Source organism: Sphingomonas phoenicis, assembly GCF_047238005.1.
Lineage (GTDB): Bacteria > Pseudomonadota > Alphaproteobacteria > Sphingomonadales > Sphingomonadaceae > Sphingomonas.
On sequence record NZ_JBDFMC010000002.1, the window covers coordinates 225,100 to 280,283 of the forward strand.

Here is a 55,184-nt window from a genome sequence, read left to right on the forward strand (position 1 = left end):
ATGTGCAGGAGCGCACCACCCACATCATGGCCGCGCCGTACGGCATCGAGGGCGTGTGCCTGCGGCTGTTCAACGTCTATGGCCCCGGCCAGGCGCTGTCGAACCCCTATACCGGCGTGCTGGCGATCTTCGCGTCGCGGCTGCTGAACGGGCAGCAGCCGATGATCTTCGAGGATGGTGAGCAGCGCCGCGATTTCGTCCACGTGTCGGACGTGGCGCGCGCCTTCGCCGATGCGCTGGTGCTGCCGCAGGCGGTGGGCGGCACGTTCAACATCGGATCGGGCCACGACCGGTCGGTGACCGAGGTCGCGACCGAGCTGGCCCGCGCGATGGGCAAGAACGACATCGCGCCCGAGATCGTCGGCAAGGCGCGGATCGGCGACATCCGCCACTGCTTCTGCGATGCGACGCTGGCCGCCGAGAAGCTGGATTTCCGCGCGACGCAGGATTTCCAGGAGGGACTGGCCGAGCTGGCCGAATGGGTCGCGCAGCAGACCGCGACCGACAACGTCGCCGCGGCGCGGGCGGAGCTGGAGAAGAGGGGGCTGGTCGCGTGACCATTCTGGTCACCGGCGGGGCTGGCTTCATCGGCGCCAATCTTGCCGACCGGCTGGCGCGCGATGGCGAGCGGGTGCGGGTCTACGACGCGCTGAGCCGTGCCGGGACGGAGCGCAACCTCGCGTGGTTGCAGGAGCGGCACGGCGAGCGGATCGAGTTCGTCCATGCCGATATCCGCGACGCCGGGCGGCTGGGCGAGGCGGTGGCGGATGCCGATGCGGTGTTCCACCTCGCCGCGCAGGTCGCGGTGACCACGTCGATGGTCGACCCGCGCGAGGATCACGACATCAACATCGGCGGCACCTTCTCGCTGCTGGAGGCGCTGCGGCGGCGCGATGCGGCGGTGCCGCTGGTGTTCGCCTCGACCAACAAGGTCTACGGCGACCTGGCCGACCTCGACTTCCGGCTGGACGACGGCGCGTATGTGCCGGTCGATCCGCAGGTGCGGGCGCACGGCATCGGCGAGACGCGGCCGCTCGACTTCCACACGCCTTATGGCGTGTCGAAGGGGGCGGCGGACCAGTATGTGCTGGATTACGCCCGCAGCTTCGGCCTGCCCGCGGCGGTGATCCGGATGAGCTGCATCTATGGCGAGCGGCAGATGGGAACCGAGGATCAGGGGTGGGTCGCCCATTTCCTGATCCGCGCGCTCGAGGGGAAGCCGATCACGCTGTACGGCGACGGCCATCAGGTTCGCGATATCCTCGACGTATCGAATGCCGTCGATGCCTATGTGCAGGCATGGCGGCGGATCGACCGCGTGAGCGGCCGCGCATTCAATCTGGGTGGCGGGCCGGCCAATGCGGTCAGCCTGCGCCAGCTGATCGGCCATATCGGTTCGTTGATCGGGCAGGAGGTCGATGTTTCCTTCGCCGACTGGCGCGCGGGCGACCAGCGCTACTTCGTCGCCGACACGCGCGCGGCGGACGCCGCGCTGGGCCTGTCGGCCAAGGTCGACTGGCGCGATGGTGTGGCCGCGCTGGCCCGGTGGCTGGCCGCCGAGCGCCGCCTGAACCTGCGGATCGACGAGGGTCGCGGCACGGTGCCGCTGATGCAGGCGGTGTCGTGACCCGGCTGCTCATGACGGCGGACGCGGTGGGCGGCGTCTGGCAATATGCGACCGAACTGGCGACCGCGCTGGTGCCGTTCGGGGTCGAGACGGTGATCGCGGTGATGGGGCCGTCCGCTCCCTCCGCCGCCATGAGCGAACCCGTGCCGTACCGGATCGTCGAGACGGGGCTGCCGCTCGACTGGCTGGCGCCCGATGCCGCGTCGGTGATCGCCGCCGGGCATGCCGTGGCCGATCTGGCGCGCCGGATCGATGCCGATCTGGTGCAGCTGAATTCGCCGTCGCTGGCGGCGGTGGCGCGGTTCGACGCGCCGGTCGTCGCGGTGACCCATGGCTGCGTCGGCACTTGGTGGCAGGCGGCACGCGGCACTACGCCCGACGCCGGCTTTGCGTGGAACGTCGAGCTGATGGCGGCCGGGCTGCGCGCCGCGGATGCGATCGTCGCGCCGAGCGCCGCCTTCGCCGCGACCGTTCGCCAGGCCTATGCCCTGCCGGCCGCGCCGCTGGTGGTGCACAACGGGCGCACGCCGCTGGCGCTGCCCGACGACGTGACGGCCGGCGACGGCGTGTTCACCGCCGGCCGGCTGTGGGACGAGGTGAAGAACGTGGCGCTGCTCGACCGGGTAGCGGGCCGGATCGACGTGCCGTTCCACGCGGCGGGCCCGGCATCCGGTCCGCAGGGACAGGCGGTGGTGGCCGATCGGCTGGTCCTGTCCGGGCGGCTCGACGAAGCCGGGCTGGCGGCGATGCTGGCGGCGCGGCCGATCTACGTGTCGGCCGCCCGGTTCGAGCCGTTCGGCCTGTCGGTACTGGAGGCGGCGACGGCCGGATGTCCGCTGGTGCTGTCGAACATCGACACGTTCCGGGAGCTGTGGACCGGGGCGGCCCTGCTGGTGCCGGTCGACGACGACGATGCCTATGTCGCGGCGATCGGGCGGATCCGCGGCGACGCGGCGCTGCGCACCCATTTGTCGGAAGCGGCACGGCTGCGGGCCGCGCGCTATACCCCGGCGGCCATGGCGGGTGCGATGGCGGGCATCTATGCCGGGTTGACGGACGATGCCGACGAGGCGGGCGAGCGCCGGGTGGCGGCATGAGGATCGTCTATTTCACCCACTCGCTGCGGTCCTGCTGGAACCATGGCAACGCCCATTTCCTTCGCGGCGTGCTGCGCGAGTTGCAGGAACGCGGTCACGACGTGGTCGCGCTGGAGCCGGCGGGCAACTGGAGCCTGACCAACCTGCTTGCCGATGCGGGGGAGGCGGGGCTGGACGCGTTCCGTGCCGCCTACCCGACGCTGTCGCCGGTCACCTACGCGCCCGGCACCGACCCGGCAGAGCTGGTCGACGGGGCCGATCTGGTCATCATGCACGAGTGGAACGAGCCGGCGCTGGTCGCAGCTGTCGGGCGGCTGCGCCAGCGCGGCGCGCCGTTCCAGCTGCTGTTCCACGACACCCATCACCGTGCGGTCAGCGCGCCGGCGGAGATGAAGGCGTTCGACCTGTCCGGCTATGACGGGGTGCTGGCGTTCGGCGAGACGCTGTCCGACGTCTATCGCGGCTGGGGCTGGAGCGGGCGCGTATGGACGTGGCACGAGGCCGCGGACACCCGCCTGTTCCACCCGCCCGCGATCGAGAGCCCGCGCGATGGGCTGGTCTGGATCGGCAACTGGGGAGACGGGGAACGGACCGCGGAGCTTGAGGAGTTCCTGTTCGCCCCGGCGCGCGACGCGGACCTGCCGCTCGACATCTACGGCGTCCGCTATCCCGATGCAGCGCTAGCGACGCTGGCGCGGTACGGCATCGGTTATCACGGCTGGGCGCCCAATGCGCGGGCGCCGGCGATCTTCGCCGCGGCGCTCGCCACCGTACACGTGCCCCGCCGCTACTACGCGACGATCCTGCCCGGCATCCCGACGATCCGGGTGTTCGAGGCGCTGGCCTGCGGCATCCCGCTGCTGTCGGCACCGTGGGAGGACAGCGAGGCGCTGTTCCGACCCGGCGATTACGTGAAGGTCGCCGATGGCGCGGCGATGACCGCTGCGCTCCGTGACCTGCGCGACGATCCCGCCCGGCGCGCCGGACTGGCCGCCGCCGGGCTGGAGACGATCCGCGCCCGCCACACCTGCGACCACCGCGCCGACGAACTGCTGGCGATCGTCGCCGGCCTTTCCCAGCACAGGACCGCCGCATGAAGATCGCATTCTACGGCTCAAGCCTGCTTTCGTCCTACTGGAACGGGGCGGCGACCTATTACCGGGGCATCCTGTCGGCGCTGGCCGGCCACGGCCACGACATCACCTTCTACGAGCCGGACGCGTTCGACCGGCAGCAGCACCGCGACATCGATCCGCCGACCTATGCCCGGTCGGTCGTCTATCCCGCGACCGAAGAGGGATTGCGGCGGGTGCTGGCGGAGGCGGGGGCTGCCGACATCGTGGTCAAGGCATCGGGCGTGGGCGTGTTCGATGCAGAGCTGATCGCGGGCATCGTCCGCCATGCGAGCCCGCACGCGCTGAAGCTGTTCTGGGACGTGGATGCCGCGGCGACGCTGGACGAGATGCGCGCCGATCCGGATCACCCGGTGCTGCGCGCGCTGCCCGATCTCGATCTGGTGCTGACCTATGGCGGCGGTCCGCCGGTGGTCGATGCCTATCGCGGGTTCGGTGCGGCGGAGTGCGTGCCGGTCTACAACGCGCTCGATCCCGCCACCCACCACCCGGTGGAGCCCGACGAGCGCTTCGCCTGCGACCTGGCGTTCCTGGGCAACCGGCTGCCCGATCGGGAGGCGCGCGTGGAGGAGTTCTTCCTGCGCGCGGCCGCCACGCTGCCCGATCGCCGCTTCCTGATCGGCGGCAACGGGTGGGAGACGAAGGAGATGCCCGGCAACGTCCGCCACCGCGGCCATGTCTACACCGCCGAGCACAACGCGTTCAACTGCACGCCGCGCGCGGTGCTGAACGTCGCGCGCGATTCGATGGCATCGATCGGCTTCTCGCCCGCGACCCGCGTGTTCGAGGCGGCGGGCGCCGCCGCCTGCCTGATCACCGACGCGTGGGAGGGGATCGAGCAGTTCCTGATCCCCGATCGCGAGGTGCTGGTCGCCCGCGACGGGCAGGACGTGGCCGACCATCTCGCCGCCCTGACGCCGGAGCGGGCACGCGCGATCGGCGACGCCGCGCTGGCGCGGGTGCTGGCCGAGCACACCTATGCCCTGCGCGCGGTCCAGGTCGACGTGCTGCTGCGCGAGCGGGTGGCGCAGCTGCGCGAGGCGGCATGAGGATCGTCGTCCTCGGCCTGTCGCTGTCGTCGTCGTGGGGCAACGGCCACGCGACCACCTTCCGCGCATTGCTGGAGGCGTATCATGCGCGCGGCCACGACATCCTGTTCCTCGAACGCGACGTGCCCTGGTACGCGCCGCACCGCGACCTGGCGGATCCGGACTGGTGCCGGCTGGCCTTCTACGCCGATCTCGACGGGCTGGCGCAGTGGGAGCAGGCGATCGCGCGCGCCGATGCGGTGATCGTCGGATCGTACGTGCCCGATGGCGTCGCGGTCGGCCGGTTCGTGCAGCGCGCGGCGCGCGGGATCACCGCCTTCTACGACATCGACACGCCGGTCACGCTGGCCAAGCTGGCCCGCGGCGACCACGAATATCTCTCGCCCGACCTGATCCCGGGGTACGACGTGTACCTGTCGTTCACCGGCGGTCCGACGCTCGACCAGCTGGAGCGGACCTACGGATCGCCGGCGGCGCGGGCGCTGTTCTGCTCGGTCGACGAGCGGCGGTATCGGCCCACCGGTGCCGCGCCGCGCTGGGACCTGAGCTATCTGGGCACCTACAGCCCCGATCGCCAGCCGACGCTGGACCGGCTGCTGCTGGCGCCGGCGCAGACGCGCCCCGACCTGCGCTTCGCCGTCGCCGGCCCGCAATATCCCGACGACATCGACTGGCCCGCGAACGTCGAGCGGATCGATCATCTGCCGCCCGCGGAGCATGCCGGGTTCTACTCGGCATCGCGCTGGACCCTGAACGTGACGCGTGCGGACATGATCGCGGCCGGCTGGTCGCCGTCGGTACGGCTGTTCGAGGCGGCGGCCTGCGCCACGCCGATCGTGTCCGACCGGTGGGACGGACTGGCCGACCTGTTCGCGCCCGACCGCGAGATCGTGCTGGCCGACGATGCCGTGGCGGTGCTCGCCGCGCTGGACCGCGACGATGCCGGGGCGATCGGCCGGGCCGCGCAACGCGTCGTCCTGTCGGCCCACACCGCCGCCCACCGCGCCGCCGAACTCGAGGCGCACATCAACGAGGCTGCACAGCTCCGATCGTCACAACGGGGGGCAGCATGAAGGAGAAGGCAATCATGGCACGGTCGGATCGCGAACTGATCCTCGTCGCGGGCGGGGCGGGCTTCATCGGCTCGCACCTCGTCGCGCGGCTGCTCGACGAGGGAAACGAGGTGATCTGCCTCGACAATCTGCAGACCGCCCGGCCGTCGAACCTGAAGCTGCTGGAGGGGCGCCCGGGCTTCACCTTCGTCGAGGCGGATATCGTGCTGCCCCTGCCGGAAGCCGTGACGGCGCAGGCGGAGCGGATCACCCGCATCTACAATCTGGCGTGCGCCGCGTCGCCGCCGCAGTACCAGGTCGATCCCGAACACACGATGCTGACCAACGTGGTCGGCACCAACCACCTGCTGCGGCTGGCGGAGCGGGCCGGCGCGCGCTTCCTGCTGACTTCGACCAGCGAGGTCTATGGCGATCCGGAGGTCCATCCGCAGGTCGAGGGTTATCGCGGCTGGGTGAGCTGCACCGGCCCGCGCGCCTGCTATGACGAGGGCAAGCGGGCGGCCGAGGCGCTGACGTTCGACTATGCGCGGATGAAGCGGGCCGAGGTGCGGGTCGCGCGCATCTTCAACACCTATGGCCCGCAGATGCATCCCGACGACGGGCGCGTGGTGTCGAACCTGATCTGCCAGGCGCTGTCGGGCCGCGACATCACCATCTATGGCGACGGCAGCCAGACGCGCAGCTTCTGCTACGTCAGCGACATGGTCGACGCGCTGATGCGGCTGATGGAATGGGAGACCGACGGGCTGGAGCCGGTAAACCTGGGCAATCCCAACGAGCTGACCGTCGGCGAGCTGGCCGAGCAGGTCGTGGCGATGACCGGATCGCGCAACCGGCTGGTCTATCGCCCCTTGCCGCAGGACGATCCGCGTCGCCGCCGCCCCGATATCGGCCGTGCGCAGGCGGAGCTGGGCTGGCGACCCACTGTAGGGCTGGCGGAGGGACTGGCGAAGACCTGCGCGTGGTTCACGGAGGAATTGCAGGCGGAGCGGCTGCCGGCGCAGGCTGCGTAGGGTTCCGCGGCCGGATCGACGCCGTCAGCGCGATGCCCTCACCCGTAGATCGCCGCGCGTTCGCGGTCGTGATCGACCGCGTCGATGATCCGGCCGCCGGCCATGAACACCGCGATGGTGCAGCAGCCGAACAGCATCCAGCCGGCGCCGCCGGGATACTGGTGCAGATACTCGCTGCCACGATGCGTGGCGCCGACCGCCAGGCCATAGATGACGAGGAATGCCTCGAATTTCGACTTGATGACGAACAGGCGCGCGATCCGGGTCCACATGCGCGATCATAAGCAAGTCGTGGGCCATTGGGAGAAATCCGTCGGTCAGGCCCGGCTCGACATGCTTAACTGTCAGTTAATTCGACAAGGTCGAGCCCGGTGAGCAGCGCCCGCCGCGCCTCTCCGATCGCATCGATCAGGGCGGGGTCGCCGATGTCCTCCTGTCGGATCGCCGCAGGCCAGTAACGCTCGACGATGGCGGCGATGCGGTCGAGCGCGTGGTCGTCGACCATGAAGCGGGGATCGACCGTCGCCGGATCGGCGACGACGCGCAGCCGCAGGCAGGCGGGGCCGCCGCCGTTCGCCATCGATTCGCGCACGTCGACCACCGCGACATGGCGGATCGGGCCGTTGCCCGCGCGGTGACGTTGCAGCCAGCCCCACACGGCCGTGTTCTCGCGCGCCTCCGCCGGCACGACCAGCGTCGTGCCCTGCGCTGCCGACACCAGCTGCGCATTGAAGAGGTAGGAGGCGATGGCATCGGCGAGCGGCACCTCTGCGGCCGGCACCTCGACGATCTCGACATCTGGCATCAGCCGGCGAAGATCGGCGTACAGGCCGGCGGGATCGGCGAAGGCGTGCTCGTGCGCCAGCAACACGCGCTCGTTGGCGACGGCGACGACATCGTTGTGGAACGCGCCGGCCGCGATCGCCGCGGGCGCCTGCTCGACGAACAGCGTGCGGGCGGGATCCAGCCCGTGAAGCCGCGCGACGACCTCGCCGGCGGCCCTATGCTGGCGCGCGGGGAAGGCACCGGCGGCGGTGCCGTAGACGAAGATCTCGACGCCGGGGTCGCCGTGCCGGCCGGCCAGCCGCATATGGTTGGCCGCTCCCTCGTCGCCAAAGGGTGGCGGCACGGGATCGTGCACGACGAACGCGGGATCAGCGAAGGCGAGGCGCAGCTGGCGCAGCGTGCCGGGCCATTCGTGGCTGCGATGCGGCATCGTCAGCAGGTTGGCGGCGGTCAGGTGGCAGCGCCCGTCGGCGGTATCGGGCGCGGGCGAGACCGTTGCGGCATTGGCGGCCCACATCGCCGATGCGGAGAGCGCCTGCGCCTTCAGGTGTGCGGGCGCCGCGGCATAATCGGTGCCCAGCGATCGCAGCCACGCATGGTCGGGACGGGCGAGGGGCAGCAGGATGCCCTGCCGCAGGCCCAGCGCCATGTTGGCGCGCATCTTGGCGATCCCCTGCAGCGCGGCGGCGCGGGGGTGGGATACGGCGCCGGCATTGGTCGTGGCGGCGATGTTGCCGATGCTGAGGCCGGCATAGTTGTGGCTGGGCCCGATGATCCCGTCGAAGTTGATCTCGACCAGCATCAGCCGCGCCCTGCCAGCGCAACCTCGTCGCCCACCGCGACACCCAGGTCGCGCGCGGTCGCCGCGCTCAGCGTGATGCCGCCGGCGCCGGCGGTCGCGTGCCCGAACACGCAGCGGAAATCGGCGAGGCGTCCGGCCGCGACCAGTGCCTCCTCGCCGCCATCGTCCGCGATCGCGGTCACCGGCGCGACGATCGCGTCGCGGATCGTGCGAACCTGATCGGTCGGCGCGGTCATCGTCGGGCCGCCATCGAAGATGTCGCAATATTGCTCGTACCGGAAGCCTTCATGCTCCAGCATCCGCATCGCCGCGCGGCCGGAAGGGTGGGGCAGGCCGATCGCGGCACGGGCGCCCTCGGTCAGCATCGCGGTGTAGATCGGGTGCTTGGGCATCAGATCGGCGACGAACTGATGCCCGTTGATCGCGTTGAACTCGTCCGCCGCCTGGAACGTCATGCCGAAGAAGCGGCCGGCCAGCCCGTCCCAGAAAGGCGATCCGCCACCCTCGTCGATGATCCCGCGCAGCTCGGCCAGGATGCGGTCGGCGAAGCGCGCCCGGTGCAGCCGGATGAAGAGGTAGCGGGAGCGGGCGAGGAGCAGGCCGAGCCCGCCGGCCCGCTCGCCCGGATGCAGGAACAGCCCGCCGACCTCGCTCGATCCTTCCAGATCGGTGGTCAGGGTCAGCATCTCGGCGCGGAACGTGCGCTGCAACTCGCGGCTGTGCTGGGTCAGGGTGCCGCGGCGATAGCTGTAGAAGGGGTGACGCTGGCCGACCTGGGTGAACAGCTGGCAGGTGCCGCGCACCTCGCCATTCTCGATATTCTCGAGCACCAGCACGAACAGTTCGTCGTCGATCGGCCCCGCGGTCCGCGCCAGCGCGGCATGGCTGCGCTCCAGCTTGGTGCGCAGGGCGGGCCGGTCGGGCGGCAGGTTGGTGAAGCCGCCGCCGGTCAGCTTCGCCATCTCGTACAGCGGCTTCAGGTCGTCGTCGGTGGCGGCGCGGATACGGAAGGTCATGGCAGTCCACCTTGGGCGAGACGCAGGATCGAGACGGCGGACAGCGCCGCGCGCTCGGCAAGGCTGTCGACGAGCAGATATTCGTCGGGCGAGTGGATCGCGCCGCCGCGCACCCCCATCGTGTCGATCACCGGGACGCCAATGGCGGCGACGTTGTTGCCGTCGCACACCCCGCCGGTGTCGCGGTGCCCGATCGTCAGCCCCAGATCGGCGCCCGCCGCACCGACCAGCGCGAACAGGCGGGCGGCGCGCGCGTCGATCGGCTTGGGCGGGCGATTGAAGCGGCCGTGGCGGGTGACCGTCACCTCGTGTGCGTTCTCCACCGCCGCCACGGTGGTATCGATCGCAACGTCGGCCGCGTCGATCGCGCCGGCATCGCGCGGCCGGAAATTGACGCGCAGGACGGCGAGATCCGGGACGACGTTGTTGGGCGACCCGCCATCGATCCGCGCCGGGTTCACCGTCAGCCCCGGCGCCGCGCTGGCGGCCAGCCGGACGGCGAGATCGGCGGCGGCGACCAGTGCGTTCCTGCCGTCGCCGGGATTGCGGCCGGCATGCGCGCTGCGGCCGTGCACCGCCAGCGAGAAATTGCCGGTGCCGCCACGCGCGCCCGCCAGCGTGCCGTCGGGCAGCGCGGGTTCGTAGCCGAAGGCGGCGGCCTTGCCCGCGCCCAGGGTGGCGATCAGCCCGGCGGAGGACAGCGATCCGGTTTCCTCGTCGCTGTTGATGAGGATGTCGTACCCGATCCCGCCGATCGCACCGTCACCCTCCAGTGCCGCCAGCGCGGCGAGCATGACCGCCAGTCCGCCCTTCATGTCGGTGACGCCCGGGCCGACCAGCGTATTGGGGTCGCTCCACCGCATCGTCTGGAACGGGTGATCGACGGGATACACCGTGTCCATATGGCCGAAGAACAACAGGCGGCTGGCGGCGGACGGCCGGACCGAGACAACCAGGTGGCGACCATGGTCGATCGGCACGACGCGGCCATCGGTGCCCATCCGGTCGACCGGCTCGGGCGCGACCAGCCGCACATCGCCCGGCAGGATCGCGGCGGCATCGGCCAGTTCGGTGGCGATCGCCGCCAGTCCGGCGAGGTTGCCCGTGCCGCTGTTGATCGCGCTCCACCGCTTGACCCGGCCCAGCATCGCGGCGCCGTCGATCCGCTCGATCACCCGCCGTTCGGTCGTGGTCGGCGCGCCCATCAGAAGGTGTAGACCAGCGCCGCGCGGCTGACCGTGTCGGTGGTCTGCCGACCGTCGGGGGGCATGCTCTCGTACTGGACGTTGTACGACAGCTGCGCCGACAGGGGGCCCAGCAGCTTGGCGTTCAGCGCGGTGGTGCTGGTGACCGTGGAATTGAACCGTTCGACATAGGCGGCGGCAGTCTGGCGGAGCGACAGGCCGCTGATCAGCTGCCAGCGGAAATCGATCGATCCGCGGGCCGCGAGGCTCGATTCGGTCCGGTCGTCGGTGAAGGCGGTGAGGCGATAGCCGGGCCCGACCTCGATATCGAGCTGCGTGGCACGCGCCTTGATCGCGCTGTACCCGAACCCGCTCGATATCGTCAGACGGTCGTAATAGCCCAGGAACCGGTCGCTCTCGTACTGGCCGAGACCATAGACATAGGCGCGGTCGTCGAACTTGAAGTTGGGACCGTAGGAAATCAGGTACCGCTCGCGCGTGGTGACGTTCAGGTTTTCCTGATAATCGGCACGCGCGGTGAACTTGTGCCGCCACTGCAGCCCCTCCCGCTCGGCATCCAGCACCACGCTGCCGCCGGCGGTGTCGGAATTGCCGGTGGTGACGAAGCCGCCCACCTCGGCCCGGCCCTTCCACAGGTTCAGGAAGCTGGCCTGGCGGATCACCTGCTCGCGCGCGGCGGCGCGGTCGTCGCGCCATTTCTGCGCGATCGCCAGCACCGCGTCGCCGCTGATCGGATCGGCGGCGCGGGCGTATTTGACGATCGTCGACACCTCGCCGTCGTTCCCCGCCTCCAGCGCCGCATCCAGCATCGCGCGGATCGATTCCGGGATCATCGCGCCCGCATCGCCGGGCGCCGGCGGGGGCGGTGCGGCCGGTGGCGCGTCCGTCTGGATGGCGGCGGCGAGGATCAGGATGGCGAGCACGCCGCCCTGCTACCGCCGACAGAGCCCCCGCCGCAACCCGTCAGCGTCCGGCCGATGCCGTGAGGTGGGGGCGGAACGCGGCCAGCACCTGTTCGTACAGCACGCGCTTGAATGGCACGATCAGCCGCGGCAGGTCCTCCGGATCGATCCAGCGCCAGCTCCGGAACTCGGGATGGGCGGTGCGGATGTCGATGTCGCCGTCCTGCCCGGTGAATCGGAACAGGAACCAGCGCTGCGTCTGTCCCCGCCAGCGGCCCTTCCACACCTTGCCGATCAACTCGTCGGGCAGGTCGTAGGTGAAGCTGCCCGGCGCCTCGGCGATCAGCTCGGCATGATCGGCGGCGACCCCGGTTTCCTCCCACAGCTCGCGGACGGCGGCATCCAGCGCCTCCTCGCCCGGATCGATCCCGCCCTGCGGCATCTGCCACGCCTCCAGCGTCGAATCGAGCCGCTGGCCGACGAACACGCGGCCCTCGCGGTTGACCAGCATCACGCCGGCGCACGGCCGGTAGGGCAGGTCCCGCATCATCCCGCCGCCTGCTGCTGGACGCGCGCGCCCTCCGCCTCGGCGATCGTCGCGCGCAGTGCCACCAGATAGCCGGCCATGTCCCCCACCGCCGACGGGATCGCCTTGCGCAGGGTGGCGAAGCCGTGGATCGTCCCCACCGCCTCGCGGTACACCGTCGGCACCCCCGCCTCGATCAGCCGCGCGGCATAGGCGCGGCCCTGATCGCGCAGCGGATCGAGGCTGGCGGCGACGATCACCGCCGGCGGCATGCCGGCGAGCGGGGCGCGCATCGGCGATCCGCGCATATGCTCGATATCGGCGGCATAGGCATCGCCGAACCACAGCATCGCCGCCTTGGTCAGCACATATCCTTCCGCGAACTCGTCGAACGAGGGATAGCGGCCCGCCGGGTCGGTGACCGGATAGATCGGCGCCTGCACCAGCACCGGCACGGCCGCCGGTGCGTCGCGCAGCGCCATCGCGGTGTTGATGACCAGCATGCCGCCCGCACTGTCGCCGACCAGCACCAGCCCGGTCGCGGTCACGCCCAGCCCGGCGGGGTTCCCCGCGACCCAGCGCGCCGCCGCTTCCGCGTCGTCGGGCGCGGCGGGCCAGCGATGCTCGGGCGCCAGCCGGTACTCGACCGACAGGACCGGCAGGTCCAGCGTCCGCGCGATCTCGGCGCACAGGCTGGCATGGGTATCGACCGTGCCGAACACGAAGCCGCCGCCGTGATAGAAGACGACGACCGGTCCCGGCAGCCGGTTCGCCGTCGCGTCGAACAGCCGTGCCGGGATGTCGCCCGCGGCGGACGGGATCGTCACGACCCGGTCGACCGCCAGTTCGCCGACCGGCGGGTCGACCAGATCCTTGCTCGCCGCGAACATCTGGCGCGCGGCGGGCGGGTCCAGCTCGTGCGTGCGCGGTCCGGGCAGGGCGTTCAGGTAATCGAGGAACCGCCGGACATCGGCACGCACATAATGGTCGGTCATCAATCGCTCCGATGGCGGTGGCAGGCGCTGATACCTACCTAGGTCGGGTGATCCCCATCGTCCATCATCCCAGCTACGTTACCGAGGCACCGGCGCGATCCACCTATCGCTGGGGCAAGAACGGCGCGATCCGCGACCTGCTGCGGGCGGAGGGCGCGCGGGTGACCTGGCACGAGCCCGAGCCGATGCCGCGCCGCTGGCTGGAGGCGACGCACGATCCCGACTATGTGGCCGAGGTGCTGGAGGCGCGCGTCCCCCCGGCCAAGACGCGGCGTATCGGCTTTCCGGTGACGACGGCGGTCGCGGAGCGCGCCGCGGCGGTGCCGGGAGGTACCTGGCTGGCGGCGCTGCTGGCGCTGGAGCACGGCTTCGCCGCCAACACCGCCGGGGGCAGCCACCATGCGCTGCACGATACCGGCGCCGGCTATTGCGTGTTCAACGACCTCGCCGTCGCGGCGACGCGGCTGGTGGAGGAAGGGCGGGTCGACCGGTTGCTGATCGTGGATGTCGACGTCCATCAGGGCGACGGCACCGCCGCGCTGACCGCCGGGCGACCGGAGATCGCGACCTATTCGATCCACGCCGACAAGAACTTTCCGGCGCGCAAGGCCCGCTCGACCCTCGACGTGCCGCTGGCGGACGGGGTCGGTGACGAGGAGTATCTGGCGACGCTGGCGACGACGCTCGTTCCGCTGATCGACGACCTGCGGCCGCAATTGATCCTGTATCAGGCTGGGGTCGATCCGCTCGCCGTCGACCGGCTGGGCCGGCTGGGCCTGACCGAAGACGGGCTGATCCGGCGCGAGCGGCTGGTCGCGGCGCTGGCGGCCGCGCGTGGCATCCCGCTCGCCTGCACGGTGGGCGGCGGGTATGGCGACGACGTGATGGCGATCGCCCGTCGCCACGTCGATGCCATCCTCACCCTCGGCGACGCGCTGCTCGCCTAGGTGACGCGATGCCGATGCAGTTCGGTGCGGAGCATCGCTGCCGGATGCGCGTTGGGCGGCGATGACCGACCCCGTGATCCTGTGGTTCCGCCAGGACCTTCGCCTTGCCGACCAGCCCGCCCTGATCGCCGCCGCGGCGGAGGGGCCGGTCATCCCGGTCTACATCCTCGACGACGAGACGCCGGGCGACTGGCGGATCGGCGGGGCGCAACGCTGGTGGCTGCACTACAGCCTGGCGTCACTCGACAAGGCGCTGCACGCGCTGGGCAGCCGCCTGATCCTTCGGCGCGGCGCATCGGCAGACGTGCTCGCCGCGCTGGCGGACGAGACCGGAGCGGCCCGCATCCACGCGCTGCGTCATTACGAACCGTGGTGGCGCAAGGCGGAGGCGTCGCTCGGCGACCGGCTGTGCCTGCACGACGGCAACCAGCTCGCCCCGATCGAACAGGTGCGGACCGGCGCCGGGCAGCCGTTCCGCGTCTATTCGTCGTTCTGGAAGGCGTTGCAGGAACATCTGCCGCCATCGCACCCCGAACCAGCGCCCAAGAAGCTCCCCGCCCCCGGCCACTGGCCGAAGGGCGACACGCTGAAGGACTGGGCGCTTCGCCCCACCGGGCCGGACTGGTCGGGCGGTTTCGATGCCGACTGGGTCCCCGGCGAGGATGCCGCGCGCGAGCGACTGGCCGATCTCGCCGACAAGGTCGACCGGTACGAGACGGACCGCAACCTGCCCGCCGAGGAAGGCACCAGCCGCCTGTCCCCGCATCTCCATCACGGCGAGGTGTCTGCCCGCGCGGTCTGGCACGCCGCGGCCGGCGGCGACGAGGCGTGGAAGTTCCACAAGGAGGTCGCATGGCGCGACTTCACCCGCGGTGTCATCCTGGCGCTGCCCGACTATGCCGACGTCAACGGCCGGCCGCGCTACGACAAGCTGCGCTGGCGGACCGGCGCCGCGGCGAAGCGCGACCTGCGCGCCTGGCAGCGCGGGCGCACCGGCTATCCGATCGTCGACGCCGGCATGCGCCAGCTGTGGCAGAGCGGCTGGATGCACAACCGTGTCCGGATGATCACCGCCAGCTTTCTGGTGAAGCACCTGCTGATCGACTGGCGGGAGGGCGAGCGCTGGTTCTGGGACTGCCTGGTCGATGCCGACTACGGCAACAACTCGGTCAACTGGCAATGGATCGCCGGCACCGGCGTCGACGCCAACATGTTCGGACGGATCATGGCGCCGCTCAGCCAGTCGGAGAAGTTCGACGCGGGCGACTATATCCGCCGCTGGGTACCCGAACTGGCCGACCTGCCCGATCCGGCGATCCATGACCCCGACGAGGCGGGCTGCCGTCCCGCCGCCTACCCGGCCAAGATCATCGGCCACCGCGAGGCGAGGGAGCGAGCGCTGGCGGCGAACCGCGCGGTGTAGGGGGCGGGTTTGCCCGTGCCCGATCAGTTGGGGGTGGACCTTTTCGAGAAGGCAAGGGCGGCAAGCTTCCAGTCGCCACCCGTCTTCACATAGGTCTCGGTGACGGAAAACGGGTTGTCGGCCACCTGACCGCGCACGACCGCGTGCAGATCGATACGGCTCGCCACGATCGCGGTGTCCCCGATGAAGCGCGCCGAGATTTCCTTGATGTCGGCCCGGCGATACTCGATGTTCCCCGAGCGGATCACCTCCAGCTCCTGCGGCTGGGTCATCGTGCGGCTCATATGGACGAAGATCGCCTTTTCGTCGAACAGCCGGGAAAGCGCGTCGATGTTCCGGTCGGCCATCCACCGCCACTTCTGCCGCGACAATGCGATCAGCTCAGCCGCGCGCGGGTCGGTCCGTTCGGCAGCGGTCGCAGGCACCGTCTGGGCCGCCGCGATGACCGGCGATGTCGTCGCGACGATGGCAAGGATGATTGTCTTGATCATGGCGGGGTTCTCTTCCTTCGATATGGGTCCGGCCGACGGCACACCGGTCCTACCGCGGAAGACGGCACGGGATTAGACGGAGCGAGTGGCTAGCACCTATGATCCGGGGTCATGGGTCAACCCGCCCGCTTCATCCCGGCGGAAGACCATGGCGGACCCGTGCCCCGCTTTCGGCTCTGGCGCCGCGCCGTCCGTCGGTGCATGGGGCCGCGGATGAAGCCAGGGGGTATCGTACAGCGCCGGCGGGGATCGGGGCGCGGGGTGGTCGCGTCCGCGATCGCGGCACCGTTTCACCGGCTGCTCGACCGGATCGATCGCGGGCTGGTCTGCGGCGCGATCGAGGCGACCTTGCCGGATGGCACCGCGCGGCTGCTCGGCGGGCGCGTCGACGGGCCGGTCGCGGTCGTGATGCTGCATCGGTGGCGCGCGCTGTGGAAGCTGGCGACCGGCGGGTCGGTCGGCTGGTACGAGGCATGGGATGCCGGCGACTGGGCCAGTCCCGATCCGGTGCCGCTGTTCGACCTGTTCATGCGCAACCGCGTCGCGCTCGGCAACGCCGCGCGGCCGGGCGGCACGGTGAAGCTGGCGATGCGCGGCTGGCACCGGCTGCGGCGCAATCACCGCGCCGGCGCGCGGCGGAACATCGCGGCGCATTACGATCTGGGCAACGACTTTTATCGCGAGTGGCTGGACGACGGGCTGACCTATTCCAGCGCGCTGTTCGCCCATCCCGGCGAGACGCTGGCGGCGGGGCAGGACCGCAAGCTGCGCGCGATCCTGGCGCGCACCGCAACGGTGCCGGGCGACGCCATTCTGGAGATCGGCTGCGGCTGGGGATCGTTCGCGGCGCTCGCCGCGGCCGAGGGGCGGCAGGTCTGCGCGCTGACGTTGTCGGCGGAGCAGAAGGCGATGGTGGACGCGCGTCATCTTCCCGGTGTCACCGTCTCCCTGACCGACTACCGCGATATCACCGGCACCTTCGATGCGGTCGCCAGTATCGAGATGGTCGAGGCGGTCGGGCAGGAATATTGGGGCGCGTACCTCGATGCGATCGCGCGGGCGCTGAAGCCGGGCGGACGGGCGGCGATCCAGTACATCGCGATCGCCGACGATGTCTTCCCCGCCTATGCCCGCGGGGTCGACTTCATCCAGCGCCACGTCTTCCCCGGCGGGATGCTGCTGTCCGAGCGCCGGTTCCGCGCGCTGGCCGAGGCGCGGGGGTTGTCGTGGCAGGACCGGACCGGGTTCGGGGCCGATTATGCCGAGACGCTGCGGCTGTGGCGCGAGCGGTTCGACGCGGCGGATCGCGAGGGGCGGCTGCCGGCGCGGCTGGACGCACGCTTCCGGCGGTTGTGGCGTTATTACCTGATGTATTGCGAGGGCGGGTTCCGCGGCGGCGGGATCGACGTGGCGCAGGTGACGCTGGTCCGGTCCCGCTAGGCGTCAGTCCACCCGCTCGCGGTGACCGACGCCGTAGCCGTCGATGGCGAGGCGGACGATCCGGTCCGCGACGACCTGCGGCTCCTTGACCGAGGCGGGATCCTCGCCCGGATAGGCGCGGGCGCGCATCGCGGTGCGGGTGGCACCGGGGTCGACGATCGCGACACGCACCTTGCCCAGCGCCTCGACCTCGTCGCCGTATGCGCCCAGCAGCGTCTCGAACGCCGCCTTCGACGCGCCATACGCACCCCAATAGGCCCGCGGGCGCTGCGCCACGCTGGAGGTGAGGCCGATCACCTTGCCGGCGGCGGCGCGGCGCAGCATCGGGTCGAACGCGGTCAGCATCGCCGCCTGCGCGCTGACGTTCAGGGTCAGGACGCGGGCGAACTCCTTGGCATCGATCGACGGCACCGCCGCCAGGCTGCCCAGCGTGGCGGCGTTCAGGACCATCACGTCCATTGCCTTCCACCGCTCGCCGACCGCCGTCGCCAGCCGCGCGATCGAATCGGTCTCGGTCAGGTCGAGCGGGGCGATCGTCGCCGATCCGCCGGCATCGAAGATCGCCTGCTCGACCTCCTCCAGCGCCTTGGCGGTGCGGGCGGTGACGACGACATGGGCGCCCTGGGCGGCCAGCGAGCGGGCGGTGGCGGCACCGATGCCGCGGCTGGCGCCGGTGACCAGCGCGAGTTGGCCCGACAGGGGCAGGTCAATCATTGGTTGACGGTTCCGGTTCAGTTGACGCGTTCGGCGAGGAGGGCGAACTGGTCCACCTCCGCGCTGTCGTCCTGGTCAGTCAGGGTGGTGGGATAGTCGCCGGTGAAGCAGGCGTCGCAGTAATTGGGCCGCACATCGGCCCGCTTCGCCTCGCCCAGCGCCTTGTACAGCCCGTCGATCGATACGAACGCCAGGCTGTCGGCATGGATGAAATCGGTCATCCCGCCGATATCCAGCTTGTGTGCCAGCAACTTGGCCCGTTCCGGCGTATCGACGCCGTAGAAGCAGCTGTGCCGCGTCGGCGGCGAGGCAATGCGCATGTGGATCTCGGCCGCACCGGCATCGCGCATCATCTGCACGATCTTCAGCGAGGTGGTGCCGCGTACGATCGAATCGTCGATCAGGATCACGCGCTTCCCCTCGATCAGCGCGCGATTGGCATTGTGCTTCAGCTTGACGCCCAGATGGCGGACCTTGTCGCCCGGCTGGATGAAGGTGCGCCCGACATAGTGCGAGCGGATGATGCCGAGTTCGAACGGAATACCAGAGGCTTGCGCATAGCCGATCGCGGCGGGGACACCCGAATCGGGTACCGGGATGACCAGATCGGCCTCCACCGGCGACTCCGCGGCCAGCTGCGCGCCGATCTCTTTGCGGACCGAATAGACCGAGTGATCGTCGACGATCGAATCGGGTCGCGAGAAATACACCCATTCGAAGATGCACGGGCGGGCATGGACGGGGGCGAATGGCTTGATCGAGCGGATCTCGCTGCCCTGCACGATCACCAGCTCGCCCGGCTCGACCGCGCGTTCGAACGTGGCGCCGCAGACATCGAGCGCAACGGTTTCCGACGCGAAGATGATCGCATCGTCCAAACGCCCCATCACCAGCGGCCGGATGCCGAGCGGATCGCGGCAGGCGATCATCCCCTCCGGCGTCATCACGACCAGCGAATAGGCCCCCTCGATCTGCTTCAGCGCATCGATGAACCGGTCGAGCAGGGTCCGGTATTTCGAGGTGGCGACCAGGTGGATGATCGTCTCGGTATCCGAGGTCGACTGGAAGATCGACCCGCGCTGGACCAGCTCGCGCCGGAGCTTCATCGCATTGGAGATGTTGCCGTTGTGCGCTACGGCGAAGCCGCCGGTAGCCAGCTCGGCATAGAGCGGCTGGACATTGCGGAGTGCCGTCTCGCCCGTGGTCGAATAGCGGACGTGACCCGCGGCGACGGTGCCGGGGAGCGAGCGGATCACGTCGTCGCGGTCGAAATTGCCCGCGACGTGACCCATGGCGCGATGGGTGTGGAACTGTGCGCCGTCGAACGAAGTGATCCCCGCCGCCTCCTGACCCCGGTGCTGGAGCGCATGGAGGCCGAGGGCGACCAGCGCGGCGGCACTGGGACTGTTGGAGACACCGAACACGCCACACTCTTCGCGCAGCTTGTCGTCTTCGAATGGATTGGTCGTCAGCATGGGAGGCGGGGCTCGCTTGGTGGCGCTGGCCATATAGGAGCGATAACCTGGGTTGTCGCCTGTTTGTCACGATCGGCGGAGCGATCCGCCGCATCGGTGGTTTTCGCCGGCGGCAAGGAGAGCAGGCGATGGCACGCGATCACGGACCCCAGATCAAGGACCACGCGCTCTACGAAGAGCTGAAGAAGCAGGGAAATTCTGCCGAGAAGGCGGCACGCATCGCCAATGCGAAAGCGGCGGGAACGCTGAGGCACGACAGCGTGCAGCTGGAGGACCGGACCAAGGCGGCGCTGATGAAGGAGGCGGCGCGGATCGGCATCGCCGGTCGGTCGAAGCTGGACAAGGCGGGGCTGGTGAAGGCGATCCGCGGGCATGGTTGAGGGTGTCGCGGCTGCGCGAATGTTGAGGAAGTTTCGGGTTGTGACGGGGTGACGTTTCGACAGCAGAACTGTCGTAAGTTTGAAGGTGGAAGGATGGCAGTGGGCATCAGCCTGTTCTATCCCATGCGCCAGATGTAGGACACGGGCGGCGTCCTCTCCGTCATCCCGGGCTTGACCCGGGACCGCGCTATCTGCGGTTGCCGGTAGCTGGACCCCGGGTCGAGCCCGGGGTGACGACGAACTCCGTCAGGCGATCAGGTCCGACAGGTCGTTCCAGTCGGGGTTGCCTCGTTCGATCAGCGCGAACTTCCATTCTCTTCGCCAGCGTTTCAGGCGCTTCTCGTGTTCGATGCAGGCCATGATGGTGTCGCCTCGCTCCGCCCATACCAGCCGGTCGAGGCCGTAGCGCGCGCAGAAGTCGGAGCCTTTGCCGGCGCGGTGCTGGTGGATGCGGGCGGCAAGATGGGCGGTGACGCCGACGTACATCGTGCCGCGATAGCGGTTTGCGATGATGTAGAGCCAGCCGCCCTGATGGTTGTCTCCCATATGCGGGGTTTGAAGAAGCTGGGCCCCGGGTCAAGCCCGGGGTGACGGGGAGGGTGGTGGCGGTACGAACTCATGCCGTGGCATGCCGGACATGATCCACCGCTGTCCGTCATCCCGAGCTTGACCCGGGATCCCGCTGTCTTCGGTCGCGAGTAGCGGGGGTCCGGGGTGACGGGGAGGGGGCGGGGCGGTACAGGCGGGGGATGACCGAACCGCGCGATCGTAGCCTGTCCCTCGACCCTGCCTATGATGCGGCGGGGCTTGTCACCGCCGTGGTGTCCGACCGGCACGGCGCGCTGCTGATGGTCGCGCACATGAACGCCGAGGCGCTGGCGGCGACGCAGGCGACAGGGGAGGCGACGTTCTGGTCGCGCAGTCGCGGGCGGTTGTGGAAGAAGGGCGAGACATCCGGCAACGTGCTGCGCGTCGTGGAGATGCGGATCGACTGCGATCAGGATGCGCTGTGGCTGATCGTCGATCCGGCCGGGCCCGCCTGCCACACCGGCGCGCAGAGCTGCTTCTATCGCCGGATCGAGGGCGACGGGCTGGTGCCGGTCGCGTGAAGGTGCTTGTCGGCCTGACGGCGCTGCTGCTGGCGGGATGCGGCGGCGGGGCGGGCAACGACACGGTGCCGGCCGCCGAGAGCGGCAGCGCGGGCGCGCGGCTGGAGGAAGCGGCGGTGGCACAGGGGCTGGTGCCCGATCCGGCGGCGACGACGCTGGCGGGTGCCTGGGCGCGCGACACCGACCGCGCCTGCATCGTCGACGGTGCGGGCGGCGTGCAGCGGATCGGCATCCTGAGCGATTACGGCGATGGCCAGGATTGCAGCGGCGCCGGCGTGCTGGAGCGGCGCGGCGAGCGGTTGCGGATCACGATCGGCGAGTGCCGCATCGATGCCCGGTTCGACGGCGAGCGGATCATCTTTCCCGGCGAGGTGGGATCGGCCTGCGCCGCCCTGTGCCGCGGTCGGGCGTCGCTGGCGGCGTTCGCGGTGGAACGGCAGAGCGACTCGGCATCGGAAGCCGCGACACTGCGTGGACGGGACGGGCGCCGGCTGTGCGGATAGATTGACGTTTACGTAAAGGTTATGTAGTGCAGCGGTCATGGCCGATGCAGCGTCCTATGCTCCGATCATGCCGATGGGCGATCGCGAGACCCACACGATCTCCGACCTGTGCGGCGAATTCGGGGTCACCGCCCGTGCCCTGCGATTCTACGAGGACGAGGGCCTGATCGCACCCGAGCGACGGGGCACGGCGCGCATCTATTCGCAGCGCGACCGCGCGCGGCTGGCGTGGATCCTGCGCGGCAAGCGGGTGGGATTCTCGCTGGGCGAGATCCGCGAGATGATCGACCTGTACGATCTTGGCGATGGCCGCCGGGTGCAGCGGCAGGTGACGATCGAGCGGTGCCGCGCCCGTATCGCGGCGCTGGAGGCGCAACGGCGCGACATCGACGCCGCGATCGCCGAACTGACCGGTTTCATCGCCACCGTACCCACGGCCGGCGCCCCGAACGCCCATAGCGACAAGTAAGGAACAACGAGGATGCCGCAGTACACGCCCCCCGTCCGCGACACGCGTTTCGTGCTGGAACATGTCGTCGGGCTGGATCGACACGCCAATGTCGACGGGTTCGCCGTCGCCACGCCGGATACCGTCGATGCGGTGCTGGAAGAGGGCGGCCGCTTCGTCGCGGAGGTGCTGTTCCCGCTGAACCAGGTCGGTGACGAGCATGGCTGCACCCGTCACGACGACGGGTCGGTGACAACGCCGCCCGGCTTCAAGGAAGCCTACGCCCGGTTCGTCGAATCGGGCTGGGGCACGCTTTCGGCGCCGGAGGCGTTCGGCGGGCAGGCGATGCCGCACGTCGTGTCGACCGCGTTCCAGGAATATATGATCTCCGCCAACATGGCGTTCGCGATGTATCCGGGGCTGGCGCACGGCGCGATCGCGGCACTGGTGGTGAAGGGATCGCCCGAGCAGCAGGAGAAGTACCTGCCGCGGATGGTATCGGGCGAGTGGGGCGGGACGATGAACCTGACGGAGCCGCAGTGCGGCACCGACCTGGGCCTGATCCGCACCCGTGCGGAGCCGCAGGGCGACGGCAGCTATTCGATCACCGGCACCAAGATCTTCATCTCGGCGGGCGAGCACGACCTGACCGACAACATCATCCATCTGGTGCTGGCCAAGACGCCGGGGGCGCCGGACAGCTCGAAGGGGATCAGCCTGTTCGTGGTGCCCAAGGTGATGGTGAACGACGACGGATCGCCCGGCGCGCGCAACGCGGTGTCGTGCGGGTCGATCGAGCACAAGATGGGCATCCACGGCAATTCGACCTGCGTGATGAATTACGACGGGGCGACCGGCTGGCTGGTCGGCGAGGAGATGAAGGGGCTGGCCGCGATGTTCATCATGATGAACGCGGCGCGGCTGGGCGTGGGCCTGCAGGGGCTGGGCGTGGCCGAGACGGCGTACCAGAATGCCGTCGCCTATGCCGACGATCGCCGGCAGGGCCGCGCGCTGACCGGCCCGGCCGAGCCGGGCGAGAAGGCCGACACGCTGTTCGTCCATCCCGACGTGCGTCGCATGCTGATGGAGGCGAAGGCCTGGACCGAGGGGCTGCGCGCGCTGTGCCTGTGGGGGGCGTTGCAGGTCGACCTGGAGCACAAGGCCGGGACCGAGGAAGAGCGGCAGACCGCGGCCGACCTGATCGGGCTGCTTACCCCGGTCATCAAGGGCGTGGGCACCGACAAGGGGTACGAGATCGCGACCAACGCCCAGCAGGTCTACGGCGGCCACGGCTATATCCGCGAGTGGGGCATGGAGCAGTATGTCCGCGATGCGCGGATCGCCCAGATTTACGAGGGGACGAACGGCGTCCAGGCGATGGACCTGGTCGGGCGCAAGCTGGCGCAGAACGGTGGCCGCGCGGTGCAGGCGCTGTTCGCGATCGTGAGTGCGGAGTGCGCGGCGGCGAAGGGCGAGGCGACGGTGGCGGATTTCGCCGGTCGACTGGAAAAGGCGCTGGGCGAATTGCAGGCGGCGACGATGTGGTTCCTGGCGAACGGGATGAAGGACCCGAACAATGTCGGTGCCGGCGCGGTCAGCTACATGCACCTGATGGGGCTGGTGGCGACCGGGCTGATGTGGTTGCGCATGGCGAGCGCCGCGGCCCGGCTGAAAGCGGCGGGAGAGGGCGATGCGGCGTTCCTGGACGCCAAGCTGGTGACGGCGCGCTTCTTCGGCGAGCGGGTGCTGCCCGATGCGGGCGCGCTGCGCCGCAAGATCGAGGGCGGGGCCGAGGCCCTGATGGCGCTGCCGGTCGAGATGTTCCGGGCGGCGTGAGGAAAGGGCCGGGCCGGCTCGTCCGTGCCCGGCCGCAAGGCGTCAGTGGTGCGGCGCCGGTGTGGCGGTGGGTGCCGGCGCCGGGCCGGGTGCGGGGCGCCTGATGCCGCCCAGATCTGCCGGCCCCTTCGTCAGGATCGCGCTTGCCGCGCTGGTCGGCGTCGGCGCGGGCAGCGGCTGGCGCTTCATGCAGCCGCCGGGGCGGGTGCGGGGATAGAGGGTGCAGTTCCACAGCGTTCGCTCCAGTCCGGCGGGACGGTCGCGCAGATAGCTGAACGCCATCGCCGCCAGCTGAACGGCGTCCGGCGCCGCTGCCTTCGGTACCGATCTGGCGTCGGTCCAGCCGAGATACTTGCAACGATCGCGCGGCCCGCAGGCGGTCTGCGCGAGTTTCGGATAGTCCTCCGGTGTCACGCCGGCAGGCAGCACCGCCAGAATGCTGTCGGCCTCGCCGGGGACGGCGGGGGCGGGCATGTTGGCGACGAGTGCGGTCGCGAGCGCGGCCGCGTCGACGGCGGCATCGGCCTCTTGCGTGGCATGGGCGGTGCTGTGCGCGTCGGAGAAGGCGGCGATCTTCTGGATCACCGGCTCGGTCGCGAGGACCTGCCGCCGGAAGGCGGCGGGCGTGCCCCACCAGCCGGTCCAGCGGAAGAACAGATGGGTGCCGACTGCGGCGATCTTGTCGAGGCTGGACTGCCAATAGGGCACCACCCAGTCGGTATGGTAATGGGTGGCGTAGCCGACCGGGCGGTACACCGCGCCCGCCAGCGCCGCGGCGGCGACCGCGCGGGCGCGCGTCCACATCGCGGCCGGCGGCTGCCAGCGGGTCAGCGCGCCGTCGCAGGTGAAAGTGAACTGGCAGCCGGTGCGGCGGTCCTGCCCCTCGAACACGACGCCGCAGACCGTCTTGGGAAAGGCGGGATGGCGAACGCGGTTCAGGACGACCTGCGCCACCGCCTTTTGCCCGACGGCGTCGTTCCCCGCCTCGTACAGCACGGCGGCGGCGAGGCAGTCGGTGGCGCGGGCGAGATCCTCCGGCCCGTCGGCCGAGCGGAAGGGCCGGGCGGCGGGGTTGGGGCCACGGACGAACGGCACGTCGGCATTGTAGGCGCGCGCCTCGTCGAGCGAGAGGTCGACCAGCTCGACCGGCTCGACGGCGGGCAGGACGCTGGGCGGGACGATGCGGCGCGGCGGTACGGCCTTGCGCGCCCGCGCGATCGCAGGCGGCGGGGCAGTGCCGACGACGAGCGCGGGCACCGCCACGCCGACGCCGGCGATCAGCGTGAGGATCGCCCGGATCGCGATGCCGGGCCGTGAATGGACGGTCACTGTTCGGGCAGGAAGTCCGGCACCGACAGATACCGCTCGCCCGTGTCGTAGTTGAAGCCGAGGACGCGGGCACCGTCGGGCAGGTCGGGCAGCTTCTGGAGGATCGCGGCGAGCGTGGCGCCCGATGAGATGCCGACCAGCATCCCCTCCTCGCGCGCGGCGCGGCGGGCCATGTCCTTGGCGACGGCGGCATCGACCTCGATCACGCCGTCGAGCGACTGGGTGTGGAGGTTGCGCGGGACGAAGCCGGCACCGATGCCCTGGATCGGATGCGGCCCCGGCTGGCCGCCGGAGATGACGGGCGACGCGGCGGGTTCGACCGCGAAGACCTTCAGGCCGGGCCATTCCTTCTTCAGCGTCTCGGCAACGCCGGTGATGTGGCCGCCGGTGCCGACGCCGGTCACGATCACGTCGATCGGGGTGTCGCGGAAATCCTCGAGGATCTCCTGCGCGGTGGTGCGGACATGGACGTCGATGTTGGCGGGATTCTCGAACTGCTGCGGCATCCACGAGCCGGGGGTCTGCTCGACCAGTTCCAGCGCACGCTCGATCGCACCCTTCATACCCTTTTCACGCGGGGTCAGGTCGAAGCTGGCACCGTAGGCGAGCATCAGGCGACGGCGTTCCAGCGACATGCTCTCGGGCATGACGAGGACCAGCTTGTAGCCCTTCACCGCGGCGACGAGCGCCAGGCCGATGCCGGTGTTGCCGCTGGTCGGCTCGATGATGGTGCCGCCGGGCTGGAGCTCGCCGGATGCCTCCGCCGCCTCGACCATGGCCAGCGCGATGCGATCCTTGATCGAGCCGCCGGGGTTCGACCGCTCGGACTTGATCCACACTTCGGAACCCGGGAACAGCCGCTGGACCCGAATGTGCGGGGTGCGGCCGATCGTGTCGAGGATGGTGTTCGCCTTCATGGCTTGGCTTCTCCGTGCTGCGGCTAAATTTCGAGCATGTCGGGGGGATCAAAGGTTCGCGCGCGTCCGAGTTCCGGAAACAGCCGCGCCCAGCCGAGCGTGACGGCGATCGCGCCGACGCCGCCGAACACCACCGCGCCGACCGGACCGAGGAGCGAGGCCATCACCCCGCTCTCGAACTCGCCCAGTTCGTTCGACGCGGAGATGGTCAGCTGCGACACCGCGCTGACCCGGCCGCGCATCGCATCGGGGGTGTGGAGCTGGATCAGCGACTGGCGGACATAGACCGACACCATGTCGGCACCGCCCGCCACGATCAGCGCCGCCAGGCTGAGGATGAAGGCGGGGTGCAGCGCGAGGAGCGTGCCGCCGGGCAGCGTCGCGACACCGGGCCGGATGCCGAGCAGGCCGGTGATGTCGCTCGCCACGCCGAACGTCAGGATGGCGAGGCCGAAGACGACGACGGCGGCCAGCATCTTCCTGCCGACATTGGTGCTCATCGGGCGGAACGAGAACCAGATGGCGGTGACGGCGGCGCCGATGCCCATCCCGGCGGCGAGCACGCCCAGCCCCTGCGAGCCGACGTGCAGGATGTCGCGGGCATAGACCGGCAGCAGCGAGGTGGCGCCGGCGAGCAGCACCGCGAACAGGTCGAGCGTGATCGCCGCCAGGACCAGCCGGTTGCGCCGGACATAGCGGAACCCCTCTGCGATGCGGGCGAGCGGGCGATGGTCGGTCTGGGCGGGCGGCTGCGGCACCGGACCGATCAGGAACATGAAGCCGAGCGCGACCGCGAACAGGATCGTCGCCACGCCGTACGCGACCTCCGGATGGATGGCGTAGAGCAGGCCGCCGACGCTGGGCCCGGCGATCGTGCCGACCTGCCACGCGATCGAGCTGATCGCGATCGCGGTGGGCAGGCTGGCGCGGGGCACCAGATTGGGGGCGAGGGCGGAATAGGCCGGGCCGGAAAAAGCGCGGGCGACGCCGAACGCGACCGCGGCGGTGAACAGCATCCACAGCTCCAGCCCGCCCGACCGGGTCAGCAGCCACAGGATCGCGGCGGTGACGACGAGGAGCGCGGTGGTGCCGCGCACGATCCAGCGCCGGTCGACGCTGTCGGCGACCAGCCCGGTAATCGGGGTGAGGAGGAACAGCGGCACGAACTGCGCGAAGCCGATCATGCCGAGCATGAACGCCGCCTGCCGCACGTCCATCGTCTCGCGGGCGAGGTTGTAGACCTGCCAGCCGATGACGATCGACATCGCGCTGACGGCGATCGTGCCGCTGAAGCGGGAAAGCCAGTAGGCACGGAAATTGGCGATGCGCAGCGGGTGCGTCGGACGGTCCATCGCGGCTGCTTTAGGCCCCGCCAGCAACGAAGGGCAACCATTCGACACCCCAGGTAATTGCTCTTCGCGGCAAACCGGGACTATAGGCCCCGTCCATCCCTTACGGAAAAACAAGGTTTCTGCTGTGGCCAAAGCCCCCCGTGCCTCTGAACCGCCGATCCCGAACCGCGAACGCCCCGGCGAGCCGCAACCCTATGAGGCGACGCAGAAGCAATTGCTGCAATTCTACAAGGAAATGCTGCTGATCCGCCGTTTCGAGGAGAAGGCGGGGCAGCTGTATGGGCTGGGCCTGATCGGCGGCTTCTGCCATCTGTACATCGGGCAGGAGGCGGTCGCCGTCGGCCTGCAATCGGCGCTGGACGGCGAGCGCGATTCGGTCATCACCGGTTATCGCGACCATGGCCACATGCTGGCGTACGGCATCGATCCGCAGGTCATCATGGCCGAGCTGACCGGGCGCGGCGCGGGCATCAGCCGCGGCAAGGGCGGGTCGATGCACATGTTCTCGACCGAGCATAAATTCTATGGCGGGCACGGCATCGTCGGCGCGCAGGTGTCGCTGGGCGCCGGCCTTGCGTTCAAGCACAAGTACAGCGGTGACGGCGGCGTCTGCCTGGCCTATTTCGGCGACGGCGCGGCGAACCAGGGCCAGGTGTACGAAGCGTTCAACATGGCCGAGCTGTGGAAGCTGCCGATCATCTTCGTGATCGAGAACAACCAGTACGCCATGGGCACCAGCGTCAATCGCGCATCGAGCGAGGACCAGCTGTATCGCCGCGGCGAAAGCTTCCGCATCCCCGGCATCCAGGTCGACGGCATGGACGTGCTGGCATGCCGCGGCGCGGCCGAGACGGCGCTGGAATGGGTGCGCGCGGGCAAGGGCCCGGTGATCCTGGAGATGAAGACCTATCGCTATCGCGGCCACTCGATGTCGGATCCGGCCAAGTACCGGAGCCGCGAGGAGGTGCAGTCGGTGCGCGACAAGTCCGACCCGATCGAGCATGTGAAACGCCTGCTGGAAGAGCGCGGCGTGAAGGAGGACGAGCTGAAGACGCTGGAACAGGCGATCCGCAAGCAGGTGGCCGAGGCCGCCGATTTCGCCGAGAGCACGCCCGAGCCGGATGCGGACGAACTCTATACCGACGTGCTGGTGGAGCGTTACTGAGATGGCGATCGCAATCAAGATGCCGGCCCTGTCTCCGACGATGGAAGAGGGCACGCTGGCCAAGTGGCTGGTGAAGGAAGGCGACAGCGTAAAATCCGGCGACATCATGGCCGAGATCGAGACCGACAAGGCGACGATGGAGTTCGAGGCGGTCGATGAAGGTACCGTCGGCAAGATCATGGTCGCCGAGGGAACCGACAACGTGAAGGTCGGCACCGTCATCATGATGCTGGCCGAGGAGGGCGAGGATGCGTCCTCCGTCACCGAGGCTCGCAGCGGCGAGGACGCGAACGCGGCGCCGAAGAACGAGCCGACCGACAGGAACGCGCCGCCGATGCCCGAGGGTGCCGCCGCCGCCGAGCAGGAGAGCGGGACGCAGCAGCTGGTCGCCCATGCCGAGAAGCAGGGCGCGAAGGATCCCGAGGTGCCCGAGGGCATCGAAATGGTGAAGACCACCGTTCGCGAGGCACTGCGCGATGCGATGGCCGAGGAGATGCGGGCCGACGAGCGCGTGTTCGTGATGGGCGAGGAAGTCGCCCAGTATCAGGGCGCGTACAAGGTGACGCAGGGCCTGCTCGACGAGTTCGGCGAGAAGCGGGTGATCGACACGCCGATCACCGAATACGGCTTCGCCGGCGTCGGCACCGGTGCGGCGATGGCGGGATTGCGTCCGATCGTCGAGTTCATGACGTTCAACTTCGCCATGCAGGCGATCGACCACATCATCAACTCGGCTGCCAAGACGAACTACATGTCGGGCGGGCAGATGCGCTGCCCGATCGTGTTTCGCGGGCCGAACGGCGCCGCCAGCCGCGTCGGCGCGCAGCACTCGCAGAACTACGGCCCGTGGTATGCCAGCGTGCCCGGCCTGATCGTGATCGCTCCGTACGATGCGGCGGATGCGAAGGGGTTGCTGAAGGCGGCGATCCGGTCGACCGATCCGGTCGTCTTCCTGGAAAACGAGCTGATGTACGGCCGCAGCTTCGACGTGCCGAAGCTGGACGACTGGGTTCTGCCGATCGGCAAGGCGCGGATCGTGCGCGAGGGCAAGGACGTGACGATCGTGTCCTACTCGATCGGCGTCGGCATCAGCCTGGAAGCCGCGGACCGGCTGGCCAAGGAAGGCATCGAGGCGGAGGTGATCGACCTGCGCACGCTGCGCCCGCTGGACAAGGAAACGGTGCTGAAGAGCCTGGCCAAGACCAATCGCCTGGTCGTCGCCGAAGAGGGCTGGCCGACCTGCTCGATCGCCTCGGAGATCACCGCGATCGTGATGGAAGAGGGCTTCGACGACCTCGACGCACCGGTGCTCCGCGTCGCCAACGAGGACGTGCCGCTGCCCTATGCCGCGAACCTCGAGAAGCTGGCGCTGATCGACGCGGACAAGGTGGTGAAGGCGGTGAAGCGGGTCTGCTACAAGTAGACGCCGCCGAAGTCCGAAGGCGAAGGGCTCCGCCAGCGATGGCGGGGCCCTTCTTCGTTTCCGCACCCCAGCACGTACCGGAGCGCTATTGCGTCAGGCGCGAGCTTGTGATGGCGCGCTGGAACAGGGTTTCGAGCGCCGCCGAGATGTCGCCATCGGTGGTGACCTGCGCAAACAGGTTCGGCGATGCGCAGGCCTGGAGTGCGGGCGCGACGCCCGGCAGCTTCGGCACGACGTTGGCCCTCGCCCAGTCCACCTCCGCCCTGGAGCGATTGTCGCCCGTCATCGAATCGGGCAGATATTCGGTGTAGAGAACGGCGATCCGGATGCCGCGTTGCTTCACCGCATCGCACAGCGCGACCGGCAGCGCGCCCAGCTGGCGCCCCCCGTCATCCTCGTCGCGCATGCCGTCGGTAATGATCATCATGACCGCCTGCGGCGAGTTGCCGGGCGTGCTCATGCCACTGCCTGCCAAGGTTGGCATGATGGTCATCGCCCGCCCGAACATGTCCTTGTAATCGGTATCGACGTCCCAGTTCCAATTGCCCTTGGTCAACTGGTTGTTGCTGTAGACCTGGAGGAGTTGCGCGCCGGCAGCGCGGCTGCGAACCGTGGCGAAGCTGTCGTTCAGGGTCGCGATCGTCTTGAACTGATTGCGCACGTGGAAGGTCGACACCGAAATCCGGTACGTCGCATGATTGTTGGCCGCAGCGTTGGTCGCGGTGTAGGTCAGGTTCTGGACAGCCACCCTCTCGGCATCTACCCGCAGCGGAATACCGTACGACACGGCATAGTCATAGAGGCTGCCCCAGGCGCCGTTCTTCAGCTGCGCCTTGCGATCGTCGATGCTGTGGCAGGCGAAGGCGCAGCCCGTCGCGGTCTTCAGCTGGTTGAACCCTGCCGTCGTCGTGGGCAGCGCCATTGATGGCGACATGTCCATCATGACGTAGAAGTCCACGTTGGGCGCGGTGCTCGCCTTCGCAGCCGCCGTGCCGCTGATCGCCAGCGTCGCCCGTCCGAGGATGCCGGAGAAGCTGTTGCTGGATTGGGCGTGATAGGTGACGGATGCGGTGCGGACCAATCCCTCGCTCGGCGTCATGGTGTCGACGACACGGATGTCCATCTGGCCGGTGTCGAGATAGTTGATCGGCAGGAGGCCGGTCATCCCGTCGACCTGCGTGCGGAACACCAGCAGCGCGCGTTGCCGCGCCGCATCGGCGTCTAGCGTGATCGTCGACAGGCTCGTCGCCGAGAGCGCCGCTGCGTCGGCGGCGGCGTTCAGCCGGGTGCGCAGCCGCATCGCCGTCGTGTAGTCGATCCCCATGCCGGTCGCGAAGGTGATCGGCAGGATCGAGAAGGCGAAGATCATCAGCACGTTGCCGCGACGATCGCGAGCGAGTGTCCGGAACGGCGACATCATGCGACGCATGTCGGGCAATCCACATAGGCAGATTTGCGGGGCACCATGTACAGCGTCTGGGTGAAGCTGATCGGCCAGGCGAAACGGCCGCTGATCGGCCGGTAGTCGTAGCTGACCTCACCCAGCACATAGTAGCTGTTGGCGATCTTCATGTCGGCCGGCAGGCCCGCGAACGGCCCCACGTCGCGCTGGACCGTGTTCCTCGCCTCGCTCCACATGACGGTGACGTTGAGGTTGCCGTCGACCTTGACGAGGCTGACGCGCGAGCGGGCGACGGACACGTCGTAGGGGGCCATGATGTCGCTGGACGCGGACAATATCGTGGCGACCTTGGTCACCGTCAGCACGTCGTTGCGCGACACGATGTCGGCGATCGCGCGTGCCACGATCGTGACGCGCCGCTGGCAGGCCGAAGCCTGGGTGAGCTGGAAGCCGCCCAGGAACAGCGTCAGCATGACCGGAAGCACCAGCGCGAATTCGACCAGCGCGAGGCCGCGGCGGTCCCGCCACAGCAGGTTCGATCCAAGGCATGTCATGAGTTGTACTGTTCCGACTGGAAGACCATCGTGCCGGTCAGCAGCCGCTTGCCGCGGCCGGCGTTCGAGAAGTCGAGGTCGAGCGGACCGAGCTGGACATTCCACAGGTACATGACCCGCACGATCATGATCGCATCGGCGCTGCCGGCGTTGAATTGGAGACCGGTGTTGACGTTGCCCGACGCATCATAGGTCGGCGCGATGTCACCGGTGTCGATCGCATCGAACGAGGGTGCCGATCGCACGTCGACCATCAGCTTGCTGCAGTCGACGATGGGCGGCATCTGCGAGCACGCATAGGCGCGGAACTGATCGGCGGTCATCGCCGCCCGGTTGGCCTGCCCGGTCATGATGTAGCGCGCGCCGCTTTCCGCGGCGGTCTGCAGCACCTGTTGCGCGAACAGGATCAGGACGGTCTGCGCGCAGGCGAGCAGCAGCGCGAAGAACGCGGCCGAGCAGATCGCAAATTCCACCGCCACCGCCCCGCGCCGATCGGTGGCGAGGGGCGGCGGCGGGGCATCAGCTGACGATAATGGGACCGACATGGCCCCGAATTAGGGGGTCAGGCGTAAACATCCCGGATCGGCCGTCAGCAGTGGCGTGGACCTTTCGGTGCTATCCTTGTGACTAACCGGTGGTTCGACGGAAAACCCGTTACCGGATGATCGTCGGGGTCTGAGTAGCCTGCCGGAAGAGGTTCTGCATCGCGGAGTGAATGCCGGGCCCGTCCGACGCCTCGAAGAACCAGCCCGGTGTCGAGCATTTCTCAAGGTTCGGCCGGATGTCGCCGGCGAGCGGCTGTACCAGCTTCGTGTACTCGTCGCGCAACGAATTGTAGTCCTTGTCGCCCACCTTCGCCTTGGGATTGGATTTCACCGGCAGATAGGTCGTGTACACCACGCCGACCGTGATGCCGGCGTCCTTGTAACGCTGACACTTGGTTGGATCGACCGTCGCCATGCAATGGCTGTAGACGCAGCCGCCGCCCTTCACGTCGGACACGCCATCGGTCACGATGAACAGGAAAGCGCGAGCCTTCGCCTTGGTGGTGCCGTCGCCTTTCACCTTTATCTTGTCGTAGGTGGTCGCCAGCATGTCGGCGAGATTGGTGTCGCCAAATCCCGAGGAGTCATTCGGGCCAAGCGTTAAGGATTGCACCTGCGACTTCAGATTTGAAAGATTGTCGGTCAGCGTTGCATAGTCAGTCGTGCTGGCGCCGATCCGATAGAGGGCGAATTGGTAGTACTTGTTGCCGTTCTGTCCATCGATCGCAGTTTGCAGCATGTCCTGGGTTGCGTCACGCAGTGTATCTATTCGAAGCCGAATGCCATAGTAATTCGCAATGAATTCGTTGGATGCGTACCATTTATTTTTAACGTTTGGCGAATCAGCTTCTGCGTCCTGGAAAACGTGACAGCCAAAGGTGCATCCCTTGCTGTCGCCGTTAGCCAATCTGGTCTTGTCCCACAGGGCATCCGCATCCGCGTTGGATGCGGCGAGACCCATCGATTGCGAAGTGTCGAGCGCCATGTGGATGTCGATATACGGCGCCAGCGTCGTCTTCGACGTGGCGGTGCCGCCGATGCCCAGCGTGTCTCGCCCGAGAATGCCGGCGAAGCTGTTCGCCGAACGGGCGGTGTAGGTGACAGCGGCCGTCCGGCTGAGCGGCAATGCCGAGGGAATATTGGTGGGGGCACCCACCGCCGGGCAGATGACGGTCACCGGGCCGCCGGTCGCCAGCGTATCGGTGATCGTGATCGTCAGCCCCGTCAGCACCTTCGTGTTGATCGTCAGGCCGGTAATGTTGGCGGCCTGGCTTTCGAAAGTGCTGCGCGCGGCGGCGCAGGCGTCGTCCATTCCCTCCTTCATCATCGGGGACGTCACCGCCGACAGGGCGGCCGCATCGGTCACCGCGTTCAGGCGGGTCTGGAGGCGCATGGCGGCCGCGTAGTCGATGCCCATGCCCGTCGCGAAGGTGATCGGGAGAACAGAGAAAGCGAAGATCATCAGCATGTTACCGCGGCGATCCCGCCAAAGTCTGCGCGCGAACGGCGCCAGCTTGCGCATCAGCATGTCGAGCAATCCACGGAATTCGATTTGCGGGGAACCATGTACAGCGACTGGGTGAAGGTGATCGGCCACGCGAAGCGGCCGCTCATCGGGTTGTAGTCGTAGGTGACCTCGCCCAGCACATAGTAGCTGTTGGCAATCTTCATCGCGGTCGGCAGCAGGGTGAACGCGCCGGTGCCACGCGGCGTCGTGTTCTTCCCCTCGCTCCAAACGACGGTCACGTTCTTGCTGGCGTCGACCTTGATCAGGCTGACGCGCGAGCGGGCAACGGTGACGTCGTACGGCGCCATGATCTGGGTCGACGCGTTCAGGATCGCATCGACCTGCGTGACGTCGATCGTGTCGTATTGCGACACCAGATCGGCGATGGCGCGCGCGACGATGGTCACGCGGCGCTGGCATGCCGATGCCTGAGACAGCTGGAAACCGCCCAGGAACAGGGTGAGCATTACCGGCAGGAGCAGAGCGAACTCGACAAGCGCGATGCCGCGCCGGTCATCGCCGCACCGGAGGAGCGGGGAGCGGGTCATGCCTTGTACGGTTCCGACTTGAAGACCATCGTACCGACCAGCAGCCGCTTGCCGCTGCCCGCGTTGGAGAAATCCAGGTTCAGCGGACCCATCTGGGTGTTCCAGAGGTACATGACCCGGACGATCATGATCGTGCCGGCCGATCCGGTGGTGAACTGCCAGTTGTTGTTCGCGTCGCCCGACGCATTATAGGTGACGGTCGGGCTACCGGTGTCGATGCCGTCGAAGCTGGTGGCACTGCGCACGTCGACGATCAGCTTGCTGCAATCGAAGATGGGCGGGATCCGGCCGCACGCATAGGAGCGGAACTGGTCAGCGGTCATGGCGTCGTTGCTGGCCTGCCCAGTCATGATGTACCGGGCACCGCCCTCTGCCGCGGTCTGCAGCGCCTGCTGGGCGAAGAAGATGAGGACGGTCTGTGCGCAGGCGATCAGCAGTGCGAGGAACGCGGCCGAGCAGATCGCGAACTCCATGACGACCGCTCCCCGAACGTCACCGGCGAGGCCCGCCAGCCGACCGGTACCACTGAGCGTGGTGGCGATCCGCTGTCGAAAATGGATCAAGCTTTGCAACGACATCGATTCAGCCGACTTCCGAAATATCCTAAGGACGTCTGCCAGATGAATGTTAAGAATCCTTCTTCCCCGACCGATGCGCGCACCGCCGAGCGGCACCTGGCGATCGGTTATGCCCCGGCCGACGCCAGAGACGGGCTCGCGGCACTGATCGCCCTCGACGAGCGGCTGGGCGCGATCGTGCGGTCGACGCGGGAGCCGATGGTGGGCCAGATGCGCCTCACCTGGTGGCACGAAGCGCTGGAGCGTCTCGATGATGCGCCGGCCCCCGCCGAACCGGTGCTGGCCGACATCGCCGCCACGGTCATCGGTGACACGGTGAAGGGGCGTGATGTGGCGGCGATGATCGACGGGTGGGAAGCGTTGCTGGACGGAGAGGTGGCCGACGATCAGGTGCTGGCAACGCATGCGCGGGCGCGGGGCGGGCAGCTGTTCGTGCTGGCGGGTCGATTGTCGGGTGCCGGTGACGAACCGTTGATCGCGGCGGGCGAGGGCTGGGCGCTGGCCGACGTGGCCGCGAACCTCTCCGATCCCGCCGCGGCGATGCGGGCGAAGCTGGGCGCCAGGGAGCGGCTGGAGGAGGTCTTCGCCCGGCGCTGGTCGCGGCCGGCGCGAGGGCTGGGGGCGCTGACGCTGATCGCGACGATGGACGTTGCGCCGGAGCTTCGTCCGCCGGGGCATCCGCTGCGTCTGGCGCGGCTGGTCCTGCATCGGCTGACCGGTCGCTGACGGGTTGCCGGATGCCCGTTCCGGCGGGTAGCGTCGGGCGGGGACGATCGGGGGAGCGGACGGATGTGGCGATATGTGGCGGGCGGAAGCGCCGGACTAGCGGCGATCGGCGCCGGTGCCCTGCTATGGACCGGCAGCAGCGCGGCGCCGGGTGGCGTACTGCCACCCCAGCCGCAGGCGGTGGCCGGCAGCGATCCACTGCCCGTACTCGACCGGGTGCCGCAGGCGAGCGAGCGCACGCGCGAGGAAAAGCGCTTCGGCCGTTACGACAAGGATCGCGACGGGCAGATCACGCGGGACGAATATCTGGCGTCGCGGCGCAAGGCCTATGCGAGGCTGGACAAGGACGGGGACGGCCGGCTGTCGTTCGACGAGTGGGCGGTGAAGGCTACCGCCAAGTTCGCCACCGCCGACCGTGACCGGTCCGGCGCCATGTCGGCGCCGGAGTTCGCGACCACCGCCGTCAAGCGGAAGCCGGCGCGAGCGGCGCCCTGTCCTCCGACGACTCCGGCTGCGGAGGAGGGGTGATCCACGCCGCCAGCGCTGCGCGACCCCGATCGGTGTAGAGCCGTTTGCGATCGGCCTTTTTGGTGCGGCCGGAAATGGGTGGAAACAGGCCGAAATTGACGTTCATCGGCTGATAGGTGGCCGCTTCCGCACCGCCGGTGATGTGGTTCAGGAGGGCGCCGAGTGCCGTTTCCACCGGCGGTGGAGCCAGCGTCTCGCCGCGAAGCTCGGCCACCGCGAATCGCCCGGCGATCAGCCCGATCGCGGCGCTTTCGATATATCCCTCGCACCCGGTGATCTGGCCGGCGAAGCGCAGGTTCGGCCGGGTCTTCAGCCGTAACGTGGCGTCCAGAAGTTCGGGCGAGCGGATGAAGGTGTTGCGATGCAGCCCGCCCAGTCGGGCGAACTCCGCATCCTGAAGGCCCGGGATGGTGCGGAACAGCCGCACCTGCTCCGCATGCTTCAGCTTGGTCTGGAAGCCGACGATGTTCCACAGCGTGCCCTGCGCATTGTCCTGGCGCAGCTGGACGACCGCATAGGGCCAGCGGCCGGTGCGCGGATCGTCGAGGCCGACCGGCTTCATCGGGCCATAGCGCAGCGTGTCGACCCCTCGTTCGGCCATCACCTCGATCGGCATGCAGCCCTCGAAATAGGGCGTGTCCTTCTCCCAGTCCTTGAACGGCGTCTTCTCGCCCGCGATCAGCCCGGCGTGGAAGGCGAGGTACTGGTCCCTGTCCATCGGGCAGTTGATGTAATCGGCCTCGCCCTTGTCCCAGCGGCTGGCCTTCCAGGCAATGCCCATGTCGATGCTGTCATGATGCACGATCGGGGCGAGCGCGTCGAAAAAGGCCAATGCCTCGCTGCCCGTAGCGCCGCCGATCGACCCGGCGAGGGAGGCGGCGGTCAACGGCCCGGTGGCGATGATCGCCGGCCCGGCCGGCAGCGCATCGACCCGCTCCCGTACCAGCGTGACGTTGGGGTGCGAGGCGAGGGCTGCGGTGACGGCGGCGGAATAGCCGTCGCGATCGACCGCAAGGGCCGAGCCGGCGGGAACGCGGTGGCGATCCGCCTCGCGCAGGATCAGCGAACCCAGCGTGCGCATCTCCTGATGCAGCAGCCCGACGGCGTTCGCCTCCGCATCGTCGGACCGGAAGCTGTTCGAGCAGACGAGTTCGGCGAGGTCGTCGGTCTGGTGGGCGGGGGTGCGCTCGCCGGAGCCGCGCATCTCGGACAGGCGGACGGCGAAGCCGGCCTCGGCCAGCTGCCACGCGGCTTCCGATCCGGCAAGGCCGCCGCCGACGATGTGAATGTCGTGGGTCATCGCACCCGGATAGCGATGCGGGCTTGCCGTGTCAGGTGCGGATCGTCAGCGTACAGGCATGACCATCTTCACGATCGGGTACGAGGGCGTGACCTCGGCGGCGTTCGTCGCGACGCTGCAGGCAGCCGGCGTGACGCGGGTGATCGACGTGCGGGCGCTGCCGCTGTCGCGTCGACCGGGGTTTTCGAAGACGACGCTGGCCGCGACGCTGCGCGAGGCGGAGATCGACTATGTCCATCTGAAGGCGCTCGGTACGCCCAAGCGCGGGCGCGATGCCGCCAAGAAGGGCGACGTGGCGACCCTGATCGCGGTCTATGACGAGCAGCTGACGCTGCCGGAGGCGCAGGTCGCCGCCGCGCGGATGCTGGAGTTGACCGCGGAGATGCCGAGCGCGTTGCTCTGCTACGAGCGCGACCCGTGCCACTGCCACCGGACGCTGTTGCTGGCGGCGGTGGCGGAGGGGCGCGAGGTGATCGATCTGTTCGCGTGACCGACACGGACAATAGCATGCTGGTCGCGCGCCTGACCGGTAACGAGAAGGAGTGCCTGCGGCGCCGGTTGCTGCCCCAGACCGCCAAGGAAATGGCGCTGGACCTGGGTATCTCGCCCCACGCCGTCGAAAAGCGGCTGAAGATGGCAAGAGCCAAATTGGGAGTATCGTCGTCGCTGGAGGCGGCACGGATGCTCGCCGTGGAAGAGGGGTACCATCCGCTGGTACCCCATTCGCCGGACCTGTCCGGCCTGCCCGATCCGGTCGACAGCAGCGGCGTCGCATCGCTCCCGGTGGGTGGATGGCGGCGCTTCCTCTTGCCGATCGGATTGACGATGCTCGCAGCACTGTTCCTTCTCGCCTTGATCCAGGACGTTCCCGATCCCCTGGTCGAGCCGAGCCCGTTGATGGATCAGAACGGGCGGCGAGTACCCGGTCGCAAGGTTGGGCTGGATGAAGCTGCAGCCTTCAACCGGCAGGAGTTCGCGCGGAAGGATATCGATCACTCCGGCTTCCTCGATCCCGTCGAGGCCTCTGCGATGGAACCGCGCGATCGCTATCGGGACGCGAGCTTGCCCGCCGCGTCGGCCAGCGGCGTGCGCGATCCGGCGGCCGAAGCCAAGTGGATGGGCAAGCTGGACCATGACCGGGACGGGAAGGTAAGCACGGAAGAATATGTCGATTACATGATCCCGTGGACACTCTGGACGGGCGTTCCGGCCGATGCGCCGGTCTCGACGACGCGGTGATGCTGACGGCGGGCTGATAGGCCCGCCATCTGGACCGACCGTCCGCCAGGGCTAGAGACCCAGTCGCACGCGCCCGACGATCTTGTCGCCGGCATGGCGGGCATCGGCGAAGGGGCCGATCGCTGCATCCCGGTCGACATCGGTACCGATGTAGGAAAGGCCGAGGGTCAGCGGCCCGGTGCGATGCTCGACGCCGATCCGCCAGTCGGTGTAGCTGCCCCCCGGCCGCAACCGTTGCGCGCGGAGGGGATCGTCGACGCTGCCGCCGCTGTGGCCGATTTCCGCCAGGACCGTGAACGGCGTGCCGGGGATGCCGCTGTCGAGGCCGGCATAGACATAGAGATTGTCGCCGCCGATCGCGTCCTGCGAGGGAGCATAGATGGCACCGCCGGTGATCTGTGCCGGACCGAGGCCGAAGCCGGCGCTGCCGCCAAGTTCGACATAGTCCATCTTCGAGGCCGCGCCGGTGAAAAGGTGACCGGTGGCGGAGGCGCGGACGCGGATCGCGCCCAGGTCCCAGCCGGTACCGACGGACAGATCGACGACGCCGTCCGCATCGTCGTGCCGGGCCGAGCCGCGTAGCGCGGCGACGCGGGCCGATGCCTCGATCACGCCGACCGACAGCAGGGCATCGGCGGAAACGGAGGCGCGGCCCTCGCTCCAGCTGAGGCCGCGCCGAACCTCGTCGTTCGTCGCTTCGATCCCGGCGTCCAGCGAGCGCTGCGCCGTGGCGGCAGCCGGGGAACAGAGTGCCGTCGCCGCTGTCAGCAGCGCCATCGAACGGACGGTCACCCTGCGCGGACCGATCCATGCAACCGGTCGATCTCGCCGCGAAGAAGTTCATGGTCCTCGGCCGCCATCGCGCGGACATGGCCGTGGAGATCGTCCATGCGGCCGGCAACCTCGCGGTCGATCGCGGCGCGATGGGTGTCGCACCAGCCCGGGCGGCTGCCGGTCAGCACCCCCTCGCGTATGAACGAGCGGCTCATGGTCGATCCGCCGGCCGCGGTCGCTTGGCGCTGGACCATCATGTCGGCCGACCATGTGCAGCGCAGCGACGAGGCCCGTCCACCTGCACCGGCGGCACCGACCTGGCGGTAGCTGATCGCGACGTTGCCGTCATAGCGCGCGTCGACGCTGCCGGCAGGATGATCAACGCGGACGTTGTGCCCGACCGGTGCGGGAGGCGCTGCGGTTGCTGTGCCGAGCATCAGCGCGGCGATGATGAAGGGGGTCATGATCGTCTCCTGTGGTATCCCGACCTATGCTGATCGGTGAGGCCACGGCGCCGGAAAGGGCCGCAATGGTATAATGATCGAAAGCGTCGATCGTTGCAGATGCAACCAGTTGACGGAGCGTTCGCTCCGGAGCTTCAGCCCGTGACCGGCAGCGCTACCCGTCCATCCGCGTCGCGGTGCAGGGGGCCGTATGCGACGACCGTATCGAGCCGCAACGGCTCATACAGGTGGGGGAAGAGTTGGCCGCCGCGGCTCTCCTCCCACCGGATGCTGCGATAGGCGGCGAGATCGACGGCGGCGACCCACAGATCCGTCTGGCCGGCGAAGTGCCTGTCGACCGTCTCGGTCAGCTGCACCTCGGTGGACAGATGGATGAAGCCGTCCGACAGATCGACCGGAGCGCCATCGAACCGTCCTTCGTGTTCAAGCGCCGCCATCTGCTCGGCAGTCAGCACCTTGTACGCGGTGAGCGGCCGATCGGTCACTCGCCATCCTCCCCGTCGCCGGATTCGTCGACCGTCTCGTCCATCGTCGCCGGGCCGGTGCCGTCGTCGACCGTCAGCGTGTCCGTCGGCGGGGTTGCAGGGGCGTCGGCGCGTTCGGCCGCGACCAGCGCCTCCGCATCGTTCTCGGGCTCCTCTTCCTCGTCGATCTTGGCGGCGGAGACGACGTGCTCGTTCTTGGCGACACTGAACAGGGTGACGCCCTGCGTGTTGCGGCCGGTGACGCGGACATCGCCGACCGACATGCGGATCAGCTTGGCCTGATCGGTGACCAGCATCAGCTGCTCGCCCGAATGGGCGGGGAAGCTGGCGACGACCGGTCCGTTGCGGGCGGCCGAGACGATGTTGGTGATGCCCTGACCGCCGCGGTTGGTGCGACGATACTCGTAGGCGGACGTGCGCTTGCCATAGCCGTTCGCGGTGACAGTGAGGATGAACTCCTCCGCATCCTCGAACGCCTTCATCCGCTCGGGCGGCAGCGTCATCTCACGCTCGCCCTCCTTCCACGGCGCGGCCTTCAGATAGGCGTCGCGCTCCTCGGTCGAGGCGGCAAAGCCACGCAGCACCGACAGCGAGATCACACGATCGTCCTGCGACAGGCTGACGCCGCGGACGCCGGTCGAGGTGCGGCTCTGAAATTCGCGGACGTCGGTGGCGGCGAAGCGGATCGCCTTGCCCTGTCGCGTGGCGAGCAGCACGTCGTCGGTCTCGGTGAGCAGCGCGACGCCGATCAGCTTGTCGGTCGATTCATCGTCGAAGCGCATCGCCAGCTTGCCGTTGGACGGGATGTTGGCGAACGCGTCCATGCTGTTGCGGCGGACGGTGCCATTGGCGGTCGCGAACATGACGTGCAGGTCGCCCCAGCGGCCTTCGTCCTCGGGCAGCGGAAGGACGGTCGAGATCGTTTCGCCGGGGCCCAGCGGGAGGAGGTTGACCATCGGCCGGCCGCGGGTGGCGGGGCCGCCCTCCGGCAGGCGCCAGACCTTCATCCGGTACACCTTGCCGGCGGTCGAGAAGAACAGCACGGGCGTGTGCGTCGAGGTGACGAACAGGCTGGTGACGGCGTCCTCGTCCTTCGTCGCCATGCCGGCGCGGCCCTTACCGCCGCGCTTCTGGGCGCGGAACGCATCGAGCGGCGTGCGCTTGATATAACCCTCGACCGTGACGGTGACGACCATGTCCTCCCGCTCGATCAGATCCTCGTCGTCGATGCCGCCGGTGAAATTGACGATCTCGGTCCGGCGCGGGGTCGCGGCCTGATCGCGGATCGCCTGAAGCTCGCCGCGCAGCACCTCGTACAGTTTCACGCGGTTGGCGAGGACCTCGAGCAGCTCGGCGATGGAATCCGCCAGCGCCTTCAGCTCGTCGCCGATCTCGTCACGGCCGAGTGCGGTCAGGCGGTGCAGACGCAGGTCGAGGATCGCGCGGACCTGGGCGTCGGACAGGCGATAGACGTCGCCCGACGCCTCGTCCTCAACCGCTTCGACCAGCGCCAGATAGGGTGCGATCTCGGCAACCGGCCACTCGCGCGCCAGCAGCGCCATCCGCGCAGCGACCGGGCTGGCCGAACCGCGGATGATGCGGACGACCTCGTCCAGGTTGGTGACGGCGATGACCAGCCCGAGCAACAGGTGAGCCCGCTCGCGCGCCTTGTTCAGCTCGAACTTCGAGCGGCGGGTGATGACCTGCTCGCGGAACTGGATGAAGGCCTGGATGATGTCGCGCAGGTTGAGAAGTTCGGGCCGTCCGCCGCGAATGGCGAGCATGTTCGCCGGGAACGATCCTTGCGCCGGCGTGTGCCGCCAGAGCTGGTTGAGGACGACGTCGGCGGTCGCGTCACGCTTCAGGTCGATCACGATCCGAACGCCCTCGCGGTTCGATTCGTCGCGGATGTCGCTGATCCCCTCGATCCGCTTTTCCTTGGCGGCGTCGGCGATCTTCTCGACCAGCGCGTTCTTGCCCTGCTGGAACGGGATCTCGGTCAGGACGATCGACTGGCGGTCGCCGCGGTGATTCTCGATCGTGTGGCGCGAACGGACGATGATCGAGCCGCGCCCGGTGGAATAGGCGGAGCGGGCGCCGGCACGGCCGAGGATGATGGCACCGGTCGGGAAATCCGGGCCGGGGACGATCTCGGTCAGTTCTTCCGAGGTGATCGCACCATTGTCCAGATAGGCGAAACACGCGTCGATCACCTCGCCCAGATTGTGGGGCGGGATGTTGGTGGCCATGCCAACGGCGATGCCGCCGGCGCCATTGACCAGCAGGTTGGGGAACTGGGCCGGCAGCACCTGCGGCTCGCGTTCCGACCCGTCATAGTTGGGGGTGAAATCGACGGTATCCTTGTCGAGACCGTCGAGCAGCGCATTGGCGACCTTGGCCAGGCGCGCCTCGGTATAGCGCATCGCGGCGGGGGGATCGGGATCCATCGAGCCGAAATTGCCCTGGCCGTCGATCAGCGGCAGCCGCATCGACCAGTCCTGCGCCATCCGGGCCAACGCGTCGTAGATCGCGCTGTCGCCGTGCGGATGGTATTTACCCATCACATCGCCGACGATGCGGGCGGACTTGCGATAGGGGCGCCCGGCGACGAAGCCGCTTTCATAGGCGGAATAGAGAATGCGGCGATGCACCGGCTTCAGCCCGTCGCGGACATCGGGCAGCGCGCGGGCGACGATCACGCTCATCGCATAGTCGAGATAGCTCGACTTCATCTCGTCAACGATCGAGATCGTCGAAATGTCTGAGGGTTCGGCGAGCAGTGTCTCGTCGGCCAAGGTCTTCTTCCGGTTCGTTACAGGGGTGTGTCAGTACCCATGTAGGCGGTCCGGCTGCACATGTCACGCGCACGCACGTCGCCCGCGCAGGCGCGCGCGTACGCGTGAAGGTGGATCACCGGTGAGTGACGGTGTGGGTCTTCGTGACCGACACGGTCCTGGCGGCATGGTGGCCGGCGGTTCGCGGACGGGCGGTCGCGAAGGCGGCGGTGCCGGACAGCAGCGCCGCGACGGCGAGGATGGCGGCAGGGGCGGACTTGGTCATGATTTCGGTCCTTCGCGACAGGGGAGGGAGGTGCCGCGCCGGCTGGGAGGGGGCCGGGCGGCGAGGACCTTCATGACGACTGCAGCCTGTCGGCGGCGTGGCGTGATCGTTACAATTCGGACAGTCGCCGTGCCCGGGCGTCGTCAGGGAGTGATCTCGGCCCCGTCCCATGCGAACAGCCGGCCGCTGTCGGGCGCCTTCAGCCCGTCGATGACGTCGAGCAGTTGTACCGCCGCCCGGTCGGGCGCGAACAGCTGGTCGCTTCGGACGCTGCCGCTGAACGGCCTGGACAGTTCGGTGTCGACGGTGCCGGGATGCAGCCCGACGACGATGCTGCGGTCGTTGCGGCGGCGCTCCTCGATCGAGAGGGTGCGGATCAACTGGTTCAGCGCCGCCTTCGCCGCCCGGTAGCCGTACCAGCCGCCCAGCCGGTTATCGCCGATGCTGCCGACCCGCGCGGACAGCATGGCAAAGACGCAGCGACCGGTCTTCGGCATCGCCGGCAGGAAGTGCTTGGCGACCAGCGCGGGGCCGATCGCATTGACGGCGTACTGGCGCGCCAGCCAGACGGGATCGAGTGCCGCCATGCTCTTCTCAGGGCCGCGGTCGCCCTCGTGCAGCAGGCCTGTCGCGACGACGACCAGGTCTGGCGGACGGCAAAGCGAGGCGGCCGCGGCGGCGATCGTCTCCTCGCGCTCCAGGTCGAGATGGTCCGCACCGGGCCAGGACCGGGCGAAGCCGCGGACCGGCACCTCTTCCTCGGTCAGGGCATCGACCAGGGCGGCGCCGATACCGCCCGACGCCCCGATCACGACGGCACTGCGCAGGCCGGTCATCGTGCGAACCGCCAGCGATCGCCGTCGCTGTCCGCCGCGACGAAGCGATAGCCGTCGCTGTCGAAGCCGCGCATGTCGTCGGGCTTCTCGATCCTGTGCTCGATCAGCCAGCGGGCCATCATGCCGCGTGCCTTCTTGGCGTGGAAGCTCACGAAGCGATCGCCGTCGCGGAAATCGACGGTGACGACGCGCACGTTCGCAGGAAGACGACCGTCCACCGCCGCCCAATATTCCTGGCTGGCCAGGTTCAGGATGGTCGCCGACCCCTCGTCGGCGAGGTCGGCCGCGAGCAGGTCGGCGATGCGCGGTCCCCACCAGTCGGTCAGCCGGTCGTGCCGCGGAGCCCAGCGCGTGCCCATTTCCAGCCGGTACGGGCGCATGGCGTCGAGCGGGCGGAGCAGACCGTAGAGGCCGGACAGCATCCGCAGATGCCCTTGCGCAAAGGGCAGGGCCGCCTCATCCAGGCTGCGCGCATCCAGGCCGGTATAGACGTCGCCGGCAAAGGCGAAGATCGCGGGCCGCTGCGCGGCGGTGTCGAAATCGCGAAAGCGGTCGGCGTTCAACTTGGCGAGGGGGGCAGAGATCTTCATCAGCTCACGCAGGCGCTTCTGCGGCAGGCGAGCGGCGGAACGCGCCAGACCGGCGGCCTCTTCGGCCAGTCTCGGCTGCGTGGGCGAAACCGGCGGCAATGGACTGTCGTAATCCAGCGTCTTGGCGGGGGAGATGACGGCGATCATGCCGGCCGGGTAGCGGGGTGGCCGTCCGGGTTCAATCGGCGTTCAATTGCAGTTCAGGGCAGCGGCTTCAGGGAACCAAGATGGTTTCCCTCGCTTGAAGCGGCGATCCGCGGCCGATAGAGCGGCCACGCTGCGACATGCCCACAGGAGAGTTCGCCCCCATGAAGAGTATTTCCAAGTTCGCGCTGGCACTTGCCCTCTCGACCGGGATCGGTGGTCTGGCGCTGGTGCCCCCCGCCGTCGCGCAGAAGAAGAAGGCCGAGGAGGCCAAGGGCCCCAAGCTGAGCCCCGATGCGCTGAAGGCGGCGCAGACCGCGCAGACCGCGCTGAATGCCAAGGATCTCGCCACCGCGGAGCCGGCGATCGTGCAGATGGAAGCCGCGGCGAAGACCGACGACGACAAGTATTTCGCCGCCGTCTTCCGCTACAACCTGATCCAGCAGAAGATGCAGGCGGCCCGCGCCGCCAATCCGAACGCGCCGATCGACGAGACGGCGCTGGCCGCACCGCTCGATGCGCTGATCGCCAGCCCGGTGACGAAGCCGGAGGAGAAGGCGAAGTTCGCCTATCAGCGCGGGCTCCTGGCCTATAACGGCAAGCAGTTTCCGGTCGCGATCCAGTATCTGAACCAGGCGAAGCAGCTCGGCTATCCCGACCCCAACCTGTCGCTGCAACTGGCGCAGGCAAAGGTCGGCAGCGGCGACGTCGCCGGTGGGCTGGCGGACCTCGATGCGTCGGTCCAGGCGTCCACCGCGGCAGGGCAGAAGCCGGCCGAGGACATCTACAAATACGGCATCTCGCGCGCGAATGCCGCCAAGCTGGCGCCGCAGACGATGTCGTGGATCCAGCGCTACGTCGTCGCCTACCCGACGCGCAAGAACTGGCGCGACGTGGTCGTCACCTATGGCCTGGCGGGCAATTCGATCGTGAAGCTGGACGACGGGCAGAAGGTGGACCTGTTCCGCCTGCTCCGCGCGACCGGCTCGCTGGCCGACCAGAACGATTACCTGGAATATGCCGACGACGTGCAGCGCCGCGGCCTGCCGGCGGAGGCGCAGGCGGTGATCAAGGAGGGCCAGGCCTCCGGCAAGATTCCCGCGTCGAACACGCTGGCCAAGCAGATCCTGACCGATGCGACCGCCGCGCTGAAGACCGAAGGCTCGCTGGCGCCGCTCGCCACCCGGGCGAAGGCAGCCGCGAATGGCAAGCTCGCCGCAGGTACGGCCGACGCCTATCTGGGCGCGGGCGAATATGCCCCTGCGATCGAGCTGTACCGGGTGGCCTTGCAGAAGGGCGGCGTCGATGCGGACGAGGTGAATACGCACATGGGCATCGCCCTTGCCCGTTCGGGCGACAAGGCGGGCGCGAAGACGGCTTTCGACGCGGTGAAGGCTTCGCCGCGGTCGGGCATCGCGGCCCTGTGGAACGCGTATCTGGAGGCGCCGACTCCGACGGCATGAGGGCGATCGGGGCGGGGTCGGCGCGATCGCGCCGGCTCCTGCCCCGGCTGCCGCCTCAGCCGCTGATCGGGATGCCGGACAGCGACTTGGCGGTGCGGATCGTCAGCGACGTCTTCACGCTTGCGACGTTGGGTGCCGGCGTCAGGTGCGTCGTCAGGATCTCCTGAAAGCTTTTCAGGTCCGATGCGACGATCTTCAGGATGAAGTCGATCTCGCCGTTCAGCATGTGGCATTCGCGTACTTCGGGGATGGCGGCGACGTGATCCTCGAACGCGGCAAGGTCGCGCTCCGCCTGGCTGCGCAACGATACCATGGCGAAGACGGTGATCGGATAGCCAAGCCGTGCCGCATCCAGATCGGCGTGATAGCCGCGAATCGCGCCGCCTTCCTCGAGCGCGCGCACCCGGCGCAGACAGGGCGGTGCCGTCAGCCCGACACGTTCCGCCAGATCGACATTCGTCATTCGGCCGTCATCCTGCAGATATGACAGGATCTGTCGGTCGATACGGTCGATTGCCATCGTCTGAACTACCTCGAATTTCGCGCAACGACGCTAATGCGCAGAAAGCTATAAGATAATTACACGTGAACGCAATTGTCCCACAACGCTACATCCCAAAATAGGTCGCGCCTCCTGTGAATCCGGCGGCTTAACGAAACGTTACGATCCGCTATGCACCAGCAGACCAGGGGGACACAGTAAGCGTGCGTTTCGATGATAGCCTCAGGACGGTGTTGTCTGCCGATCACGGGCCCGGTTTTGGGGCCCAGTCGGCATGGCGGCAGATCGTCGACCTGCTTGGGCGGGGGCGCATCGCGGCGGACGCTGTCGACGAAGCGATGGGCCGGCTTCGCGACCTGCGCGACCGGGTGCCCGCATCGGTGCGGGCGGCCAGTGGGCGGGCGCTGGCCATGGCCAGGCCGCCGGCCGCTCTGGTCGCGTTCTTCGCCGGCGACGAGCTGGCGATCGGCGCGCCGGTGTTGCGGACCGCGGTGCTCGAAGAGGCAGACTGGCTTGGTCTGCTGAGCGGCCTGTCACCCGCCGGGCGATCGGTGCTGCGTCACCGGCGCGACCTGCCTGCGGATGTCGTGCGCGCGCTGGAGAGTTTCGGCACGACCGACTTCACGCTGGGCGACGGGAGCAACGACGCCGTCGTCGTCGCCGCACCCGGTCCGATCGAGGTGCCGGTCGTTCCCGAGCCGATCGTGCTGGTGCCCGATGCACCCCTTTCTCCCACGCCGTTCGTCGCGCTGGGTGAAGTGGCGCGCGGGCTGCCGGTCGTCGCCGAGGCACTGCGCCGCGCCGATGCCGAGCAGCCGGTATCGCCGGCGGAGGCGATGCCCGCGGCGGCACCGCCACCGGCCGAGCCGCAGCGGTTCGAGATCGCCGATCTCGTCGCGCGGATCGAGGCGTTCAACCGTGATCGCGACGGCCATGTGCCGGCGCCGCCGCCGGTACCCACCGAGGCGGGATTCCGCTTCGAGACCGACGTTACCGGCACGATCCGCTGGGTAGAGGGCGTGGCCCGTGCGGCGCTGGTCGGCGTGTCGCTGGCGCGTCCCGGCATCCACGGGTTGATCCGCATCGATGCGGGCGTGGCAGCAGCGTTCCAGCGGCGTGGCTCGTTCAGCGACCTGCGGCTGGAGGTCGAGGGATTGTCGGATGCGGCCGGATCGTGGCGCATCGCCGGCACCCCGATCTTCGAGCCGTCCAGTGGGCGCTTCACGGGCTTCCACGGTGCCGGCCGGCGTCCCTTGCGACACGAGAGCGCAGCGCCTTCGGCGCAGCGATCGACGATGTCGGAAGGATTGCGGCAGCTTGTCCACGAGCTGCGAACCCCGGCCAATGCCGTGGCAGGTTTTGCCGAATTGATCGAGACCGAGCTGCTGGGGCCGGTCGGCGATGCCTATCGGAAGCGCGCGACCGCCATCCGGTCGCAGGCATCCGGACTGCTGACCGCGATCGACGATCTCGACACGGCAGCGCGGATCGAGGGGCAGGCGCTGGAACTGCGTCCGGGCGCGGTTCCGCTGGGCGAACTCGCGGCGCGGCTGGCGACCGATCTCGCGCCGCTCACCCGCCAGCGTGGCGCGACGCTGACCCTGTCCGGCGAGGAGGCGATCGCGGCCACGGACGATCGCGCGGCCGAGCGGTTGATGGCGCGCCTGCTGGCGACGCTGGTATCCGCCGCGAGTGCGGGTGAACGGATCGGCATTACCGTGCATCCGACCAAGGAGCACGCCGTCGTCGCCTTCGACCGGCCGCGGACCCTGGCCGACCTGTCCGGCGATGCACTGTTCAGCCTGGACGGCATCGGGGAGGGCGAGGACGGCGCACCGATGCTGGGCGCCGGCTTCACCCTGCGGCTGGTGCGCAATCTGGCGGCGGAGCTGGGCGGTGCGCTGTCGATCGAACCCGACCGGCTGGTCCTGCGCCTGCCCGCCCTGCGCGAGCGGGACGCCGGTCAGGTCACCGGCGGCTGAATCGCGGCGGGCTGTTCCTGCTCGGCATAGCGGCGGGCGATCACGGCGCAGGCGATCAGCTGGATCTGGTGGAACAGCATGAGCGGGAGCAGGACGATGCCGACCTGCGCGGCGGGGAACAGCACGCCGGCCATCGGCACACCCGCCGCCAGGCTCTTCTTCGACCCGCAAAACTGCAGCACGATCGCATCTTCCCGCGCCAGCCCCATCGCGCGGCCCGCCAGCCGCGTGACGATCAGGACGATCGCCAGCAGGAGCGAACAGGCGATCCCCAGCAGCATCAGGTCCGTGGCGGAGACGCGGTGCCACAATCCCTCGACCACCGCCGCCCCGAACGCGGCGTAGACGACAAGCAGGATCGATCCGCGATCGACGATGCCGGTCAGGCCCTTGAAGCGGGTCAACCAGCCGCCGATCACCGGGCGCGCCAGATGGCCGGCGACGAACGGCACCAGGAGTTGCAGCACGATCGACTCGATCGAAGCGAGCGAGATGCCCGGCCCGCCTCCGACCCCGTTCATCAGGAGCGCGACGAGCAGCGGTGTGATGAGGATGCCGGCCAGGTTGGAGAAGGACGCGCTGCAGACCGCTGCGGCGACGTTGCCGCGCGCGATGGCGGTGAAGGCGATCGACGACTGCACCGTCGATGGCAGCAGGGTGAGGAACAGCAGGCCCGCCGCAGCCGGCCCCGCCATCAGCGCCGACAGGCCGAGACCGAGCAGCGGGAACAGCAGGAAGGTGGTGGCCAACACGGCCAGATGGAGCCGCCAATGGCGCGCACCGGCCCAGATCGCCTCACGCGACAGACGGGCACCGTGCAGAAAGAACAGGAGGACGATGCCGGCGGTGGCTGCACCCTCCACCACGGTCGCCAGCACGCCGCGCGCCGGCAGGACCGAGGCGAGCAGGACCGTGCCGAGCAGGGCGAGGATAAAGGGCTCGAACAGGGCGAGGAAGCGGCGGATCATCCGGCCTGTCCGACATAGGCGTCGAGCGTGGTGAGATGGCCGGCCAGCGCGGCATCGGACAGAAAGGCACCGAGGAAGCTGTTGCGCGCCAGCGTCACCACCTGTTCGCGGCCGAGCGCCCGCGCCGTGGCGACGGCGCGGTAATTGTCGGCGATGTAGCCGCCGAAATAGGCCGGGTCATCGGAGTGGACCGTCGCGCGCAGGCCGAGGGCGAGCATGCGGTCGATCGGATGATCCTCGATCCGCGCGACGTTGCGCAATGCGACGTTCGACAGCGGACATACCGTCAGCGTCATCGCCTGCCGGGCCAGCCGCGCGACGAGGGCGGGGTCCTCCAGCGCGCGGTTGCCATGGTCGATGCGGTCGACGTGGAGAACGTCCAGCGCCTCGTGGATGTAGGCCGGCGGTCCCTCCTCGCCGGCGTGCGCGCACAGCTTCAGCCCGCGCTCTTGACTGGCGGCGAAGACCCGGGCGAACTTGGCGGGCGGGTGGCCGAGTTCGGAGGAGTCCAGCCCGACGCCGACGATCCGGTCGAGCCACGGTTCCGCCGCCCGCAGCGTGGCGAACGCATCCTCCTCGTCGAGGTGGCGCAGATAGCTGAGGATCAGCTCGACGCTCATCCCGTGGCGCGCCCGCGCATCGTCGATCGCCGCGAACAGGCCGTCGACCACGACCTGCATCGGGATGCCACGGTGAGTATGTGTCTGAGGATCGAAGAAGATTTCCGCATGGACCACGCCATCGGCGGCGGCCCGGTCGAAATACGCCGTCGCCAGATCGCGGAAATCCTCCTCGGTGCGCAGCACGTCGGCACCGGCATAGTAGATGTCGAGAAAGCTCTGCAGGTCGGTGAACCGGTAGGCGGCCCGCACCTCCTCTACCGACCGGAAGGGAATGGCGACCCGGTTGCGCGCCGCCAGCGCGACCATCATCTCGGGCTCCAGCGATCCCTCGATATGAAGGTGCAGTTCTGCCTTGGGCAGGCGGGCGATGAAGTCGTCGGGCATGGTCGCATCCTGGCATGGTGGCGACCGCCGGCCGCACATTCCTGTGCCCGAACCTGTGCGATGCCAGCCGATCGGGAGCAAGCGTAAGCGGCGCAGCTCGCGATGCACCAGGTGCATGCAATGGTCGGGGAGACAGGATTCGAACCTGCGACATCCTGCTCCCAAAGCAGGCGCGCTACCGGACTGCGCCACTCCCCGACGCTGCGTGGCCCTAGGGCCGGCCTGCCTTCTTGGCAAGCGGTGGTGCGCCCGGCAGGACTCGAACCCGCAACCTAGCCGTTATGAGCGGCCAGCTCTAACCATTGAGCTACAGGCGCACGCGAGCGCCACGTAGCGCAGGCGGACGCAAAGAAAAAGGGCGCTCCCGACCGGCGGGAGCGCCCTTTCACGCCTGAAGCGACCGGGCCGAAGCCCGATCGGCTCAGTTCATGTTGTCGACCTTCTCGTCGGCCGCGTCGCGGACGTTCGAAGCGGCGTCCTCGAGGTTGTCCGACGCGTTCTCGAGCATTTCCGACGACGCCGCGTTGGCGGTGTTGTCGGCCAGATCCTCAAGGTTGTCGGCCTGCATCTCGAGGTTGTCGGCCAGCATGTCGGCGTTGTTCTCGACCGCAGCGGCCTCGGGCGACTTCGAGCAGGCGGCGACCGACATCAGGCCGGCAGCGGCCGCAACGAGCAGGATCTTCTTCATGTGGATGCTCCCAAGCATAGCAATTCGTTCGCGGGGCCGAGCGCCGACGCGAGGTTGCGTGCATACTCTACCCTTCCACTAGGTCAATCGGCAATTCAGGCGAAAAGGTGGCAGGTTCCCGCCGCAACCAGCAGTTCGTCGCAAATCAGGGGCGGGGCGGCACGGAAGGAATGTCTTCGGGCGCGTTCGCGACGATTTGCAGCATCGTCGTCCAAGCCGCTACGTTCTGGCGCAATTGTTTCGGATCGATGCGGTCCAGCGTGTCTTCGGGCGTGTGGTGCACGTCGAAATAGCGCAGGCCTGACTGGTTCAGTTCGAGCCCCGCCACGCCGGTCGCCAGCACGGGGCCGACATCGGTACCGCCGCCCGCGACGCCGGTTCCGCGGACGATGCCGAGCGGTGCGAGCGCGGCGGCGAGGCGGTCGCCGATCGGCGAGGCCGGGCCGACGAAGTCGGTCTCGACCCGCCAGACGCGATCGGCACCGAAGTCGCTTTCCGTCGCGATTACATGACGTTCGCCGGCATGGGCGGCCGCATAGGCACGACCGCCGAAACCGCCGATCTCCTCATCGCCGAACCAGACGACGCGGATCGTACGGCGCGGGCGGCCGGCGTCCATGACCAGTTTGGCGGCGGCGGTGGTGATGCCGAGGCCAGACGCATCGTCGATCGCCCCGGTGCCGAGATCCCAGCTGTCGAGGTGGCCGCCGACCAGGACGACGCCCGCCGACCGATCCGATCCCGGTACTTCCGCGACCACGTTTCCGGACTGGCGAGAACCGACGAACCGCGGCGTCAGCGTCAAGTGTACGTTGACCGTCAACCCACGCTTGACGAGCCGCTCGAGGTTCTCGGCATCGGCGACCGACAGCGCGGCGGCGGGGATCGGAGCGACGCTGTCATCGAAGTTGGTACCGCCGGCATGGGGCCCGCGACCGTGATCGGTGCCGATCGACCGGATGACGATCGCGGCGGCGCCCTTGCGCGCGGCGACGTTGGGGCCGACGAAGCGGGCCGCGCCGGCGCTGCCGTAGCTGGAGCCGTCCTGCGTCGGCTCCATCACGTTCGAGACGAAGACGATGCGACCGCGCACGCTGCCCTCCGGTGCGAGGAGCAGGTCGTTGAGGCTCGCGAAATAGGCGATCGGCGCGGTCAGCCCGGCGGCGGGGGTGGCGCCCGAATTGCCGAGCGCGGTGAGGCGGAGCGGCTGGGCATGATCGCCGACCACCTCGGCCGTCTCCACCCCGCGCTCCCACACATTGGCGAGCGTGTAGGGCTCGATCCGGACGTTGCGGAAGCCGAGTGCCTTCAGCCGGGTCACCGCCCAGTCGCGGGCCGCCGCCTGGCGTTGCGAGCCGCCGGTCATGCGCGGGCCGATCTCGGTCGTCAGATCTTCGGTGATCGCCCAGGCGACGCCATCCTGCAGCGCCTTGTCGCGCAGCGCCGCGACCTTCGCATCGACCGCGACAGGGAGCGGCGTGGCGCGCGGACGGGTGATCGGCGGCGCCTCCGGCGGCCGGGTCGCGCCGGCAGGGGCCTGGGCGGCGGCGGGAGCGGCGGTGGCGGCGAGCAGCAGGAACGCGGTGCGGATCATGAACTTCCCCCTTGGGTGACGGCGGCAGGGGTAGGACGATCCGCCGAGCCCGCACAACCCCGAACGACCGACGCATCGCATCGGCGCCCGCGTTGCCAAGGACGACCGGCATCGCTATCTCGCGAGGCCACGTTTCCCGTCATTCGAACCATGGAGCCCGGCACCGCGATGGCCGTCCAGTATACCTACGTCATGAAGGGCCTGACCAAGACCTTCCCCGGCGCCAACAAGCCCGTCCTGAACAACATCCACCTGCAGTTCATCCCGTCGGCGAAGATCGCGATCATCGGCCCGAACGGCGCCGGCAAATCGACGCTGATGAAGATCATGGCGGGCATGGATCCGGACTTCACCGGCGAGGCGTGGGCGGCCGAGGGCATCCGCGTCGGTTACCTGGCGCAGGAGCCGCGGCTGGACGAATCGAAGGACGTGATGGGCAACGTCAAGGACGGCGTGCGCCCGGTTGCGGACCTGGTCGACCGGTTCAACGCGATCTCTGCCGAGATGGGCGATCCGAAGGACGATACCGACTTCGACGCGCTGATGGAGGAGATGGGCGACCTGCAGGCCGCGATCGACGCGGTCGATGGCTGGTCGCTGGACAGCCAGCTGGAACAGGCGATGGAAGCGCTGCGCTGCCCGCCGGGCGATGCCGACGTGACGAAGCTGTCGGGCGGCGAGAAGCGCCGCGTGGCGCTGTGCAAGCTGCTGCTGGAGAAGCCGGACATCCTGCTGCTGGACGAGCCGACCAACCATCTGGACGCGGAAAGCGTGTCGTGGCTGGAGAACTATCTGAAGGAATATACCGGCAACGTCATCCTCGTCACCCACGACCGCTACTTCCTGGACAATGTCGTCAACTGGGTGCTGGAGCTGGATCGCGGGCGTTACTACACCTACGAAAGCAACTATTCCGGCTATCTGGAGAAGAAGGCCAAGCGGCTGGAGCAGGAGGAGCGCGAGGAGGCCGGCAAGCAGAAGGCGATCGCCGACGAGCTGGCCTGGATGCGCCAGACCCCGAAGGCCCGCCAGACCAAGTCGAAGGCGCGTATCCGCGCGTTCGACGAGCTGATGGCCAAGCAGGAGAGCCGCGTCGCCGGCAAGGCGCAGATCCTGATCCAGCTGCCCGAGCGGCTGGGCGGGAAGGTGATCGAGGCCAAGGGCCTGACCAAGGCGTATGGCGACAAGCTGCTGTTCGACAATCTCGACTTCATGCTGCCGCCGGGCGGGATCGTCGGCGTGATCGGGCCGAACGGCGCCGGCAAGTCGACGCTGTTCAAGCTGATCACCGGGCAGGAACAGCCCGACAGCGGCACGATCGAGGTCGGGACGACGGTGAAGCTCGGCTATGTCGACCAGAGCCGCGACGACCTGGATCCCGACAAGAACGTCTGGCAGGAAATCTCCGACGAGCTGGAGGTGTTCCGCTTCGGCAAGCAGGAGCTGGGCACGCGCGCCTATGTCGGCGCGTTCAACTTCCGCGGGCCCGACCAGCAGAAGAAGGTCGGCCAGCTGTCCGGCGGC

Annotated in this window: 57 protein-coding genes and 2 tRNA genes (2 of these 59 only partly in view); 24 read left to right on the forward strand and 35 right to left on the reverse strand. The window is 68.7% G+C overall.

Features of this window, described 5'->3' with window-relative positions:
* The 7 genes in view from ABC319_RS01805 to ABC319_RS01835 are tightly spaced (at most 14 nt apart) and all read left to right on the forward strand, a layout consistent with a single transcriptional unit that may run on beyond the window.
* Positions 1–557, forward strand: the end of a protein-coding gene (locus ABC319_RS01805; protein ID WP_413068587.1) for an NAD-dependent epimerase/dehydratase family protein. It extends 559 nt beyond the left edge of the window; 557 of the gene's 1,116 nt are visible here — the last part of the coding sequence; its start codon lies off the left edge, out of view; the stop codon is at positions 555–557.
* The gene (locus tag ABC319_RS01810) at positions 554–1,627 is read left to right on the forward strand and encodes an SDR family NAD(P)-dependent oxidoreductase (protein ID WP_413068588.1); all 1,074 of its coding nucleotides are present in this window, start codon (positions 554–556) and stop codon (positions 1,625–1,627) included. The genes ABC319_RS01805 and ABC319_RS01810 overlap by 4 nt, the downstream gene beginning before the upstream one ends.
* Positions 1,624–2,724, forward strand: a complete 1,101-nt coding sequence (locus ABC319_RS01815) for a glycosyltransferase family 4 protein (protein WP_413068589.1) — start codon at positions 1,624–1,626, stop codon at positions 2,722–2,724. The genes ABC319_RS01810 and ABC319_RS01815 overlap by 4 nt, the downstream gene beginning before the upstream one ends.
* The gene (locus tag ABC319_RS01820; protein ID WP_413068590.1) at positions 2,721–3,821 is read left to right on the forward strand and encodes a CgeB family protein; all 1,101 of its coding nucleotides are present in this window, start codon (positions 2,721–2,723) and stop codon (positions 3,819–3,821) included. Before ABC319_RS01815 ends, ABC319_RS01820 begins: the two co-directional genes overlap by 4 nt.
* On the forward strand, positions 3,818–4,906 hold the full coding sequence (locus ABC319_RS01825) for a CgeB family protein (protein WP_413068591.1): 1,089 nt from the start codon (positions 3,818–3,820) through the stop codon (positions 4,904–4,906). The genes ABC319_RS01820 and ABC319_RS01825 overlap by 4 nt, the downstream gene beginning before the upstream one ends.
* Entirely contained in the window at positions 4,903–5,979 is a 1,077-nt protein-coding gene (locus ABC319_RS01830) for a CgeB family protein (RefSeq protein ID WP_413068592.1), read from the forward strand. Before ABC319_RS01825 ends, ABC319_RS01830 begins: the two co-directional genes overlap by 4 nt.
* A gap of 14 nt (positions 5,980–5,993) precedes the next feature.
* On the forward strand, positions 5,994–6,992 hold the full coding sequence (locus tag ABC319_RS01835; RefSeq protein ID WP_413068593.1) for a UDP-glucuronic acid decarboxylase family protein: 999 nt from the start codon (positions 5,994–5,996) through the stop codon (positions 6,990–6,992).
* Positions 6,993–7,030: 38 nt separating this feature from the next.
* Here the strand turns inward: ABC319_RS01835 and ABC319_RS01840 are convergent, their stop codons facing one another.
* The 7 genes from ABC319_RS01840 to ABC319_RS01870 all read right to left on the reverse strand — a co-directional run bounded on the left by ABC319_RS01840 (position 7,031) and on the right by ABC319_RS01870 (position 13,224).
* The gene (locus tag ABC319_RS01840; protein WP_413068594.1) at positions 7,031–7,264 is read right to left on the reverse strand and encodes a hypothetical protein; all 234 of its coding nucleotides are present in this window, start codon (positions 7,262–7,264) and stop codon (positions 7,031–7,033) included.
* A gap of 65 nt (positions 7,265–7,329) precedes the next feature.
* Positions 7,330–8,580 carry an N-succinylarginine dihydrolase gene (locus ABC319_RS01845; protein ID WP_413068595.1) on the reverse strand — a complete coding sequence of 417 codons (1,251 nt, stop codon included), beginning with the start codon at positions 8,578–8,580 and terminating at the stop codon, positions 7,330–7,332.
* Positions 8,580–9,596, reverse strand: a complete 1,017-nt coding sequence (locus tag ABC319_RS01850) for an arginine N-succinyltransferase (RefSeq protein ID WP_413068596.1) — start codon at positions 9,594–9,596, stop codon at positions 8,580–8,582. The genes ABC319_RS01845 and ABC319_RS01850 overlap by 1 nt, the downstream gene beginning before the upstream one ends.
* Complete coding sequence (locus ABC319_RS01855; RefSeq protein WP_413068597.1) at positions 9,593–10,801, reverse strand: hydrolase; 1,209 nt, start codon at positions 10,799–10,801, stop codon at positions 9,593–9,595. The genes ABC319_RS01850 and ABC319_RS01855 overlap by 4 nt, the downstream gene beginning before the upstream one ends.
* Entirely contained in the window at positions 10,801–11,724 is a 924-nt protein-coding gene (locus tag ABC319_RS01860; RefSeq protein ID WP_413068598.1) for a DUF481 domain-containing protein, read from the reverse strand. The genes ABC319_RS01855 and ABC319_RS01860 overlap by 1 nt, the downstream gene beginning before the upstream one ends.
* Before the next feature lie 40 nt (positions 11,725–11,764).
* Positions 11,765–12,250, reverse strand: a complete 486-nt coding sequence (locus tag ABC319_RS01865; RefSeq protein ID WP_413068599.1) for an RNA pyrophosphohydrolase — start codon at positions 12,248–12,250, stop codon at positions 11,765–11,767.
* The gene (locus tag ABC319_RS01870) at positions 12,250–13,224 is read right to left on the reverse strand and encodes an alpha/beta hydrolase (RefSeq protein WP_413068600.1); all 975 of its coding nucleotides are present in this window, start codon (positions 13,222–13,224) and stop codon (positions 12,250–12,252) included. The genes ABC319_RS01865 and ABC319_RS01870 overlap by 1 nt, the downstream gene beginning before the upstream one ends.
* Before the next feature lie 47 nt (positions 13,225–13,271).
* Here ABC319_RS01870 and ABC319_RS01875 point away from each other — a divergent pair, with 47 nt between their 5' ends.
* Together ABC319_RS01875 and ABC319_RS01880 are read left to right on the forward strand one after the other, a co-directional pair.
* The gene (locus tag ABC319_RS01875) at positions 13,272–14,171 is read left to right on the forward strand and encodes a histone deacetylase family protein (protein WP_413071586.1); all 900 of its coding nucleotides are present in this window, start codon (positions 13,272–13,274) and stop codon (positions 14,169–14,171) included.
* A 61-nt stretch (positions 14,172–14,232) separates the two neighbouring features.
* Positions 14,233–15,594: a cryptochrome/photolyase family protein gene (locus tag ABC319_RS01880; protein ID WP_413068601.1), complete on the forward strand. Its 1,362-nt coding sequence runs from the start codon at positions 14,233–14,235 to the stop codon at positions 15,592–15,594.
* A gap of 23 nt (positions 15,595–15,617) precedes the next feature.
* On the opposite strand, the gene ABC319_RS01885 is transcribed toward ABC319_RS01880, so the two are convergent.
* Positions 15,618–16,085: a nuclear transport factor 2 family protein gene (locus tag ABC319_RS01885; protein WP_413068602.1), complete on the reverse strand. Its 468-nt coding sequence runs from the start codon at positions 16,083–16,085 to the stop codon at positions 15,618–15,620.
* 213 nt (positions 16,086–16,298) lie between these two features.
* Between ABC319_RS01885 and ABC319_RS01890 the strand changes: the two genes are divergently transcribed.
* The gene (locus tag ABC319_RS01890) at positions 16,299–17,525 is read left to right on the forward strand and encodes a class I SAM-dependent methyltransferase (RefSeq protein WP_413068603.1); all 1,227 of its coding nucleotides are present in this window, start codon (positions 16,299–16,301) and stop codon (positions 17,523–17,525) included.
* A gap of 3 nt (positions 17,526–17,528) precedes the next feature.
* Here ABC319_RS01890 and ABC319_RS01895 read toward each other — a convergent pair whose 3' ends face one another.
* A complete protein-coding gene (locus ABC319_RS01895; protein WP_413068604.1) occupies positions 17,529–18,239 on the reverse strand; it encodes an SDR family NAD(P)-dependent oxidoreductase in 711 nt (236 codons plus the stop codon).
* 17 nt (positions 18,240–18,256) lie between these two features.
* Positions 18,257–19,714 (reverse strand): amidophosphoribosyltransferase, encoded by a 1,458-nt coding sequence (purF, locus tag ABC319_RS01900; protein WP_413068605.1) that lies wholly within the window; start codon positions 19,712–19,714, stop codon positions 18,257–18,259.
* A gap of 128 nt (positions 19,715–19,842) precedes the next feature.
* Here purF and ABC319_RS01905 point away from each other — a divergent pair, with 128 nt between their 5' ends.
* The gene (locus ABC319_RS01905; protein WP_413068606.1) at positions 19,843–20,094 is read left to right on the forward strand and encodes a DUF7218 family protein; all 252 of its coding nucleotides are present in this window, start codon (positions 19,843–19,845) and stop codon (positions 20,092–20,094) included.
* 246 nt (positions 20,095–20,340) lie between these two features.
* Here the strand turns inward: ABC319_RS01905 and ABC319_RS01910 are convergent, their stop codons facing one another.
* Positions 20,341–20,640: a GIY-YIG nuclease family protein gene (locus tag ABC319_RS01910; RefSeq protein WP_413068607.1), complete on the reverse strand. Its 300-nt coding sequence runs from the start codon at positions 20,638–20,640 to the stop codon at positions 20,341–20,343.
* Positions 20,641–20,843: 203 nt separating this feature from the next.
* Here ABC319_RS01910 and hisI point away from each other — a divergent pair, with 203 nt between their 5' ends.
* The 4 genes from hisI to ABC319_RS01930 are packed head-to-tail and all read left to right on the forward strand — an operon-like array spanning position 20,844 to position 23,990.
* Positions 20,844–21,203 (forward strand): phosphoribosyl-AMP cyclohydrolase, encoded by a 360-nt coding sequence (gene hisI, locus ABC319_RS01915; protein WP_413068608.1) that lies wholly within the window; start codon positions 20,844–20,846, stop codon positions 21,201–21,203.
* A complete protein-coding gene (locus ABC319_RS01920; protein ID WP_413068609.1) occupies positions 21,200–21,706 on the forward strand; it encodes a hypothetical protein in 507 nt (168 codons plus the stop codon). The genes hisI and ABC319_RS01920 overlap by 4 nt, the downstream gene beginning before the upstream one ends.
* A gap of 37 nt (positions 21,707–21,743) precedes the next feature.
* A complete protein-coding gene (locus ABC319_RS01925; RefSeq protein ID WP_413068610.1) occupies positions 21,744–22,175 on the forward strand; it encodes a MerR family transcriptional regulator in 432 nt (143 codons plus the stop codon).
* 12 nt (positions 22,176–22,187) lie between these two features.
* Positions 22,188–23,990 (forward strand): acyl-CoA dehydrogenase C-terminal domain-containing protein, encoded by a 1,803-nt coding sequence (locus ABC319_RS01930; RefSeq protein WP_413068611.1) that lies wholly within the window; start codon positions 22,188–22,190, stop codon positions 23,988–23,990.
* 42 nt (positions 23,991–24,032) lie between these two features.
* On the opposite strand, the gene ABC319_RS01935 is transcribed toward ABC319_RS01930, so the two are convergent.
* From ABC319_RS01935 to ABC319_RS01945, 3 genes are read right to left on the reverse strand one after another with little or no spacing between them, the layout of a single operon-like run.
* Positions 24,033–25,319, reverse strand: a complete 1,287-nt coding sequence (locus ABC319_RS01935) for a cell wall hydrolase (protein WP_413068612.1) — start codon at positions 25,317–25,319, stop codon at positions 24,033–24,035.
* The gene (cysK, locus tag ABC319_RS01940; RefSeq protein WP_413068613.1) at positions 25,316–26,236 is read right to left on the reverse strand and encodes a cysteine synthase A; all 921 of its coding nucleotides are present in this window, start codon (positions 26,234–26,236) and stop codon (positions 25,316–25,318) included. The genes ABC319_RS01935 and cysK overlap by 4 nt, the downstream gene beginning before the upstream one ends.
* 23 nt (positions 26,237–26,259) lie before the next feature.
* Positions 26,260–27,588: an MFS transporter gene (locus ABC319_RS01945; RefSeq protein WP_413068614.1), complete on the reverse strand. Its 1,329-nt coding sequence runs from the start codon at positions 27,586–27,588 to the stop codon at positions 26,260–26,262.
* 124 nt (positions 27,589–27,712) lie between these two features.
* Here ABC319_RS01945 and pdhA point away from each other — a divergent pair, with 124 nt between their 5' ends.
* Positions 27,713–28,753 (forward strand): pyruvate dehydrogenase (acetyl-transferring) E1 component subunit alpha, encoded by a 1,041-nt coding sequence (pdhA, locus tag ABC319_RS01950; RefSeq protein WP_413068615.1) that lies wholly within the window; start codon positions 27,713–27,715, stop codon positions 28,751–28,753.
* Position 28,754: 1 nt separating this feature from the next.
* A complete protein-coding gene (locus tag ABC319_RS01955) occupies positions 28,755–30,176 on the forward strand; it encodes a pyruvate dehydrogenase complex E1 component subunit beta (RefSeq protein WP_413068616.1) in 1,422 nt (473 codons plus the stop codon).
* Positions 30,177–30,261: 85 nt separating this feature from the next.
* Here ABC319_RS01955 and ABC319_RS01960 read toward each other — a convergent pair whose 3' ends face one another.
* The 6 genes from ABC319_RS01960 to ABC319_RS01985 all read right to left on the reverse strand — a co-directional run bounded on the left by ABC319_RS01960 (position 30,262) and on the right by ABC319_RS01985 (position 35,295).
* On the reverse strand, positions 30,262–31,605 hold the full coding sequence (locus ABC319_RS01960) for a TadE/TadG family type IV pilus assembly protein (RefSeq protein ID WP_413068617.1): 1,344 nt from the start codon (positions 31,603–31,605) through the stop codon (positions 30,262–30,264).
* Positions 31,593–32,132: a TadE/TadG family type IV pilus assembly protein gene (locus ABC319_RS01965; RefSeq protein WP_413068618.1), complete on the reverse strand. Its 540-nt coding sequence runs from the start codon at positions 32,130–32,132 to the stop codon at positions 31,593–31,595. The genes ABC319_RS01960 and ABC319_RS01965 overlap by 13 nt, the downstream gene beginning before the upstream one ends.
* Positions 32,129–32,611: a TadE/TadG family type IV pilus assembly protein gene (locus tag ABC319_RS01970; RefSeq protein ID WP_413068619.1), complete on the reverse strand. Its 483-nt coding sequence runs from the start codon at positions 32,609–32,611 to the stop codon at positions 32,129–32,131. The genes ABC319_RS01965 and ABC319_RS01970 overlap by 4 nt, the downstream gene beginning before the upstream one ends.
* Positions 32,612–32,786: 175 nt before the next feature.
* Positions 32,787–34,205, reverse strand: coding sequence for a TadE/TadG family type IV pilus assembly protein (locus ABC319_RS01975; protein WP_413068620.1), 1,419 nt, complete (start codon positions 34,203–34,205; stop codon positions 32,787–32,789).
* Complete coding sequence (locus ABC319_RS01980) at positions 34,199–34,732, reverse strand: TadE/TadG family type IV pilus assembly protein (protein ID WP_413068621.1); 534 nt, start codon at positions 34,730–34,732, stop codon at positions 34,199–34,201. Before ABC319_RS01980 ends, ABC319_RS01975 begins: the two co-directional genes overlap by 7 nt.
* Positions 34,729–35,295: a TadE/TadG family type IV pilus assembly protein gene (locus ABC319_RS01985; RefSeq protein ID WP_413068622.1), complete on the reverse strand. Its 567-nt coding sequence runs from the start codon at positions 35,293–35,295 to the stop codon at positions 34,729–34,731. Before ABC319_RS01985 ends, ABC319_RS01980 begins: the two co-directional genes overlap by 4 nt.
* 57 nt (positions 35,296–35,352) lie before the next feature.
* Between ABC319_RS01985 and ABC319_RS01990 the strand changes: the two genes are divergently transcribed.
* Positions 35,353–36,036, forward strand: a complete 684-nt coding sequence (locus tag ABC319_RS01990) for a squalene/phytoene synthase family protein (RefSeq protein ID WP_413068623.1) — start codon at positions 35,353–35,355, stop codon at positions 36,034–36,036.
* Between the two features lie 63 nt (positions 36,037–36,099).
* On the forward strand, positions 36,100–36,564 hold the full coding sequence (locus ABC319_RS01995; protein ID WP_413068624.1) for an EF-hand domain-containing protein: 465 nt from the start codon (positions 36,100–36,102) through the stop codon (positions 36,562–36,564).
* Here ABC319_RS01995 and trmFO read toward each other — a convergent pair.
* A complete protein-coding gene (trmFO, locus tag ABC319_RS02000) occupies positions 36,500–37,864 on the reverse strand; it encodes a methylenetetrahydrofolate--tRNA-(uracil(54)-C(5))-methyltransferase (FADH(2)-oxidizing) TrmFO (RefSeq protein ID WP_413068625.1) in 1,365 nt (454 codons plus the stop codon). The two genes, ABC319_RS01995 and trmFO, sit on opposite strands and share 65 nt — an antisense overlap.
* 58 nt (positions 37,865–37,922) lie before the next feature.
* On the opposite strand from trmFO, the gene ABC319_RS02005 reads away from it, so the two are divergent.
* Together ABC319_RS02005 and ABC319_RS02010 are read left to right on the forward strand one after the other, a co-directional pair.
* Complete coding sequence (locus tag ABC319_RS02005; protein WP_413068626.1) at positions 37,923–38,354, forward strand: DUF488 domain-containing protein; 432 nt, start codon at positions 37,923–37,925, stop codon at positions 38,352–38,354.
* The gene (locus ABC319_RS02010; protein ID WP_413068627.1) at positions 38,351–39,103 is read left to right on the forward strand and encodes a hypothetical protein; all 753 of its coding nucleotides are present in this window, start codon (positions 38,351–38,353) and stop codon (positions 39,101–39,103) included. Before ABC319_RS02005 ends, ABC319_RS02010 begins: the two co-directional genes overlap by 4 nt.
* 51 nt (positions 39,104–39,154) lie before the next feature.
* Here the strand turns inward: ABC319_RS02010 and ABC319_RS02015 are convergent, their stop codons facing one another.
* The 7 genes from ABC319_RS02015 to yaaA form a co-directional block, all read right to left on the reverse strand.
* Positions 39,155–39,895, reverse strand: coding sequence for a TorF family putative porin (locus ABC319_RS02015; RefSeq protein WP_413068628.1), 741 nt, complete (start codon positions 39,893–39,895; stop codon positions 39,155–39,157).
* Entirely contained in the window at positions 39,892–40,341 is a 450-nt protein-coding gene (locus ABC319_RS02020; RefSeq protein WP_413068629.1) for a hypothetical protein, read from the reverse strand. The genes ABC319_RS02015 and ABC319_RS02020 overlap by 4 nt, the downstream gene beginning before the upstream one ends.
* A gap of 134 nt (positions 40,342–40,475) precedes the next feature.
* On the reverse strand, positions 40,476–40,826 hold the full coding sequence (locus tag ABC319_RS02025; RefSeq protein ID WP_413068630.1) for a DUF952 domain-containing protein: 351 nt from the start codon (positions 40,824–40,826) through the stop codon (positions 40,476–40,478).
* Positions 40,823–43,621, reverse strand: coding sequence for a DNA gyrase subunit A (gyrA, locus tag ABC319_RS02030; RefSeq protein ID WP_413068631.1), 2,799 nt, complete (start codon positions 43,619–43,621; stop codon positions 40,823–40,825). Before gyrA ends, ABC319_RS02025 begins: the two co-directional genes overlap by 4 nt.
* 115 nt (positions 43,622–43,736) lie before the next feature.
* Positions 43,737–43,886 (reverse strand): hypothetical protein, encoded by a 150-nt coding sequence (locus tag ABC319_RS02035; protein WP_413068632.1) that lies wholly within the window; start codon positions 43,884–43,886, stop codon positions 43,737–43,739.
* Positions 43,887–44,029: 143 nt separating this feature from the next.
* Complete coding sequence (locus ABC319_RS02040; protein ID WP_413068633.1) at positions 44,030–44,722, reverse strand: SDR family NAD(P)-dependent oxidoreductase; 693 nt, start codon at positions 44,720–44,722, stop codon at positions 44,030–44,032.
* Positions 44,719–45,459: a peroxide stress protein YaaA gene (yaaA, locus tag ABC319_RS02045; RefSeq protein ID WP_413068634.1), complete on the reverse strand. Its 741-nt coding sequence runs from the start codon at positions 45,457–45,459 to the stop codon at positions 44,719–44,721. Before yaaA ends, ABC319_RS02040 begins: the two co-directional genes overlap by 4 nt.
* A gap of 161 nt (positions 45,460–45,620) precedes the next feature.
* Between yaaA and ABC319_RS02050 the strand changes: the two genes are divergently transcribed.
* Entirely contained in the window at positions 45,621–46,919 is a 1,299-nt protein-coding gene (locus ABC319_RS02050; protein WP_413068635.1) for a hypothetical protein, read from the forward strand.
* Between the two features lie 55 nt (positions 46,920–46,974).
* Here the strand turns inward: ABC319_RS02050 and ABC319_RS02055 are convergent, their stop codons facing one another.
* Positions 46,975–47,439, reverse strand: coding sequence for an Lrp/AsnC family transcriptional regulator (locus tag ABC319_RS02055; RefSeq protein ID WP_413068636.1), 465 nt, complete (start codon positions 47,437–47,439; stop codon positions 46,975–46,977).
* Positions 47,440–47,624: 185 nt separating this feature from the next.
* On the opposite strand from ABC319_RS02055, the gene ABC319_RS02060 reads away from it, so the two are divergent.
* Positions 47,625–49,403, forward strand: coding sequence for a sensor histidine kinase (locus tag ABC319_RS02060; RefSeq protein WP_413068637.1), 1,779 nt, complete (start codon positions 47,625–47,627; stop codon positions 49,401–49,403).
* On the opposite strand, the gene ABC319_RS02065 is transcribed toward ABC319_RS02060, so the two are convergent.
* The 6 genes from ABC319_RS02065 to ABC319_RS02090 form a co-directional block, all read right to left on the reverse strand.
* On the reverse strand, positions 49,385–50,371 hold the full coding sequence (locus ABC319_RS02065) for a bile acid:sodium symporter family protein (RefSeq protein ID WP_413068638.1): 987 nt from the start codon (positions 50,369–50,371) through the stop codon (positions 49,385–49,387). The genes ABC319_RS02060 and ABC319_RS02065 overlap by 19 nt on opposite strands.
* Positions 50,368–51,378: an adenosine deaminase gene (locus ABC319_RS02070; protein ID WP_413068639.1), complete on the reverse strand. Its 1,011-nt coding sequence runs from the start codon at positions 51,376–51,378 to the stop codon at positions 50,368–50,370. Before ABC319_RS02070 ends, ABC319_RS02065 begins: the two co-directional genes overlap by 4 nt.
* Positions 51,379–51,499: 121 nt before the next feature.
* Positions 51,500–51,576, reverse strand: a tRNA-Pro gene (locus ABC319_RS02075).
* Between the two features lie 43 nt (positions 51,577–51,619).
* A tRNA-Ile gene (locus ABC319_RS02080) sits at positions 51,620–51,695 on the reverse strand.
* A 104-nt stretch (positions 51,696–51,799) separates the two neighbouring features.
* Positions 51,800–52,066 carry a hypothetical protein gene (locus ABC319_RS02085; protein WP_413068640.1) on the reverse strand — a complete coding sequence of 89 codons (267 nt, stop codon included), beginning with the start codon at positions 52,064–52,066 and terminating at the stop codon, positions 51,800–51,802.
* A 145-nt stretch (positions 52,067–52,211) separates the two neighbouring features.
* Positions 52,212–53,660, reverse strand: a complete 1,449-nt coding sequence (locus tag ABC319_RS02090; protein WP_413068641.1) for a M28 family peptidase — start codon at positions 53,658–53,660, stop codon at positions 52,212–52,214.
* A gap of 168 nt (positions 53,661–53,828) precedes the next feature.
* Between ABC319_RS02090 and ettA the strand changes: the two genes are divergently transcribed.
* On the forward strand, positions 53,829–55,184 hold the 5' portion of the coding sequence (gene ettA, locus ABC319_RS02095) for an energy-dependent translational throttle protein EttA (RefSeq protein WP_413068642.1). Its footprint extends 324 nt past the window's final position; 1,356 of the gene's 1,680 nt are visible here — the first part of the coding sequence; it begins with the start codon at positions 53,829–53,831; its stop codon lies off the right edge, out of view.

Bases quoted from the DNA above. Each gene is read 5' to 3' on its own strand.
- ABC319_RS01820 (WP_413068590.1), top strand. From the start codon at position 2,721: ATGAGGATCGTCTATTTCACCCACTCGCTGCGGTCCTGCTGGAACCAT.
- ABC319_RS01825 (WP_413068591.1), top strand. From the start codon at position 3,818: ATGAAGATCGCATTCTACGGCTCAAGCCTGCTTTCGTCCTACTGGAAC.
- ABC319_RS01830 (WP_413068592.1), top strand. From the start codon at position 4,903: ATGAGGATCGTCGTCCTCGGCCTGTCGCTGTCGTCGTCGTGGGGCAAC.
- ABC319_RS01835 (WP_413068593.1), top strand. From the start codon at position 5,994: ATGGCACGGTCGGATCGCGAACTGATCCTCGTCGCGGGCGGGGCGGGC.
- ABC319_RS01840 (WP_413068594.1), bottom strand. From the start codon at position 7,264: ATGTGGACCCGGATCGCGCGCCTGTTCGTCATCAAGTCGAAATTCGAG.
- ABC319_RS01845 (WP_413068595.1), bottom strand. From the start codon at position 8,580: ATGCTGGTCGAGATCAACTTCGACGGGATCATCGGGCCCAGCCACAAC.
- ABC319_RS01850 (WP_413068596.1), bottom strand. From the start codon at position 9,596: ATGACCTTCCGTATCCGCGCCGCCACCGACGACGACCTGAAGCCGCTG.
- ABC319_RS01855 (WP_413068597.1), bottom strand. From the start codon at position 10,801: ATGGGCGCGCCGACCACGACCGAACGGCGGGTGATCGAGCGGATCGAC.
- ABC319_RS01865 (WP_413068599.1), bottom strand. From the start codon at position 12,250: ATGCGGGACCTGCCCTACCGGCCGTGCGCCGGCGTGATGCTGGTCAAC.
- ABC319_RS01870 (WP_413068600.1), bottom strand. From the start codon at position 13,224: ATGACCGACCATTATGTGCGTGCCGATGTCCGGCGGTTCCTCGATTAC.
- ABC319_RS01880 (WP_413068601.1), top strand. From the start codon at position 14,233: ATGACCGACCCCGTGATCCTGTGGTTCCGCCAGGACCTTCGCCTTGCC.
- ABC319_RS01885 (WP_413068602.1), bottom strand. From the start codon at position 16,085: ATGATCAAGACAATCATCCTTGCCATCGTCGCGACGACATCGCCGGTC.
- ABC319_RS01890 (WP_413068603.1), top strand. From the start codon at position 16,299: ATGAAGCCAGGGGGTATCGTACAGCGCCGGCGGGGATCGGGGCGCGGG.
- ABC319_RS01895 (WP_413068604.1), bottom strand. From the start codon at position 18,239: ATGATTGACCTGCCCCTGTCGGGCCAACTCGCGCTGGTCACCGGCGCC.
- purF (WP_413068605.1), bottom strand. From the start codon at position 19,714: ATGCTGACGACCAATCCATTCGAAGACGACAAGCTGCGCGAAGAGTGT.
- ABC319_RS01905 (WP_413068606.1), top strand. From the start codon at position 19,843: ATGGCACGCGATCACGGACCCCAGATCAAGGACCACGCGCTCTACGAA.
- ABC319_RS01910 (WP_413068607.1), bottom strand. From the start codon at position 20,640: ATGGGAGACAACCATCAGGGCGGCTGGCTCTACATCATCGCAAACCGC.
- hisI (WP_413068608.1), top strand. From the start codon at position 20,844: ATGACCGAACCGCGCGATCGTAGCCTGTCCCTCGACCCTGCCTATGAT.
- ABC319_RS01925 (WP_413068610.1), top strand. From the start codon at position 21,744: ATGGCCGATGCAGCGTCCTATGCTCCGATCATGCCGATGGGCGATCGC.
- ABC319_RS01930 (WP_413068611.1), top strand. From the start codon at position 22,188: ATGCCGCAGTACACGCCCCCCGTCCGCGACACGCGTTTCGTGCTGGAA.
- cysK (WP_413068613.1), bottom strand. From the start codon at position 26,236: ATGAAGGCGAACACCATCCTCGACACGATCGGCCGCACCCCGCACATT.
- ABC319_RS01945 (WP_413068614.1), bottom strand. From the start codon at position 27,588: ATGGACCGTCCGACGCACCCGCTGCGCATCGCCAATTTCCGTGCCTAC.
- ABC319_RS01955 (WP_413068616.1), top strand. From the start codon at position 28,755: ATGGCGATCGCAATCAAGATGCCGGCCCTGTCTCCGACGATGGAAGAG.
- ABC319_RS01960 (WP_413068617.1), bottom strand. From the start codon at position 31,605: ATGCGTCGCATGATGTCGCCGTTCCGGACACTCGCTCGCGATCGTCGC.
- ABC319_RS01965 (WP_413068618.1), bottom strand. From the start codon at position 32,132: ATGACATGCCTTGGATCGAACCTGCTGTGGCGGGACCGCCGCGGCCTC.
- ABC319_RS01975 (WP_413068620.1), bottom strand. From the start codon at position 34,205: ATGCTGATGCGCAAGCTGGCGCCGTTCGCGCGCAGACTTTGGCGGGAT.
- ABC319_RS01980 (WP_413068621.1), bottom strand. From the start codon at position 34,732: ATGACCCGCTCCCCGCTCCTCCGGTGCGGCGATGACCGGCGCGGCATC.
- ABC319_RS01990 (WP_413068623.1), top strand. From the start codon at position 35,353: ATGAATGTTAAGAATCCTTCTTCCCCGACCGATGCGCGCACCGCCGAG.
- ABC319_RS01995 (WP_413068624.1), top strand. From the start codon at position 36,100: ATGTGGCGATATGTGGCGGGCGGAAGCGCCGGACTAGCGGCGATCGGC.
- trmFO (WP_413068625.1), bottom strand. From the start codon at position 37,864: ATGACCCACGACATTCACATCGTCGGCGGCGGCCTTGCCGGATCGGAA.
- ABC319_RS02005 (WP_413068626.1), top strand. From the start codon at position 37,923: ATGACCATCTTCACGATCGGGTACGAGGGCGTGACCTCGGCGGCGTTC.
- ABC319_RS02020 (WP_413068629.1), bottom strand. From the start codon at position 40,341: ATGACCCCCTTCATCATCGCCGCGCTGATGCTCGGCACAGCAACCGCA.
- ABC319_RS02035 (WP_413068632.1), bottom strand. From the start codon at position 43,886: ATGACCAAGTCCGCCCCTGCCGCCATCCTCGCCGTCGCGGCGCTGCTG.
- ABC319_RS02040 (WP_413068633.1), bottom strand. From the start codon at position 44,722: ATGACCGGCCTGCGCAGTGCCGTCGTGATCGGGGCGTCGGGCGGTATC.
- yaaA (WP_413068634.1), bottom strand. From the start codon at position 45,459: ATGATCGCCGTCATCTCCCCCGCCAAGACGCTGGATTACGACAGTCCA.
- ABC319_RS02050 (WP_413068635.1), top strand. From the start codon at position 45,621: ATGAAGAGTATTTCCAAGTTCGCGCTGGCACTTGCCCTCTCGACCGGG.
- ABC319_RS02055 (WP_413068636.1), bottom strand. From the start codon at position 47,439: ATGGCAATCGACCGTATCGACCGACAGATCCTGTCATATCTGCAGGAT.
- ABC319_RS02065 (WP_413068638.1), bottom strand. From the start codon at position 50,371: ATGATCCGCCGCTTCCTCGCCCTGTTCGAGCCCTTTATCCTCGCCCTG.
- ABC319_RS02070 (WP_413068639.1), bottom strand. From the start codon at position 51,378: ATGCCCGACGACTTCATCGCCCGCCTGCCCAAGGCAGAACTGCACCTT.
- ABC319_RS02085 (WP_413068640.1), bottom strand. From the start codon at position 52,066: ATGAAGAAGATCCTGCTCGTTGCGGCCGCTGCCGGCCTGATGTCGGTC.
- ABC319_RS02090 (WP_413068641.1), bottom strand. From the start codon at position 53,660: ATGATCCGCACCGCGTTCCTGCTGCTCGCCGCCACCGCCGCTCCCGCC.